The organism is Parafrankia irregularis, from assembly GCF_001536285.1.
Classification (GTDB): Bacteria; Actinomycetota; Actinomycetes; order Frankiales; family Frankiaceae; genus Parafrankia; species Parafrankia irregularis.
Genome location: NZ_FAOZ01000007.1, coordinates 128,702 through 186,372, shown reverse-complemented (window position 1 = coordinate 186,372; position 57,671 = coordinate 128,702). Strand labels below are relative to the sequence as shown.

The 57,671-nt window shown below is 70.4% G+C and carries 48 protein-coding genes (1 of these 48 cut by a window edge); 25 read left to right on the top strand and 23 right to left on the bottom strand.

Annotated features, from left to right (window positions below; all coding sequences use genetic code 11):
* Nucleotides 1-161: 161 nt before the first annotated feature.
* Nucleotides 162-1,862 (bottom strand): DEAD/DEAH box helicase, encoded by a 1,701-nt coding sequence (locus AWX74_RS13770; protein ID WP_091276210.1) that lies wholly within the window; start codon nt 1,860-1,862, stop codon nt 162-164.
* 277 nt (nt 1,863-2,139) lie between these two features.
* On the opposite strand from AWX74_RS13770, the gene AWX74_RS13765 reads away from it, so the two are divergent.
* The gene (locus AWX74_RS13765) at nt 2,140-4,188 is read left to right on the top strand and encodes a S8 family serine peptidase (protein WP_091276207.1); all 2,049 of its coding nucleotides are present in this window, start codon (nt 2,140-2,142) and stop codon (nt 4,186-4,188) included.
* Between the two features lie 142 nt (nt 4,189-4,330).
* Here the strand turns inward: AWX74_RS13765 and AWX74_RS13760 are convergent, their stop codons facing one another.
* Complete coding sequence (locus AWX74_RS13760) at nt 4,331-4,690, bottom strand: winged helix-turn-helix transcriptional regulator (RefSeq protein WP_091276846.1); 360 nt, start codon at nt 4,688-4,690, stop codon at nt 4,331-4,333.
* A gap of 144 nt (nt 4,691-4,834) precedes the next feature.
* On the opposite strand from AWX74_RS13760, the gene AWX74_RS13755 reads away from it, so the two are divergent.
* A complete protein-coding gene (locus tag AWX74_RS13755) occupies nt 4,835-5,716 on the top strand; it encodes an NAD(P)-dependent oxidoreductase (protein WP_091276203.1) in 882 nt (293 codons plus the stop codon).
* 142 nt (nt 5,717-5,858) lie between these two features.
* Here AWX74_RS13755 and AWX74_RS13745 read toward each other — a convergent pair whose 3' ends face one another.
* Nucleotides 5,859-8,885, bottom strand: a complete 3,027-nt coding sequence (locus tag AWX74_RS13745) for an EAL domain-containing protein (protein ID WP_242666220.1) — start codon at nt 8,883-8,885, stop codon at nt 5,859-5,861.
* Nucleotides 8,886-9,327: 442 nt separating this feature from the next.
* Between AWX74_RS13745 and AWX74_RS13740 the strand changes: the two genes are divergently transcribed.
* Nucleotides 9,328-10,539 carry a sensor domain-containing phosphodiesterase gene (locus AWX74_RS13740; RefSeq protein WP_242666219.1) on the top strand — a complete coding sequence of 404 codons (1,212 nt, stop codon included), beginning with the start codon at nt 9,328-9,330 and terminating at the stop codon, nt 10,537-10,539.
* Nucleotides 10,540-10,579: 40 nt separating this feature from the next.
* Here the strand turns inward: AWX74_RS13740 and AWX74_RS13735 are convergent, their stop codons facing one another.
* On the bottom strand, nt 10,580-11,671 hold the full coding sequence (locus AWX74_RS13735) for a PP2C family protein-serine/threonine phosphatase (RefSeq protein ID WP_091276196.1): 1,092 nt from the start codon (nt 11,669-11,671) through the stop codon (nt 10,580-10,582).
* A 446-nt stretch (nt 11,672-12,117) separates the two neighbouring features.
* On the opposite strand from AWX74_RS13735, the gene AWX74_RS13725 reads away from it, so the two are divergent.
* The 5 genes from AWX74_RS13725 (at nt 12,118) to AWX74_RS13705 (ending at nt 18,697) form a co-directional block, all read left to right on the top strand.
* Nucleotides 12,118-12,720, top strand: coding sequence for a Zn-ribbon domain-containing OB-fold protein (locus AWX74_RS13725; protein WP_091276193.1), 603 nt, complete (start codon nt 12,118-12,120; stop codon nt 12,718-12,720).
* Nucleotides 12,702-13,985 (top strand): amidohydrolase family protein, encoded by a 1,284-nt coding sequence (locus AWX74_RS13720; protein WP_091276190.1) that lies wholly within the window; start codon nt 12,702-12,704, stop codon nt 13,983-13,985. The genes AWX74_RS13725 and AWX74_RS13720 overlap by 19 nt, the downstream gene beginning before the upstream one ends.
* 8 nt (nt 13,986-13,993) lie before the next feature.
* Nucleotides 13,994-16,582, top strand: a complete 2,589-nt coding sequence (locus tag AWX74_RS13715) for a CaiB/BaiF CoA-transferase family protein (protein ID WP_242666218.1) — start codon at nt 13,994-13,996, stop codon at nt 16,580-16,582.
* Nucleotides 16,583-16,765: 183 nt separating this feature from the next.
* A complete protein-coding gene (locus tag AWX74_RS13710) occupies nt 16,766-17,467 on the top strand; it encodes a PadR family transcriptional regulator (RefSeq protein ID WP_242666217.1) in 702 nt (233 codons plus the stop codon).
* Nucleotides 17,468-17,533: 66 nt separating this feature from the next.
* The gene (locus AWX74_RS13705) at nt 17,534-18,697 is read left to right on the top strand and encodes a thiolase family protein (protein ID WP_091276175.1); all 1,164 of its coding nucleotides are present in this window, start codon (nt 17,534-17,536) and stop codon (nt 18,695-18,697) included.
* A 45-nt stretch (nt 18,698-18,742) separates the two neighbouring features.
* Here AWX74_RS13705 and AWX74_RS13700 read toward each other — a convergent pair whose 3' ends face one another.
* From AWX74_RS13700 to AWX74_RS13685, 3 genes are all read right to left on the bottom strand, one after another.
* Nucleotides 18,743-19,351, bottom strand: a complete 609-nt coding sequence (locus tag AWX74_RS13700; RefSeq protein ID WP_091276174.1) for an AMP-binding enzyme — start codon at nt 19,349-19,351, stop codon at nt 18,743-18,745.
* Nucleotides 19,290-19,826 (bottom strand): hypothetical protein, encoded by a 537-nt coding sequence (locus AWX74_RS13695; RefSeq protein ID WP_165615612.1) that lies wholly within the window; start codon nt 19,824-19,826, stop codon nt 19,290-19,292. The genes AWX74_RS13700 and AWX74_RS13695 overlap by 62 nt, the downstream gene beginning before the upstream one ends.
* 609 nt (nt 19,827-20,435) lie before the next feature.
* Complete coding sequence (locus AWX74_RS13685) at nt 20,436-20,891, bottom strand: SRPBCC family protein (RefSeq protein ID WP_226930905.1); 456 nt, start codon at nt 20,889-20,891, stop codon at nt 20,436-20,438.
* 696 nt (nt 20,892-21,587) lie between these two features.
* Between AWX74_RS13685 and AWX74_RS13675 the strand changes: the two genes are divergently transcribed.
* The 5 genes from AWX74_RS13675 (at nt 21,588) to AWX74_RS13655 (ending at nt 26,717) form a co-directional block, all read left to right on the top strand.
* Nucleotides 21,588-22,754, top strand: a complete 1,167-nt coding sequence (locus AWX74_RS13675; RefSeq protein ID WP_091276162.1) for a glycosyltransferase family 9 protein — start codon at nt 21,588-21,590, stop codon at nt 22,752-22,754.
* Nucleotides 22,755-22,993: 239 nt separating this feature from the next.
* Nucleotides 22,994-24,208 carry a hypothetical protein gene (locus AWX74_RS13670; RefSeq protein WP_091276159.1) on the top strand — a complete coding sequence of 405 codons (1,215 nt, stop codon included), beginning with the start codon at nt 22,994-22,996 and terminating at the stop codon, nt 24,206-24,208.
* Nucleotides 24,209-24,277: 69 nt separating this feature from the next.
* Nucleotides 24,278-24,976: a hypothetical protein gene (locus tag AWX74_RS13665; protein WP_091276155.1), complete on the top strand. Its 699-nt coding sequence runs from the start codon at nt 24,278-24,280 to the stop codon at nt 24,974-24,976.
* A gap of 236 nt (nt 24,977-25,212) precedes the next feature.
* Nucleotides 25,213-26,070, top strand: a complete 858-nt coding sequence (locus tag AWX74_RS13660; protein WP_091276152.1) for an SDR family oxidoreductase — start codon at nt 25,213-25,215, stop codon at nt 26,068-26,070.
* Nucleotides 26,071-26,216: 146 nt separating this feature from the next.
* The gene (locus tag AWX74_RS13655) at nt 26,217-26,717 is read left to right on the top strand and encodes a hemerythrin domain-containing protein (protein WP_091276149.1); all 501 of its coding nucleotides are present in this window, start codon (nt 26,217-26,219) and stop codon (nt 26,715-26,717) included.
* A gap of 57 nt (nt 26,718-26,774) precedes the next feature.
* Here the strand turns inward: AWX74_RS13655 and AWX74_RS13650 are convergent, their stop codons facing one another.
* Complete coding sequence (locus AWX74_RS13650; protein WP_311983569.1) at nt 26,775-28,061, bottom strand: PP2C family protein-serine/threonine phosphatase; 1,287 nt, start codon at nt 28,059-28,061, stop codon at nt 26,775-26,777.
* Nucleotides 28,062-28,759: 698 nt separating this feature from the next.
* A complete protein-coding gene (locus AWX74_RS13645) occupies nt 28,760-29,278 on the bottom strand; it encodes a hypothetical protein (protein WP_091276141.1) in 519 nt (172 codons plus the stop codon).
* Nucleotides 29,279-29,681: 403 nt separating this feature from the next.
* Between AWX74_RS13645 and AWX74_RS13640 the strand changes: the two genes are divergently transcribed.
* Nucleotides 29,682-30,863: a zinc-dependent alcohol dehydrogenase gene (locus tag AWX74_RS13640; protein ID WP_091276138.1), complete on the top strand. Its 1,182-nt coding sequence runs from the start codon at nt 29,682-29,684 to the stop codon at nt 30,861-30,863.
* Between the two features lie 75 nt (nt 30,864-30,938).
* On the opposite strand, the gene AWX74_RS13635 is transcribed toward AWX74_RS13640, so the two are convergent.
* The 5 genes from AWX74_RS13635 to AWX74_RS13615 are packed head-to-tail and all read right to left on the bottom strand — an operon-like array spanning nt 30,939 to nt 36,539.
* On the bottom strand, nt 30,939-32,033 hold the full coding sequence (locus tag AWX74_RS13635; protein ID WP_091276136.1) for an NAD-dependent epimerase/dehydratase family protein: 1,095 nt from the start codon (nt 32,031-32,033) through the stop codon (nt 30,939-30,941).
* 54 nt (nt 32,034-32,087) lie between these two features.
* Nucleotides 32,088-33,056: a glycosyltransferase gene (locus tag AWX74_RS13630; RefSeq protein ID WP_091276133.1), complete on the bottom strand. Its 969-nt coding sequence runs from the start codon at nt 33,054-33,056 to the stop codon at nt 32,088-32,090.
* Entirely contained in the window at nt 33,053-34,609 is a 1,557-nt protein-coding gene (rfaE2, locus tag AWX74_RS13625; RefSeq protein ID WP_091276131.1) for a D-glycero-beta-D-manno-heptose 1-phosphate adenylyltransferase, read from the bottom strand. The genes AWX74_RS13630 and rfaE2 (AWX74_RS13625) overlap by 4 nt, the downstream gene beginning before the upstream one ends.
* On the bottom strand, nt 34,606-35,532 hold the full coding sequence (locus AWX74_RS13620) for a glycosyltransferase family 2 protein (protein WP_091276128.1): 927 nt from the start codon (nt 35,530-35,532) through the stop codon (nt 34,606-34,608). The genes rfaE2 (AWX74_RS13625) and AWX74_RS13620 overlap by 4 nt, the downstream gene beginning before the upstream one ends.
* Nucleotides 35,529-36,539 carry a glycosyltransferase family 9 protein gene (locus tag AWX74_RS13615; RefSeq protein WP_242666216.1) on the bottom strand — a complete coding sequence of 337 codons (1,011 nt, stop codon included), beginning with the start codon at nt 36,537-36,539 and terminating at the stop codon, nt 35,529-35,531. The genes AWX74_RS13620 and AWX74_RS13615 overlap by 4 nt, the downstream gene beginning before the upstream one ends.
* A gap of 218 nt (nt 36,540-36,757) precedes the next feature.
* On the opposite strand from AWX74_RS13615, the gene AWX74_RS13610 reads away from it, so the two are divergent.
* Genes AWX74_RS13610 through AWX74_RS13575 form a run of 8 tightly spaced genes read left to right on the top strand, consistent with a single transcriptional unit; the run spans nt 36,758 to nt 46,560 of the window.
* Entirely contained in the window at nt 36,758-38,089 is a 1,332-nt protein-coding gene (locus AWX74_RS13610; RefSeq protein WP_091276125.1) for a glycosyltransferase, read from the top strand.
* Nucleotides 38,086-39,279 carry a glycosyltransferase family 9 protein gene (locus AWX74_RS13605; RefSeq protein ID WP_091276122.1) on the top strand — a complete coding sequence of 398 codons (1,194 nt, stop codon included), beginning with the start codon at nt 38,086-38,088 and terminating at the stop codon, nt 39,277-39,279. The genes AWX74_RS13610 and AWX74_RS13605 overlap by 4 nt, the downstream gene beginning before the upstream one ends.
* 60 nt (nt 39,280-39,339) lie before the next feature.
* Nucleotides 39,340-40,026, top strand: a complete 687-nt coding sequence (locus AWX74_RS13600) for a D-glycero-alpha-D-manno-heptose-1,7-bisphosphate 7-phosphatase (protein ID WP_242666215.1) — start codon at nt 39,340-39,342, stop codon at nt 40,024-40,026.
* Nucleotides 40,023-41,072, top strand: a complete 1,050-nt coding sequence (locus tag AWX74_RS13595) for a glycosyltransferase family 9 protein (protein ID WP_193209676.1) — start codon at nt 40,023-40,025, stop codon at nt 41,070-41,072. Before AWX74_RS13600 ends, AWX74_RS13595 begins: the two co-directional genes overlap by 4 nt.
* A complete protein-coding gene (locus AWX74_RS13590) occupies nt 41,069-42,322 on the top strand; it encodes a glycosyltransferase (protein ID WP_091276117.1) in 1,254 nt (417 codons plus the stop codon). The genes AWX74_RS13595 and AWX74_RS13590 overlap by 4 nt, the downstream gene beginning before the upstream one ends.
* Entirely contained in the window at nt 42,319-44,661 is a 2,343-nt protein-coding gene (gene rfaE2, locus AWX74_RS13585; protein ID WP_091276113.1) for a D-glycero-beta-D-manno-heptose 1-phosphate adenylyltransferase, read from the top strand. Before AWX74_RS13590 ends, rfaE2 (AWX74_RS13585) begins: the two co-directional genes overlap by 4 nt.
* Entirely contained in the window at nt 44,648-45,430 is a 783-nt protein-coding gene (locus AWX74_RS13580) for an SDR family oxidoreductase (protein WP_207550312.1), read from the top strand. The genes rfaE2 (AWX74_RS13585) and AWX74_RS13580 overlap by 14 nt, the downstream gene beginning before the upstream one ends.
* Nucleotides 45,427-46,560 (top strand): glycosyltransferase family 9 protein, encoded by a 1,134-nt coding sequence (locus tag AWX74_RS13575; protein ID WP_165615610.1) that lies wholly within the window; start codon nt 45,427-45,429, stop codon nt 46,558-46,560. Before AWX74_RS13580 ends, AWX74_RS13575 begins: the two co-directional genes overlap by 4 nt.
* 35 nt (nt 46,561-46,595) lie before the next feature.
* On the opposite strand, the gene AWX74_RS13570 is transcribed toward AWX74_RS13575, so the two are convergent.
* Complete coding sequence (locus AWX74_RS13570) at nt 46,596-46,790, bottom strand: DUF2795 domain-containing protein (protein WP_091276106.1); 195 nt, start codon at nt 46,788-46,790, stop codon at nt 46,596-46,598.
* A gap of 464 nt (nt 46,791-47,254) precedes the next feature.
* Nucleotides 47,255-47,542 carry a hypothetical protein gene (locus tag AWX74_RS39995; protein WP_165615609.1) on the bottom strand — a complete coding sequence of 96 codons (288 nt, stop codon included), beginning with the start codon at nt 47,540-47,542 and terminating at the stop codon, nt 47,255-47,257.
* A 785-nt stretch (nt 47,543-48,327) separates the two neighbouring features.
* Here AWX74_RS39995 and AWX74_RS13560 point away from each other — a divergent pair.
* Nucleotides 48,328-48,606 (top strand): GlsB/YeaQ/YmgE family stress response membrane protein, encoded by a 279-nt coding sequence (locus AWX74_RS13560; RefSeq protein WP_193209677.1) that lies wholly within the window; start codon nt 48,328-48,330, stop codon nt 48,604-48,606.
* 156 nt (nt 48,607-48,762) lie between these two features.
* Here the strand turns inward: AWX74_RS13560 and AWX74_RS13555 are convergent, their stop codons facing one another.
* The 4 genes from AWX74_RS13555 to AWX74_RS13540 all read right to left on the bottom strand — a co-directional run bounded on the left by AWX74_RS13555 (nt 48,763) and on the right by AWX74_RS13540 (nt 50,906).
* Nucleotides 48,763-49,086, bottom strand: a complete 324-nt coding sequence (locus AWX74_RS13555; RefSeq protein WP_226930908.1) for an SRPBCC family protein — start codon at nt 49,084-49,086, stop codon at nt 48,763-48,765.
* Between the two features lie 79 nt (nt 49,087-49,165).
* A complete protein-coding gene (locus AWX74_RS13550) occupies nt 49,166-49,390 on the bottom strand; it encodes a hypothetical protein (RefSeq protein WP_091276102.1) in 225 nt (74 codons plus the stop codon).
* A 187-nt stretch (nt 49,391-49,577) separates the two neighbouring features.
* Entirely contained in the window at nt 49,578-50,042 is a 465-nt protein-coding gene (locus AWX74_RS13545; RefSeq protein WP_091276100.1) for a hypothetical protein, read from the bottom strand.
* 105 nt (nt 50,043-50,147) lie between these two features.
* On the bottom strand, nt 50,148-50,906 hold the full coding sequence (locus AWX74_RS13540; RefSeq protein ID WP_091276097.1) for a TetR/AcrR family transcriptional regulator: 759 nt from the start codon (nt 50,904-50,906) through the stop codon (nt 50,148-50,150).
* A 164-nt stretch (nt 50,907-51,070) separates the two neighbouring features.
* On the opposite strand from AWX74_RS13540, the gene AWX74_RS13535 reads away from it, so the two are divergent.
* Together AWX74_RS13535 and AWX74_RS13530 are read left to right on the top strand one after the other, a co-directional pair.
* The gene (locus AWX74_RS13535) at nt 51,071-52,396 is read left to right on the top strand and encodes a DUF1254 domain-containing protein (protein WP_091276094.1); all 1,326 of its coding nucleotides are present in this window, start codon (nt 51,071-51,073) and stop codon (nt 52,394-52,396) included.
* A 35-nt stretch (nt 52,397-52,431) separates the two neighbouring features.
* Nucleotides 52,432-53,610, top strand: coding sequence for a sulfotransferase family protein (locus tag AWX74_RS13530; RefSeq protein WP_091276090.1), 1,179 nt, complete (start codon nt 52,432-52,434; stop codon nt 53,608-53,610).
* 219 nt (nt 53,611-53,829) lie between these two features.
* On the opposite strand, the gene AWX74_RS40725 is transcribed toward AWX74_RS13530, so the two are convergent.
* The 3 genes from AWX74_RS40725 to AWX74_RS13515 form a co-directional block, all read right to left on the bottom strand.
* Nucleotides 53,830-54,675: a GGDEF domain-containing protein gene (locus tag AWX74_RS40725; RefSeq protein ID WP_193209679.1), complete on the bottom strand. Its 846-nt coding sequence runs from the start codon at nt 54,673-54,675 to the stop codon at nt 53,830-53,832.
* Nucleotides 54,676-56,197: 1,522 nt separating this feature from the next.
* Nucleotides 56,198-56,416 carry a hypothetical protein gene (locus tag AWX74_RS13520; RefSeq protein ID WP_165615607.1) on the bottom strand — a complete coding sequence of 73 codons (219 nt, stop codon included), beginning with the start codon at nt 56,414-56,416 and terminating at the stop codon, nt 56,198-56,200.
* 190 nt (nt 56,417-56,606) lie between these two features.
* Nucleotides 56,607-57,671, bottom strand: the 3' portion of a protein-coding gene (locus AWX74_RS13515) for an aldehyde dehydrogenase family protein (protein ID WP_091276080.1). The gene runs 426 nt beyond the window's last position; 1,065 of the gene's 1,491 nt are visible here — the last part of the coding sequence; its start codon lies off the right edge, out of view — the gene reads right to left on this strand; its stop codon occupies nt 56,607-56,609.

Sequence of the window (57,671 nt, the reverse complement as noted above, 5' to 3'; positions counted from 1 at the left end):
GCGGTCGGCGCGGGCGGTCACGCTTCCGGAACCCGCGTCGCCGTGTCGTGTCGGTGGCCGCCAAGCCCGGTCGCGTCGGGGTGGCGCGCCGCGGCCCGACCGTCCGATCATGCGGAACGCCCTGATGTTCTGACGGCGCCTACGGCGTCCACAACGTGACGTCAGACGGGGCGGCGCGGCCTGCGGGCGGAGGGGGCGGGTTTTCCTCGGCGGCTGACGCCGAGGCGCGCGCCGGATTCCCGGTTCGGCCGTTCGGCGCGCAGGTTGAGGGGCTGGCCGGCGATGCGGGTACGGCTCAACGCCTGCCGGGTTTCCTTGGTCAGGTCGCTGGGAAGTTCGACGAGGCTGTAGTCGACCCGGATGTCGATCCGCCCGAAGTCCGCCCGGTCCAGGCCGCCCTCGTTGGCGAGCGCCCCGACGATCTGGCCCGGGGTGACCCGCTGGCGATGCCCGACCCCGATCCGGTAGGTGGCATAGACCCTCCGCGGCCCGCTCGCGCCGCGGGCGGGCCTCTCGCGGGCAGGCGGGGCGGTGTCCGGCGGGAGGAGGAACTCTCCCTGATCATGGCGGGTCATCACGGCCAGCGCCGCGGCGATGTCGGCGAGCGGAACGTCGTGCTCGTGGGTGTAGCCAAGGACCAGGTCCCTGAACACGGCGTGGGCTGGCGCGTCGAGCGCGGCGGTGATCGCGTCGTGGAACTTCGCGACCCGCTGGGCGTTCACATTCTCCGCGGTGGGCAGTTCCATCTCGGCGAGCGGCTGGCGGGTCGCCTTCTCGATCGCGGCGAGCAGGCCCTTTTCCCTGGGGGTGACGAGCAGCAGCGCCTCACCGCTGCGGCCGGCGCGGCCGGTACGGCCGATGCGGTGGACGTACGACTCCGGGTCGGTGGGAATGTCGTAGTTGACGACGTGGGTGATCCGTTCGACGTCGAGGCCGCGGGCGGCGACGTCCGTGGCGACGAGCAGGTCGAGAGTGCCGTCGCGGAGCTGGGCGATGAGCTTCTCTCGCTGCGGCTGGCTGAGGTCGCCGTTGATCGCCTCGGTGGCGAACCCGCGGCTGCGCAGCCGCTCGGCGACGTCCTCGGTTGCCGACTTCGTCCGCACGAAAATGATCATCGCTTCGAACGGCTCGACTTCGAGGACCCGGGTGAGCGCGTCCATCTTGCGCGGCCCGGCGACGGTCAGGAACCGCTGCCGGGTGTTCGCGGCCGTGACGGTCCGCGCCCTTACCGTGATCTCAACCGGGTCGCGCAGGTACTGCCGGGAGATGCGGCGGATCGGCGCGGGCATCGTCGCGGAGAACAGCGCGACCTGTTTGGCGTCGGGGGTGTCGGCGAGGATCCGGTCGACCTCCTCCTGGAAGCCCATCCGGAGCATCTCGTCGGCCTCATCGAGGACCAGCGTGCGCAGGCCGCCCAGATTGAGCGTCCCGCGTTCCAGGTGGTCGATAACCCGCCCGGGAGTGCCGACGATGACCTGCGCGCCGCGGCGGATCCCGGCCAGCTGGGGAGCGTACGCCTGCCCTCCGTAGACGGGCAGCACATGCAGGCCGGTGAGGTGGTGGGAATACCGGCCGAACGCCTCGGCGACCTGCAGGACCAGTTCCCGGGTCGGGGCGAGCACAAGCGCCTGGGTGGAGGTGCTGCGCACGTCGATCCGGGACAGGATCGGGAGAGCGAACGCGGCGGTCTTGCCGGTCCCGGTCTGGGCGAGGCCGACGACGTCACGGCCCGCGAGCAGGGCGGGGATCGTGCCGACCTGAATCGGCGACGGCACCTCGTAGCCGAGTTCGGTGAGGGCTCGCAGCACTGCGGTGCCAAGCCCGAGATCTTGGAACGTCTGCTGGTCTTCGGACTCGGTCACACCTGAGAATACGGTCGCGCGGCAGCCCGGTGAAACCGGCACCCAGGTGGCCGGGGCCGCCCCCGCGCACCACCCGGCCGGTAAGGCACATGGCGCTGTTGCAGTACGCGGAAGCCGGGCACGCAGCGGGCCGAGGTGGCTGTCGAGCGCAGCCGTTTCAGCTCTGGCCACCACGTCACGTGATGTGATGGCTGAAGCACCACGTGTCCGGTTGAGCGCCAGGGGTAGCCCGCTAAGGAAGGTGACGAGATAACTACTCCCGGCAAGGGGTTCGAGTATGGCACGCATAACGATCAACGGGATAACCCTGGACCCGGTCACCGAGGCAGCCGGGCTGCGATCGGTCATCCCTGATCCCGAGGACGTCGCGGACACCAAGTACGTCCTGGTGCAGACCCGCCGGCCGGTGGCGGAGCAGGAACGGGCGCGGCTCACCGACCTCGGCGTGAAGATCCAACAGTACGTGCCGGAGAACACCTACAAGTGCCGGTACGAGCCCGACGACCTGGGACCGGTGCTCGCCGAACCGTATGTGGCGTGGGCGGGCAGGTACCTGCCCGACTTCAAGCTCCCGGCGACGTTGCGTCCCACCGGCACGGCGGTGACGGCGAGCGTGGTGCCGAGCGGTGACCGCCGCTCACCGTCCCGCAAGCCCCGCGAGGTGGACGTCGTCCTGCACGAGGACGTCGACCCGCGTGCCGACCAGGTGCTTGAGCGCATCGGCGCGGCCGCTCGGCTCGACCTGTCAGAGGTCCGTCCGGGCCGGCACAAGGTACGCCTCACCGTCGAGGAGGGGCGGCTGCCGGACCTCGCCGACCTCGACGAGATCCACCACCTCGAGCCGGTTCCGGCCCGACAGCTGCGCAACGAGGTCGCCCGCACCATCCTGCGCACCGACGCCGGCCCTCGTCCCGGCCGTTACCAGGGGGCCGACCAGGTGATCGCCGTGGCGGACACCGGGTTCGACCTCGGGACGACCAGCGACGTCCATCCGGCATTCAGCGGCCGGGTCAAGGCACTGCACCCGCTCGGCCGTCGCCGCGCGGACGACCCCGACGGGCACGGCACCCACGTCGCCGGGTCGGTGCTCGGCGACGGTCCGTTCGCGGGCGCCACCGGCCCTGCCCCGAACGGCTCCGGCCGGGTCCGCGGCACCGCGCCCAAGGCCACCCTGGTGCTGCAGTCGTTGCTCGACGCCCAAGGCGGACTCGGCGGCATCCCCGATGACCTGCACGACCTGTTCGAGCCGCCCTACGAGGACGACGGCGCCCGGGTCCACACCAACTCCTGGGGAGCGGTCGTGCCCGGCCTCCCCTACGACTCGAGCGCGTTCGAGATCGACGACACCGTCTGGAACCGACCGGACCTCGCGATCTGCTTCGCCGCCGGTAACGACGGGACCGACAGGAACGCCGACGGCACGGTGGACCGCAGTTCGATCGGCTCCGAGTCCGCGGCCAAGAACGCGATCGTCGTCGGCGCGAGCGAGAGCGACCGGCCCGAGTTCCGACCGACCTACGGGGCGTACTGGCCGACGCAGTTCCCGGCCGCGCCGATCACCACCGACCGGCAGGCCAACCGTCCGGCGGGCATGGCGGCGTTCAGCAGCCGCGGTCCGACCCGCGAGCGGCGCATCAGGCCCGATGTGGTCGCCCCCGGCACCTGCATCCTGTCGACACGGTCACGCGCCGTCGTCAACCCACCGACCGATTTCGGGACCTCGGCCGACGACCGGTACTTCTTCCTCTCGGGAACGAGCATGGCCACCCCGCTGGTCGCCGGGACGGTGGCCACGCTGCGCGAGGCTCTCGTCGACAACGGCTTCCCCAGGCCGAGCGCGGCGCTGCTCAAGGCAGTCCTGCTCAACGGCGCCACCGAGCTGGCCGGCCAGTACACCCCGACCGAGGTGGGGCCATCGCCGAACAACAACGCCGGATTCGGCCGGGTCGACTTCGCCGGTTCGATGGCATCCGTCCAGCCCGAGTCGGCCGCCACCGGTGGCGCCGTCGAGGGCGGACCGCTCCGGCAGGGCGAGACGAACTCCGCACGGCTCGACGTTCCCGCCGGATCCACCCTGAAGATCACATTGGTGTGGACCGACCCGCCGGGTGAGGCGTTGCAGAACGATCTCGATCTGATCGTCCGGAGTGCGGACGGCCATGAGCGGCACGGCAACATGGGGACCTCCACCGAGTTCGACCGGGTCAACAACGTCGAGCAGGTGGTCTGGCCGGACGTCCCCGCCGGTGGCGTCGAGGTCGCCGTCACCGCGTTCCGGATCACCACGGACGCCCAGCCGTACGCCTACGCCTGGCGAGCCTCCTGAACCGGGACACCTCGTCGGCCTGGCGGGTCCCGACGGGAGAGCTGCCAGGAAATGGAGACCCTCCGAGCCCCCGCCCGCTCCACTGATACCGGCGACGGTGCAGCATGATGGCACCGATTCGGGCACGGCGAGACCCGGCTGGTCAGGCGGACGTGAGCTCCGCCTGGGCGACGAGGCGCTCGCTACGTCGCTTTCCCCACTCGCCCAGCGGGCGGAGGGCTTCGTTGAGGGACACCCCATGCTCGGTGAGGGAGTACTCGACCCGGGGTGGGACCTCGCGATACACCTCGCGATGGACCAGGCCGTCCTCCTCCATCTCGCGCAGGTGCTGAATAAGCATTTTCTCGCTGACGCCGGGAAGGCCGCGCCGCAGCTCTCCGAACCGCCGGGTTCCGTGGTTGTTCAGTTCCCAGAGGATCAGGGACTTCCACTTCCCCGACACCACGTCCATACCGGCGTCGATGCCGCAGACGTATGGACCGCGCCTCGCGTTCGTCACCATCAGTTCCTCCACCTCACCCCAGCTGGACACTTACTTCCAGGTAAGTATTGGACAGAATAGTAGGTACTTGCCGGTGAGAAAGGTCAGCGGGGAAGCTCGGGACGACACGCCAGCCAGACCACCATGCGAGGCAAGGGACATTCCATGACGACCCCCATGACCTTCCTGGGCCTGGGCGCGATGGGCAGCGCGCTCGCCGCCGCCGCCCTCGCCGCCGGCCGACCATCCGTGGTGTGGAACCGCACACCGGACAGAGCACGGGCACTCGGCGAGCATGGCGCCACCGTCGCCAGGACCGTCAACGAGGCGATCACCGGCGGAGGGCCGATCATCGTCTGCCTGCTCGACCATCAGTCGGTGCACGCCGTGATCGATCCGGTCGCCGCCAGCCTGAGCGGACGAGTCCTGATCAATCTGACGACGACAACACCGAACCAGGCCCGCGAGCTCGCGGTCTGGGCGGTGGAGCATGGCATCACCTACCTGGACGGCGCGATCATGGCTGTGCCCAGGATGATCGGCCAGCCGGGCGCGGCGATCCTCTACAGCGGCAGCCAGGCCGCCTTCGAAGAAAACCGGGAGCTGCTCGGCCTGTGGGGGCACAGCGACTACTTCGGGACCGATCCCGGTATGGCCTCGCTCAACGACATGGCGATGCTCGTCGGCATGTACACGATGTTCGCCGGCTTCCTGCAGGGCGCGGCGATGGTCGGTGCGGAAGGTGTGTCGGCAACCGAGTTCGCCCGACGGCAGACACCTTTCCTCGCCGCCATGACCGGTCAGCTCCCCGCTCTCGCCGCCACGGTGGACGCCGAGGACTACGCCGGGGCGGGCCAGCAGAGCCTCGAGTTCACCGAAGCCGCACTGGCCGCGCTGGTGACGGCCAGCGTCGAAACAGGGGTCAACGCCGACGTGCTGCGGCCCGTCCACGACATCGTGCGCCGGCAGATCACCGCCGGGTACGGCAGACAGGGCACAGCCCGCATCTTCGAAGAGCTCAGGACGTCCCGTAACGGCCGGCGGTGATCCATACGGCCAGCGGAACCAGGAAGACAATCGCACAGATGGTCATGCCGCCGATGTCGGCGGTGGCGAAGACGGGGAGGTAGACGCCGATGTTGTCCCCCGTAGGACTGGTGGACTTCGCGTGACGCGGTGGTTGTGGTGCTTATCCGTCCCTGCCGTGTTCGGACGTGCGTCGAGCGGTCGACCGTAGGTGGTGGAGGGTGAAACGGGCCGACGCGGTGAACAGAGTCACCGCGCGGAGGACGACCGGGTCCACGCGTGCCAGCGGGCGGGTCCACCGCACCGCGACGAAGCCGAGCAGACCGCCTTCGTCCGGCATGGGCACAACCAGCGCGGAGCCGATTTCCAGTTGGCGCGCCCGATCGGACGGGATGAGCGGTGTGTCGGAGGGGTCAGCGATGAAGATCGGGGCCCGCAACTGGGACAACGCGCTCAGCGCGGCCTCGTCGTCGGGACCGGCCCGGGCCCCCACCCGGGTCAGCGGCTCGGTGCCCGGGGACACCGACGTGCCGGCCGCATCGAACACCGTTGCGTACGGCATTTTCGCCAGCATCACCGCGACGGCGTCCGCGCCGGCGAGGGAGCGGACGACATCGGCCGTCAGACGTGCCGCGGAAGGGAGGTCGTCGGGGTGCCAGAACTGGTCGAGTCGTTCGAGCGCGTCGGCGACATCGGTGTTCATCAGCCGTTCCCTGCGGGCGTCGCACAGGAGCATCGTCTGGGCCGCGAGGTGGTGCAGGGAGCGGCGCTGCCCGGGTGCGAGCTGGCGGGGCATCCGGTCGGAGACACACAGGGCACCGAGGGCGTGTCCTTCGGGTGTTCGCAGCGGCATCCCGGCGAAGAAACGCAGTGGGACGTTCGGATCAGCGCGGACCGCGTGCGCGAAGCGCATGTCCCGCGTCGCGTCGACGACCTCCAGGTACTCGCCGGACCAGACCGCGTGGGATGCGACGCCCACCCGGCCGGTGAAACCGGTGATCTTCAGGCCGTGCCAGGATTTGAACCACTCCCGATCGGTGTCCACGAACGCGATATGGGCGTAGGAGCAGTCGGTGAGCTCGGCGGCCAAGGCGGTGATCAGGTCGAACTCGGGCTCCGCGGGGGTGTCCAGGAGTCGGTGGCTGCGCAGCGCGGCCAAGCGGTCGTTCTCGCCGGCAGGCACGGGCGCGATGAGCCCACCTCGGGTCCAGCGGTCCTTGCCCTGCTGGGTGACCACAGCATCCGCCGGCCGCCCGTTGTCGTCATCCGCCGGCCTCCCGTTGTCGTCCTTCGTCGCCGCGGCCTGCCGGGCGTGCTCGGTGTCCTTTCCCGCCGGCTGCCCGGTGATCGGATGGCCCGGCGGCCCGGGTGGCGCCGCCACCGAGGCGGCGGACACGGCGCGGTGGTGGGTGTCGCGCCGCGTCGTATCGGTGAGCAGCGGTGTGAGGTCCTGCGCCGGCAGCGGGGGCGAGAACGCGAATCCCTGGAGGAGGTCGCACCCAAGCTCGGTCAGGATCCGTTCGCTGGGCTCGTCCTCGATGCCCTCACCGACAACGCGCACCCCGAGTCGGTGGCCCAGGTCGACGACGGACCGCACGATCGCGACGTCCGGCAGGCTGCCTTGGGCGTCTGCGACGAAAGACCTGTCGATCTTGATCTCGTCGAAGGTCAGAGCCTTGAGGATCTCCATCGAGTTGTAGCCGGTCCCGAAGTCGTCCATCGACAGCTTCACGCCGGAGACCCGCAGCTCGCTGAGCATCGCGGCGGCCCGGGCCGGCTGGGAGACGAGCGCGTTCTCGGTGATCTCGAGGGTGAGGATATCGGGGGGAAGGGCGTAGGCCGCCAGCCGTTCGGCGACGACCTGCGGGAGCTCGTCAACCACCAGCAACCGGGGCGACAGGTTCGCCGAGACGGCCACCGGTATCCCCTCCGCTCGCCAGCGCGCGCACTGGCGCAGCGCCTCATCCAGCTCCCACCAGGTCAGCTCGACAATCAGGGAGGAACGTTCGGCCATCGGCAGGAACGACCCGGGTGGCAGCAGCCCACGGGTGGGATGCCGCCAGCGCATCAGCGCCTCGACGCCGACGGTCCGTCCGGTCGTCGCATCCCGCATCGGCTGGTAGTGCAGCTCCAACTCGTCCCGTTCGATCGCGGACCGTAGCTGCGCGTGCAGTTCGAGTTCCCACGGCTTCACCGCGGCCATCCCGGTCGTCCACACCCCGACCCGCTCGCCGCAGCGCCTGGCATCGGCGAGTGCCGCATCGGCGCACCGGAGCAGGTCGATGATCCGGTTCCCGCAGGACGGCGCCCCGGCGAGACCCGCCGTAGCCTCCACCTCAACATCCACCCCGTTGATCCGCAGGCGTCCGTCGACCTGCCGCAGGATTGCGCGACCGAAGTCGGCGAGCGCGAGATCCGCCGTCCTCGGTGGACTTTCCCCGTCGCCCGCCACGGCCGCTCCAGGTATCAGCAGGGCGAACGTGTCGCCGCCGAGGCGGGCGATGAGCCTCGGGGCTGGCCTCACCGGGCAGAGGCAGTCGGCGAACCTCCTCAGCACCTCGTCGCCCGCCTCGTAACCCAAAGCGGTGTTGATCTCCTTGAAATGGTCGACGTCGACGACCATCAGCACGGCCTGGCGCCCGGTCGCGACGATGCCGGCAACAAGCGGATCACCAGTCCGCATCAGTCCCGCGCGGCTCGCCAAAGCTGTCAGGCGATCAACGAGAGAACGGTCCCCTGCCCAGTAGAGGGACATGTGGGTCAGGAACGCGGCCGCCAGGACCCCCATGCCACAGCCCGCAGCCGCGAGGGGGAACTCCGTGAACCACCCATGCAGGCTGAACGCGCCGAGCGCGACAGCCACCACGACGGCCGCGTGCACCCCGACGGCAGCGATCCGGGACCACACGAGACCCACCTGGCTGCCGACCCACGGGAACCAGAACAGCAGCGTCAGCGCAAGCTCGGCGGACTCGGCCGCGGCCAACGCGGCCGTCACCGCCGCTACGGTCACCGAGGAGGCGACCAGGGCCAGCGGACGCAGGTGCGCCGTCGCGACGACGGACATCGCCGCGACGGTCGCCACCCCGAGCCCAGCCCCCACCGCGACAGACAGGTCCAGGTGGCCCGGCGAGCCGGGAACAAACACCAGAAGCAGGAGAAAGACGGAGCCAAGGAGGGGCGGCGCCATGAAGAACCCGCGGTCGCCGACGGCCCTGGAACGACGCTGCCCACCCCCGCCCTTCGGGACGCCCTGGCCAGGCCGCTGGACCTCCGGCGGCAGATCGCCATGGATACGGGCACGGAGGCGGCCCCCCGCGCCCAGGCGCGCGCTCGTCCACAGCCAGGCCATGCCTCTGCGGTACCCGCCGACGAGCCGTTGGAGCGTGTGAGGTGCCAGAAGTCGGGCCCGGGCCCGTGAGCTGCGCTGATGCCCCGGCGTGGCTGTCAGCATGATGGTGCGGTATGTCCGTACGCCTGCTCTGGCCGAGTTCCGGAGACACCAGGCTCCCGCGCCACTGACGGCGCCGTTCCCGGGATTGCCGCGTGTGGGCACATGAGGGCGGGTAGTTACCTTGCCGGGAGGGGAGTTGGTGTCACGTCGGCATGTCTGTCTGGGGCCGCAGAGTGAGGTGCCCGAGCCGAGCGCGGCCGTCGTCGATCTACTCGGCCTGCTGCAGCGACGAACCGGCATGGACCTGGCCTGGCTCGGCCGGTTCGACGGGCAGTTGCTGGTCCTGCAGACGATGAGCGGGAACCCGCGCCCCTTCGGCCTGTCACCCGGCTGCAGTGTGCGGTACGAGGAGGTGCTGTTCGGGCAGGTCCGGAACGCGTCGTTTCCTCCGCTGATCCCGGACACCCGCCGCGACCCCCGCACCGAGTCGTCGGCCTCGGTCCGCGAGCTGGGTGTCGGTGCCTACGCAGCGATGCCGGTCCTCGACGCATCCGGCCGGCTCTACGGCCTGCTCGGCTGCCTGAACCGACACCCCCGGCCGTCACTCGGCGAGCGGGACGGCCGCCTGCTGTGGCTGCTGGCGGAGTTCCTGACGGGATACGTCAGCGACCTGCGCGAGATGTGGGAGGCCCGCAGTCGTACCTGGAGCCGAATCCAGAACATGATCGACGAAGGCGATTTCACCATCGCCTACCAGCCCATCGTGGACCTGAGGACCGGGCGGCCCGTCGCGCTCGAAGCGCTGACCCGGCTCGAGAACTCCCCCGGCCCCGGACCCCTGTTCACCGACGCCGCGGACGTCGGCCTCGGCCCGGAACTGGAACTCGCCGCGATCCGCAGAGCACTGACCGCCCTACCGGAGCTGCCGGGCGGTGTCCGCCTCGCGGTGAACGCCTCCCCCTCGACCCTTCTCAACGGACTGGTCGGCGTCCTGCTCGAGTCCGGGGCACCGGAACGACTCGCCGTCGAGATCACCGAGAACGAGTACCTCGCCGACGACCATGATCTGCTTGCCTCGATCAGGACCCTGCGCGACCACGACATCCGCATCGTCGTCGACGACATGGGAACCTGCTTCGCCGGGCTTCAACTCGTGCTGCGCCTGCGCCCCGACGTGATCAAAATCGACCGCTTCATCGTCCGAGGGATGCCCACGGATCCCGCCCACCAGGCCGTCGCCGCGGGCGTCACCACCATCGCGCAGGCAATTGGATCCCGCGTCGTCGCAGAAGGCATCGAGACCACAGCCGAACTCGCCGCGGCCCGCGACGCCTCCCTCGACTACGGGCAGGGATTCCTCCTCGCAACCCCCACCCCGAACCTCCGCACCGCCTGCGCCCCGACCACCCCGCGCCCCAGCACCGCCATGCACCGGCCACCACCTCACTGACGCCTCGACTGGAATACCAACGAGGCGGACCCTTTGGCCGTCAGCTGGTGCTCGCTCTCACCCTCGCGACCAGGCGTTCCATGGCGACGAGCGCGATGTCGTCGCTGAGCGAACCGTCCGTCCACTCGATGAGTGCGTCGACCAGCCGAGCGGTTCCCTCGGGCAGCCGGGCGTCGGTGAAGGCGTTCTGCACGGCTGGGATGACCGGGAAGAACTCCCGTGTGCGAGGGTTGCGGGCCTCGACCAGGCCATCGGTGTAGAAGAGCACCTGGTCGGACTGGAAAAGGAGGAAGGGGGCTGCCCTGGGTGCGACACCGAGCCCGAGTGGTGGCTGCCGGTTCGGGACGCCGAGCGCCGTCACCCTCCCCGCCCGGACCAGCAGTGGGTCGGGATGGCCGGCGTTGAGCAGGAGCATCCGCCCGGCATGGTCGACCTGGGCGACGACCGCGGTGACGAAGTCCTCGCCGTTCCCGCGGCCAAGCCTGGCGACCTCGCTGTCGAGTGCCGCGACCAGCTCCGCGGGGTCCTCAAGCCGCCCGGCCAGGGCCCGGAAACAGCCCAGGACCCGGTTGGCGAGCCGGACCGCGTCAAGGCCCTTGCCCCGCACGTCCCCGACCAGCAGCCGCACCCCCCACCAGGTGTCCAGCACCTCATAGAGGTCTCCGCCGACAGCGGCTTCCACCGCCGCGCTGCGATACATCGCTGTGAACCGCAGGCCGTCGACGACCGCCGGCACCGGGTTCAGGATGGCACGCCGCGCGGCCTCGGCCACCTGGACGAGCGCGGTCATCCGGCGCTCCCGAGCCTGGCGGACCACACTCGCGGCCACGGCGATCCCGCCACCGAGGGCGACACCGACAAGCCGGACCACCATCGCGGTCTGGTTCTCTTCCGATGGCGGTCCCACGATCTGGTCCCAGATCGATACCGCACCCGCCCCGGCAAACGCCGCCATGGCATAGATACCGGTCAACCGCGGACCGACGATGCTCGCCGCCAGCAGGGGAGCTATGACGACGAGCGCGATGACGACGAAACCGGGACCGCCAGCCACGTCGATCACACAGACCGCCACGATGATGACAAGCGGGAGCAGCGCCGCTGCCCGTGAACGGATTCGCCCGAGGGTCACACCAGACCTGGTACCCCTATCGGAAGGATGCGAGCGCACCCCCGCCGATGAGCGCCTTCACCGCTCACCGCAGCAGCCTCGCTGAGGCGGCAACCTCGCCCGCTGGATCGAACGCACGTTCCGTAGACCCGGCGGGTCCGAACGGCACCGCCCACATGGTGACCATGATCGTAGGAACCCTCGTGGGATTCACCTTCCCCCTCGGCCTCGGCAACGTCGCCGCGCTCGGCATCCGACGGTGCCGGAAGGACCCCTGCGTGCGCGGGGACAACGCCCACCGCTGACTGCGGCGCCGTCCTCACTCCTCACTGGTTGACGAGACTATTAGTTTATCGTCTACTGGCGGGGCAGGGTGCGCCGGGCGAGCCAGCCCCGTCGACGCGCCCGGCGTCGCCATCCCGGTGGATTCCCCAGCCCGGGCCAGCCAGGACGGGAGCTGACAGCAGATGAAGGGGTCGTCGGCGGGCCCTGCGGAGCCGGGTTCCGACCCGTCGTCGCGGGATGGGCAGGCCCTCGATGGAGAGCACGTATCCGCAACGCACCGGGCCTGGAGTGGGACTATTAGTCCCATCGGTGATCGAGATTTCGAGCTGCTTCCCGCCAAGGCGGGCATCCCGTTCGCCCCGCGTACGCCGCTGACCGAGCCGTTCTGGGCCGGCTGCGCCCGCGGCGAGCTGCTGTTCCAGCGGTGCGCCGACTGTGGGTACGCCGGCTTCCCGCCGGCGGTGGCCTGTCGGGCCTGCCTGTCCCGGGCGCTGCGCTGGGAGCGTTCGGCCGGTGGCGCGACCCTCTACAGCTGGACGGTCGTGCACCGACCGGTGAGCCGGGCGTTTCGCACTCCCTACGCCCCGGCGATCGTCACCGTGGACGAGGGCTACCAGATGATGACCTGCCTGGTCGGCCTGGGCGTCCCGGCGATCGAGGCCGGGATGCGGCTGCGGGCCGTCTTCCACGAGATCGAGCCGGGCACGAGCCTGCCGTATTTCAGCCCCTCCACCGCACCATTACCACCATCGGAACAGGAGCCGCCATGCGTGCCGACGATCTGATTCTCATCAGTGTGGACGACCACATCGCAGAGCCCGCCTCCATGTTCGACGCACACGTCCCGGCGAAGTACCGGGAGTTCACGCCGCGCGTCGTCGAGGAGGAAAGCGGTGCGCAGCAGTGGTACTACGGCGGCCTCCGCGGCCGGAACCTCGGGCTGAACGCGGTGGCCGGCAAGCCGCCGGAGATGTTCAACATCGACGCGAGCCGGTACGACGAGATGCGCCCCGGCTGCTACGACGTGCACGAACGGGTCCGTGACATGAGCGCCGGTGGGCAGCTCGCCGGGCTCAACTTCCCGAACTGGACGGGGTTCTCCGGCCAGGTGCTCAACCAGGGGCCGGACCGGGACGTCAACCTGATCATGATCAAGGCCTACAACGACTGGCACGTCGACGAATGGTGCGGTGCGTACCCGGAGCGTTTCATTCCCTGCGGGATTCTGCCGCTGTACGACGTCGAGGAGGCGGCGAAGGAGATCCACCGCCTCGCGGCCAAGGGGTGCCACGCGGTCACCTTCTCGGAGAACCCCGAGGCGCTGTCGATGCCGAGCATCCACACCGACTACTGGTACCCGTTGTTCCGTGCGGCCAGCGATGTCGGCACCGTGCTGTGCCTGCATGTGGGCTCGTCGTCCCGGGCGCCGCTGTTCTCCTCCGACGCCCCGCCGAGCGTGAACATCGCCGCCTCGTCGATGATGTCGGCCTACTCCCTGCTGGAACTGGTCTGGGCGGAGTTCTGGGCCGACTTCCCCGACCTGCGGTTCTCCCTCACCGAGGGTGACATCGGCTGGATTCCGTACTTCCTGTGGCGGTCCGAGCACGTCCGCCGCCGGCATTCCGGGTGGGCCCGGCCGACCTTCCCGGCCGGCATGGACGGCCCGTCGGACGTCTTCCGCCGCCACATTCTGACCTGCTTCATCAGCGACCGGGTCGGCGCCCGGCTGCTCGACTGGTTCGCGCTCGACAACGTGTGCTGGGAGTCCGACTTCCCGCACTCCGACTCGAGCTGGCCGTTCGGCCCCGAGGACGTCCTGGAGAACCTCGGCGAACTGCCCGACGACACCATCAACAAGATCACGCATGAGAACGCGATGCGGCACTACCAGTTCGACCCGTTCCGGCACCGGCCGCGGGAGCGGTGCACCGCCGGCGCCCTGCGCGCCGAGGCCGCCGACGTCGACGTCGTCACCCATGTCGGGCGACTCGCCGACCAGCGCGACCGCGACGCGTGGGCGCGGATGACCGCCCCCCGGGCAAAGGCGTGACCGCGCGCGTGTCCCATCCTCAGAAGGAAACGCCCGGGGCGGGCCATCCGCTCCACGGTATCCGGGTGCTGGAACTCGCCACCGGCATCGCCGGCCCCTACCTCGGCAAGATGTTCGCGGACGCGGGCGCCGACGTCGTCAAGATCGAGCGCCCCGCCGGGGACCCGCTGCGTGCCTGGTCCGCGTCGGGCACCCAAGGGGCCGACGGCGGCGACAGCGCGCTGTTCCGCTTCCTGAACACCTCGAAGCGTTCAGTCGTCGTCACCGACGCCGAGAGCCCACGGATCACCGAGCTGGCGGCGCAGGCGGACCTCATCGTCCTCGGCGACGGCCTCCACCACGGCGTACCACCTGCCGGCACCGAGCCTGGCCTCGACACCGGCACCGGCTCCGGCACCGGCACCGGCACCGGAATTCCGGAGCTGGCCCGGCGGCTGCACGCGGCCTACTCGCAGGCGGTGGTCGTCGCGATCACGCCGTTCGGGCTGACCGCGAACAGCGCCGACGCGACTCGTCCGATGACCGAGTTCCTGCTGCAGGCGCTGAGCGGATCGACGGCCGGCCGCGGCTCCCCGGAAGGCCCGCCGCTGCAGGCCGGCGGGCGGATCGGCGAGTGGGCATCCGGCACCTATGCCGCGGTCGCCGCGCTCGCCGCGCTGCACGGCGCCCACCGCGACGGCGCCGGCGACCTCGTCGACGTCTCGATGCTGGACTGCATGACGGTCATCCTCGGCGGGCTCAGCGTCGTCGGCCGCACCGTCATGGGCCGGCCGCCCGCGGCCGCGGGAGCCGCCGCCGCGGCCAGCCGCATCCCGGAACTGCCGTCGATCGAGCCGACGAAGGACGGGCTCGTCGGGTTCTGCACGATCACCGCGCAACAGTTCCAGGACTTCCTCCTGCTCATCGACCGGCCCGACCTGCTCGCCGACGACGACCTGGCGAACCTCGGCAGCCGCTACGCACGCCGCGAGGAGTTCCTCGCCGCCGTGCACGCCTGGACGTCCACGCACACCTCCGAGGAGATCATCGAGCGCGCCGCCGCGCTGCGCATCCCGGTCGCCCCGATCGGCTCACCGCGCACGGTCACCACGATCGACCAGTTCACCGCGCGGGGCGTGTTCGGCCCGAACCCGCGCGGTGGCTTCCAGCAGCCGCGGACGCCCTACCGGATCGGCGACTTCCGCGGCCGGCCGCCCGAGCCGGCCCCCACCCTCGGCGAGCACACCGACTCCGTCGCCTGGCCGGCTCGCAGGCCGCCCGTCGCCGCGGCCCCGACAACCACCCCTGCCGCGGTGCCGGGCGGTGGACGTCCTCTGCCGCTGTCCGGGCTGCGGGTGCTGGACCTGACCGCCTTCTGGGCGGGGCCGTCCGCGACGTTGCTGCTGGGCTCGCTCGGCGCCGATGTGATCAAGGTCGAGGGGGTGTCCCGCCCGGACGGGATGCGCTTCTCCGGCGGCAAGCCGCCCTCGGAGCCGCGGTGGTGGGAATGGGGCGTGATGTTCCTGGCCACCAACCCCAACAAGCGTGGCATCAGCCTTGAACTCACCCGGCCCGAGGGCATCGACCTGGCCCGCCGGCTGATCGCGGCCAGCGACGTCGTCATCGAGAACTTCTCGCCGCGGGTCCTGTCGAACCTGGGCCTGGACTGGGACGTGGTGCACGCCGCGAACCCGGCCGCGATCCTGACCCGGATGCCCGCGTTCGGCCTGGACGGGCCGTGGCGCGACCGCACCGGCTTCGCGCAGACGATGGAACAGGCAAGCGGGATGGCCTGGCTGACCGGCACCGCCGACGGCCCGCCGCTGATCCCACGCGGCGCCTGCGACCCGATCGCCGGCCTGCACGCGGCCTTCGCGACGCTGGTCGCACTCGCCGCGCGGGACCGCTCCGGCACCGGCACCGGCTCGGGCTCCAGTTCCGGCACCGGCACCGGTCGTGGTGCCGGAGGCACGCTCGTCGAGGCCACCATGGTTGAGGCGGTCCTCAACGTCGCCGCGGAACTCACCATCGAGTACACGGCGAACGGCGCCGAACTCATGCGTGCCGGCAACCGCGGCCCGCTCGCCGCACCCCAGGGCGTCTACCGGTGCGCCGGCCCCGACGGCTGGGTCGCGCTCGCCATCCTCGACGACCCGGCCTGGATCGGCCTCTGCACGCTGATCGGGCGTCCCGACCTGGCCCGGGATCCGGAACTGGTTACCAGCCACGGACGTCGCCAGGCCAGCGCCCACGACCGGATCGACGCGGCGATCACGACCTGGACGGCTGCCCGTGACCGCGACACGGCGGCGGCCGAACTGGTCGCGGCGGGCGTGCCGGCCGCCCCCGTCGTCCCGCCGGCCGACCTGCTCGACAGCTCCCTGCACGCGGACCGCGGCTTCTTCGAACGGCTGCGTCACCCGGTCGTCGGCGAGCACCCCATGCCCGGCGTCGCCTTCCGCCTCGCCAGCCATCCCGGGCCGCTGCTGCGCCGTCCCGCGCCGACCTTCGGGCAGCACGACGACGAGGTCTACGGCGACCTGCTCGGCCTGTCCGCCTCCGAGATCAACGTGCTGCGGGAAAGCGGCCTTGTCGCCGACCGCCCCGCGGGCGTCTGACAATGGCCGTCTCAGCCTGGCCGACCGGTGGGGCGCCTCGCTCGCCTGGCGGGGAGCCCGGCTCGGCGGGCGGGGCGTTCCCTTAGGGTGGCGGAGGCGCGCGGGGAGATGCCAGACGCGCCAGGGGAAGATCGCGGCGCCCAGCGGATGGGGACGGACCGCGTGGCGAGGAGGGATGCGGCGGTGGCCCGACGGGACGCGGCCGGACTGCCGCCCACCAGCTACGCCGTGCTCGGTCTGCTCGCCGTCGCCGACCTGCCGATGTCCGCGGTCGAGCTGAAGACCAGAGCCGAGTTCAGCCTGCGCTTCTTCTACTGGGCGCCGGCCGTCAGCCACATCCGCAAGGAGTTGACCCGGCTCGCCGAGCTCGGCCTGGTCACCGCCACGGAGGTACCGGCACCGCGGGTCCGGCGCACGTTGGTCCACGAGATCACCGACGCCGGCCGGACGGTGCTCCGAAACTGGCTGGACGACCTGCCCGACGACGAACCGGTGGTGCTCAAGGATCCGGTCCTGCTGCGGGTGTGGCTCGGCGCCCAGGGCGACCCGGACCGCATCGTCCGCCTGCTCGACCAGCACCTGGAACGGACCCACGCGGCGATCGACGACCTGCAGTGGGGCCGGCGCCGGGCCCGCGAGATGGGCCTGGACAACGTGCCACGCCTGCGCCACTCCCGCGCCGTCGGCGACTACGTCCTGCGCCGGCTGTACGCCGAGATCGCGAACCTCACCCAGCTCCGGGACGAGATCACCTGCCGCCCGACCGAACCGCGCCCGCCGACGGCCGGCCCACCACCGCTGCACGAATACGACGACGACGATGACGACGATGGGGACCGGGACGGCGCCAGCCGCTCCGACGAGCACACAGGCACCAGGGGCTGACCGGCTCCGCTGCTGGCGACGGGTCCGTCGCGCCTGCCCGGCCACGTCCACCATGACGGGAGCGACATGACCCGCAAGCGGAAGCCGGCAGTGATTGCCGGCGTCTACAACACCGTCCAGGCCCGCCGGCTGCCGGGCGAGACGTCCCGCACCCTGCTGCTCGACGCCGTCGCGGGCGTCCTGGCGGACGCGGGCGTGCCGCTCGCCGCGGTGGACGGCCTGTCCGCCGGTGGCGAGAGCGCCGGCCTGATCTACGATCTCGGGCTCGGTCCCTGTTGGCAGGGCAGTCAGTTCGGGGTCTCGATGGTGCTCGAGGCGGCTGCCGCGATCGAAACCGGGCAGGTCGACACGGTGCTGATAGCCGCTGCCGACGCCGGCACCTACACGGACCGGGCCGCGACCGCACCGTGGACCCGCCCCGAGAACGAGTTCGTGGTCCCCTGGGGCCTGTTCACCGCCGCCGAGTTCGCGCTTGTCGCCCGCCGACACATGATCACCTACGGGACGACGTCCGAGCAGCTCGCCACCGTCGCGGCGACGATCCGCAACAACGGGCATGCGAACCCGGCCGCCGTGTATGTCGGGCGCGGCCCGTTCACCGCCGCCGATGTACTCGCCTCCCGCATGGTCGCCGACCCGTTCCACCTGCTCGACTGCTCGATGACGGCCGAGGGCGGCTGCGCCCTGCTGCTCACCACCGCCGAGCGCGCGGCCGACCTGCCCCGGCCGTCCATCCAGGTTCTCGGCGGTGGCGCGGACCATTTCGGGCCCAGCTACCGCTTCCCCCCCGCCTGGGACCACAGCGGCCGTTCCGGCACCCTGGTCAACGGCGAGGTCGGCGGACGAGCCTTCGAGCGGGCACTGCACACCAGCGGACTACACCGCGACGACATCGACGTCCTGGAGCTGTACGACCCCTTCTCGTTCGAGATCATCCGCCAGCTGGAGGCGTTCGGTTTCTGTGGCCCGGGAGAGGGCGGCCCGTTCGTCGAGGACGGCCGCATCGCGATCGACGGCAGCCACCCGGTGACCACCGACGGCGGTACCCTGTCGTTCAGCCACGCCGGGGCCGCTCCGCAGATGCTGCAGCGCGTCGTCCGCGGCGTCGAGCAGCTGCGCGGCACCTGCGGCCCGCTGCAGGTGCCCGACGCACAGGTGGCCCTGTGCACCGGCGGCGGTGCCGGCGCCCTGTTCACCGCCGTCGCGCTCCTGGGCCGCGGCGTCTCCTAGAACCACAGCCGCCACTGGGCGGTGTGCCGGAGCTCCTGTGTGCTCTCAGGCGTCCGGCGCGCCGCTCGACTGGCCCTGCCGGAGCTTGCGGCGCATCAGCTTGCCGCTGGAGGTCGTCGGAAGGGCATCGACGAAGTGGACGGCTCGGGGCACCTTGTAGGCCGCCAGCCGCGTGCGGCAGTAGGCCAGCAGCTCCTCGGCGTCGGCCTCGGCCCCCATGCCGGCCATGGTGTCCGTTCTGGCACGGGCGGCGGGCACCACGTACGCGTGTGCGACCTCGCCCTTGACCGGATCGGGCTCTCGGCCGACGGCGACCAGCGCAACCGCCGGATGACCGATCAGCACGCGTTCGATCTCAGCGGGGTAGATGTTGTAGCCGCCGGTTACGATCATGTCCTTGAGTCGGTCGACCACGAAGAAGTGACCCAGCCCGTCGTGGGTGGCGACGTCACCGGTATGCAGCCAGCCGGCCGGGTCGATGGTCTGCCGGGTCGCCTCGGGGTTGTTGTGGTAGCCCAGCATGACGATCGGGCAACGGCGGATGTCCTTCGGCTCAGGCTGCGCCAGTCGTCCGCCTCGTCCGTGCCACCGGTCACCGGCTGCCTCCACGGGCAGATGCCTGCGCCGCTCGTCCCTGCGGCTCGCGGCGGACATCCCGGCGTGGTCCTGGGGACCTGCCCCGGACCCGACGCTCGGGGAAGCCCCTCCCGGCCTCGTCGCTGTCCTGCTGATCGACGGTGCCGTCGTCTCCGACGTCGCTTTTCCGATCGCCATCATGGCTCCGGTCAGGCGCGCCCGACGCGGCTTCACGTTCGGCGGATTCACGGGCAGTCTCCGTCAGGCGCGCCGTGCGTTCCGCCAGCGCACCCGAGAGCCGATCAAGCTGCGCCTCGTACGCTCCCGCCGCCGCGCGCCGGCCGGCGTCCAGGGCCGGGCCTCTGATCTGGTTGATCAGTTGCTCGCCCGCCGTCGAGCGCATCAGCCGTACGGCCTGGTCACGGAGGATGTCCTTGGCGTGGTAGCTGCGGCCGGAGAGCCACAGGCCCACCCCGATGGCCGTCTTCGCCTTCTTGGTCCGACCCAGGACGTAGCCTCCCGCCAACGCCAGGGCGCATTCGGCGTTGCCCATCCTGACGTCTCCCCTCCGGCTGGCTCCACACTCCGCCGAGTCGTCCTGGTCCGCGTCGAACCGGACCTCGCGGCCACCGCGGCCTTTCAGGGCGCCGCGTAGCACAGCAGAGTCAAAGATGGGACCGGTCTGGCGTGTCAGCGCACGATCCCGCGCCGGAGCCCGCATCTTCGGTCGCTCCTCCTGATCGGACGACATGGCCGTCAGCCGCCGACTATTGCCTCCAGCTAACAACTCTGGCCCGTCGACGTCTCCGCGAGCAGTAAACGAAATTCCAGGAGATCATCCGTGAGTGCGGTGGTCTGCACAGTCCGAGGCATCCGGCGAAGCTCCTCCAACATCGCGTCGACCTCCGATATCGCCGGAAGGTCACTTACGGATGCCGCCAGCAGCACGATGCCAGTCAAAAGATCACCACCAGTGGCACATCGAGGCCTGATCCACTCGACCAGACACAGAAGTTCTGTCGGCAGCGCGCACAACCCTGGTCCTGGCCACTGCGAATCTTGACTTCCACTGTTCGTCCGAGTGGACGGATCACCGCCGTGTGACGATGAGCCGCCGCCGTCTCGTGGCACGCACGGCAGTCGTCGGCGAGCGGCCGTGACGTCAGGGCTGACTGACCTGACCACGCCAGGCACCGGATTCCGTTCCGCGCTCCTCGATGAACGCCTTGAACCGCTTGAGGTCGGCCTTCACTCGCCGGTCGTCCGCGCCGACGGCGGAACCGATCTTCTCGGCCACGCCCTCGGGCTGCCAGTCCAGCTGGACGGTCACCCGGGTCTCGTCGGCGCCCAGCCGGTGGAAGGTCACCACGCCGGCGTGGGTGGGGCCGTCCGTACTCTTCCAGGCGACCCGCTCGTCCGGCAGCTGCTCGGTAATCGTCGCGTCGAACTCGCGCTCCTGCCCGCCCACCTTGATGTGCCAGCGGGTGTGCGTGGCGTCGACCTGGTCTATGGATTCCACGCCGTTCATGAAATGCGGGAAGGACTCGAACTGGGTCCACTGGTTGTAGGCGGTGCGGACCGGTACCGCGACGTCGATCGATTCCGCTACTGTGGCCATCATCTCTCCTCAGGGCCGTTCATGTGGTCTTCCTAGGCCTTCCCGCCCGGGGGGCGACAACACGGCTTCATTCGCGCGATCAGTTGATCGGGCCAGGCGCCGTCGACGGTGACCACCGAGAGGTCGTCCCCGGCGCTCGACTTCGATCGGTGGGCGATCGAAGCGCAGCACGACCACCGTGCCGCCGCGCTCACATGAGAGGCCCAGATCTGGTGCCGGCGACCGGCTCTGCGCCAGACGTCCCCGTTCAGGCCACGGTGCGGCAACGCCTGACCGCCTCCCAGGCCCCGGGCAGGCTCCTCCATGTCGGTGTGCCGGTCGATGCCCAGCTCCCCATGGCGTGTCGAAGCTCCGTGGACGGGCATTGACACGGCGTGACGGCATCTGTCCGGGGACTCAAGGCTGGAGAGCCTCGCCTGCGAGCGGCACCAGCCCTCAGCGGTGAGATGACGTTCGTCCTGCCACTGCCGCTGACGGCGGCAGGGCCGTGACCGGCGTTGAACATGACCCTGTCCTTGGACGAACACGACCTGATCGAGCGCCTGGCCCAGCGGGTGAACATTTGCCCGGTCACCGAGAGTTCTGGCGCCGCGAGCTCCGCTGCCGAGATCACCGCCGCAGCGGACCTGGTCACCGTCTGGCACGCGGGCACCTGGGTAGCTCTGACAGCATCGTGTCGATCCCTGCCGGGTAGCCGTGTCGAATCCTGATGTCGGTCGGGCCCCCTCCCGCGTCGAGGACGTGCACGGGATCGTCGTGCTGCGGGCCAGTGGGCTCGGGGACTTCGTCCTCGCCCTGCCCGCGCTGGAGGCGCTGCGTGCGGCGTACCCGACGGCGCGCCTCGTGTATCTCGGACTGCCGTGGCACACACAACTGCTTCGGGACCGCCCGGGCCCCTGGGACGAGGCCGATGTCGTCCCGGCCTGGCCGGGCGTGACCAGCCGTGCGACGGCCCACCCGCACACCGGCGACGGGCAGCGCAAGGCCTTCGTTCAGCGGCACCGGGCCGCCTGCTACGACCTCGCGGTGCAGCTGCACGGAGGCGGGGCCTATTCGACGCCACTGCTGGACAGCCTGGGCGCGAGAATCACGGTGGGCGGGCGTGACATCGGGGCACCCCGGCTGGACCGGTCTCTCCCCTTTCGCCATCTGCAACACGAGACGCTGCGCGCTCTGGAGATAGTCGGGCTTGTCGGTGCCGACCCGGTCGACCTCCTGCCGTCGTTGTCGGTCCTTCCCTCCGACCACTGCGAAGTGGCTGATGAGCTGGCCGATCTCCGCGGCGCTCGCCCGCTGGTAGCCCTGCACCCGGGAGCCGGTGATCCGCGGCGGCGGTGGCCGGTGGATCGATTCGCCGCCGTCGCCGACGAACTGGCCCGCGAGGGAGCGCGCGTGCTGGTCGTCGGTGGTCGAGAAGACAGCGTCCTGGCCATGCGGCTGCTCGCCCATGCCCGCTCACAGCCATCGGACCTGACCGGACGGCTCTCACTGCCTGGTCTGGTCGGTCTCCTCTCCGAGGTCGACCTGATGATCGGGAACGACTCCGGGCCACGGCACCTCGCCGCGGCGGTCGGCACGCCGACCGTGGGGATCTTCTGGTGCGGGAACGTGGTGAACGCCGCCCCGCTGGTACGGGCCCGGCATCGTGTCGCGACATCCTTCCAGACCACCTGCCCGGACTGCGGCGCCGGCCAGACCCGGGGGCGCTGCTCCCACGACCCCTCCTTCGTCGCCGAAGTGCCGGTGAACGAGGTACTCGACGAGGCCCGCAACCTGCTCATCCGGGACTGGGAGGAAGCCTCCGATCATCCGTTCGTCGTTCCTGACCGACCCGGCGATGCACGGCGCGAACAACCCGGGTGACGTCGAGCCGACCGAACTTGTGTGCGGCCTCTCCACGCAGGATGTCCGGTTCCGGCGGTGGTGCGGTGCCGCACATGACGCGCCCCGCTGCCTCCCTGGCGGGTGTTGCTCCGCGGCGTGGGTCTCTGTTCGCCCCGGCCCCGATCGGGTTTGCCTCCGCGGTCTGCGAACAGACCGGAGGAGAGCCGGTCGAATCCGGGAGGTTCCTGGTGGTGTGATCGGCCAGCCAGGGAGGCGACGTGCGTTTCAATCCGCTCGAAGAGAAGGGCATCGCTCTGGACGATCAGGTGCGGAACTGGTCGGAACTCAATGTCGAGCCGTACGACAAGGCGGCGGTCGACCCGTACACCCGGTGCCGGGTGATCGCGATGAACGGCATCGAGGTCGAGGCGGTGCTGTTCAGCCACCAGTTCGCCCGGCACACCGACGTCCCGGAGGTGAAGGCCGCGCTTGCGGAGATCCGCCGCATCGAGCAACAGCAGCAGAAAGCCGTGAACTGGTTGATTCCGGGCGAGGAATCGACGTTGGAGGTCACCCTTGGCTACGAGCAGGAGGCCGTCGACCTCACCGCGTGGCTGGCTCGCAGTGAGCCTGATCCTTACCTGAAGCAGACCTACGATTTCGGCCTGTTGGAAGATTTCGACCACCTGTACCGGTACGCGAACCTCTACGAGCTGCTGGAGGGGAAGAAGGCCGAGCAGGTGGTCCACCGGCTTACCGAGGTGATGCCGGGGCGGCCCACACAGGTCGAGCACCGCCACCCCGCCGACAACATCCGCCGGCACTACGACAAGCACACGGTCGACCCGCTCAGCCGGTTGCACGCCCTCACGATCACCGCGGCCGAGCAGCAGACCATGAACTTCTACATGACCATCGGGAACCGGTACCTGGAGCCCATCGCGCGCTCCCTCTACGCGGAGATCGCGATGGTCGAGGAAGAGCACGTGACGCAGTACGAATCGATGCTCGACCCGGGCGAGAGCTGGTTCGAGCAGCTGGTCCTGCACGAGTACAACGAGTGCTACATGTACCACTCGTTCGCCGGCCAGGAGACCGACCCGCGCATCGCCCGGCTCTGGGACCTGCACCTGGCCATGGAGATCGAGCAGCTGCGGATCGCCGCCGACCTGTTGAAGCGCTACGACGGTCGGGAGGCGGCCGAGGTGCTGCCGGCCGCGCTGCCCGAGCCGGTCCTGCTGGAGCCGAACAAGCAGTACGTCCGAGAGGTGCTCGCCACGCAGCTCGACCTGACCAGCCTCGGTACCGGCTACGTGATGGACGCGCACCACCGGTTCCAGGACAACCTCAGGAAGGTCAACGCGGGCGGCAGCCCCAGCGAGGAGGTCATCGACGCCCACCGGGACCGCTTCGGGGCGGAGTACCGGCTTGAGACCGAGGGCCCGCACCCCGTCGAACGGCTCCGCGAAGAGGCCCTCGCCGGCCACCGCTGATCCACGCGTCTGACCGTCACGCATCCCCTCGTCAGGAACTCCCACCCGCGAAACCGGAGGGAAGATCACATGGTGACCACAGCGGTGCGACCCGAGACCGGAGCGGTGATCAAGCCCGGGCCCATGGTCACGGTGCCGCCGGACCGGACGGTCCAGGACCAGCAGTTCGACGACTTCGCGGCCGGAAGCGGTCTGAATGGCCCGTTTCTCGCCGACCAGCTCTCGGGCTTCATCGCCCACGAGCGGATGAGCCTTAACCTTCTGTGCACGTTGCACGCCCGTACGGACAACCCGGCGCTGCGTTCCCGCTACGCCGAGCTGGAGACCGAGACCCTGCAGGCCGTCGACATCTGGGAACGGCTGATCCGTGACCTCGGTGGCAATCCGCAGTACGCCAGCCCGGCCGGCCGGGCCACGGAAGGTCTGGACAACAAGATCGTGGAGGCACTTCTGCTGTCCGGCTCCGCCGACCCCATAACCTTCGAACAGGCAGGTCTGCAGGCTTTCCTGGCAGGGGCGAACCAGTGCGTCGCGAACGCCGCGCTGCTGTCGGCCTTCGCCGAGAAAGCCGACGACGGTGCCGCCCGGAAGGCCCTGACCGGCGCCGCTGGCATCCTCTCGAAGGCGGCGGCGGGCCACACGGCCTGGGCGCTGAACACGCTCCGCATGACGGTGCTCGCCCAGGCGAAACACCCCACGATCCACAAGATCGGCCAGGCCGCGGAGAAGGCCGTCGACGCGGTACGCAACGCGGTCACCCCGGGCTGACACAGGCCGATGGGCCACGGCGGACTGCTGTAGCTCCCGTGCGGCGGCGCTGTTACGGAAGACGAGCATCGCCCGCGACCCCGCGGCCTGGCGATACGTCTGGATCTGTCCCTGGCGCAACCGTCAGCTCCAGGAAGACGCGACCGGGCACGCGGCCACGTTTACCGCCCCGGCTTCTGAACAGACCTCGGTCAGGTTTGGTTCCGGCAGGGCCCGATGTGGGAGGTGCGACATCCATGGGTAACGAGCAGCAGCGCCCGGAGCAGGAACAGATCTGGCCGGGTGAGACAGCGGCGGTGATCCCGCCACCCGAAGATGAGATGTCGGCCTATGTGGGGCGGAACCTGCTGCTCGACCGGGTCGCGCTGATCACGGGCGGTGATTCCGGAATCGGCCGGGCGGTCGCAGTCGCTTTCGCCAAGGAGGGCGCCGATGTCGCGATCTCCTACCTTTCCGAGCACGCCGACGCCGAACACACCGCGAAACTGATCGAGCAGGCCGGCCGGCGTGCCCTGCTGCTGCCCGGGGACGTCGGCACCGAAGCGCACTGCGAGGAGCTGGTCCGCCGCACGATGGACGAGTTCGGCCGGCTCGACACCGTCGTCAACAACGCGGCGGTGCAGCGCAGCACCGACGACCTCACGCAGATCACCAGTGAGGAGTGGGCCTACACCTTCGCCGTCAACATCCACAGCTTCTTCTGGGTGACCAAGGCCGCCCTCGCCCATCTACCCGACGGCGCGGCCGTCATCAACACCGCGTCGGTGAACGGCCTGCGCGGTAACGGCTCGCTGCTGGCCTATTCGGCGACCAAGGGCGCGGTGCTCGCCTTCACCTACGCGACCGCGCAGGCGCTCATCGACCGACGCATCCGGGTGAACGCGGTCGCCCCCGGCCCGGTGTGGACGCCGCTGATCCCCGCGACGATGCCACCGGAGAAGGTCGCGAGCTTCGGCACCCAGGCACCACTCGGCCGCCCCGCGCAACCCGACGAGATCGCGCCCAGCTACGTCTTCCTGGCGTCCGAGCAGCTGTCGAGCTACTACAGCGGGCAGGTCCTGACTCCGGTCGGCGGCGAGGCCAAGCCCGGATGACGCCCGCCGCGCCCGCCGCGACCACTCTGAGGCGCCGTGACGTCTCTGTACCGGGGCCAGAGGACCAGCCAAAGGATTAGGCCGGCCGCCGGGGGCTGGGGAACGGCTGAGCGGAGCTCACTTCGTCAAGATCTGGAGGAGATGAAATGTCGACAGACGCCATCGTGCTCCTGAAAGAAGATCACAAGGCGATCAAGGCTGCGTTCAAGCGCTTCCAGGAGGCAGGGGAGAAGGCCTATGCCGCGAAGGCCAGGCTTGCCGACAAGTTCATGGAACTGCTCACGGTGCACACCTACATCGAGAACGAGGTCATGTACCCGGAGGTGCGCGGTCTGCTGCCGGCGCTGGAGAACGACATCCTTGAATCGTACGAGGAGCATCACGTCGCGGACCTCCTCATCGCGGAGCTGGCCGCGCTCTCGCCCGAGGCGGAGCGTTTCAGCGCCAAGGCGGCAGTTCTGATCGAGAACGTGAAACACCACATCGACGAGGAAGAGCGGGAGTTTTTTCCCCGGGTTCGTGAGGCACTCGGCCGCAAGCAGCTGTCCGAGATCGGGGAACGGTTGCTGGAAGCGAAGGAGAAGGCTCCGCACGACCCAGCCCAGCCGAGCGCCCTCAAGAAGACCGTCGACGCCGTCATCAAGTAGTAGCCATGCTGCTTCAAGCGCGGCCGATCGTGTCGTCAGCCGCGGCCGATGGTGTCGTCACTGTTCGGGGCCGGAGGCGCGGTTGGGGTCGGCTCCGCTGGAGACCCGGCGCTGTGGTCCGCTGCGTTGGTGCCAGTCCAGGCACATGACTGTCGCGTCGTCCTGGAGGTCGCCGTCGCAGGCGTCGAGGACGAGCCTGGCAAGGTGCTGGACGAGTTCCCGCGGGTGCAGGTGACTGTTCGCCGAGAGTTGTGCGGGTAGGTCGATCCGGGCGGCGTTGCGGTCAACCATGCCGTCGGTGACGAGAAGCAGGCGGTCGCCTGCGCGCAGCTGCAGGTGACGGACGGCGTAGGCGGTTTCCGGGAACATTCCGAACGCGGGCTCCGGCGGCCAGCCGATCTGTTCGACCGTGCCATCCCGCAGCAGGTAGAAGGGGATGTGGCCGGCGTTGACAGCACGCAACGCGCCGCTGGGCAGGTCGATGTGGAACAACAGGCCGGTGACGAACTGCTCCAGGTTGGAGTGTTCCACCAGCATGGCGTTCACGTGGTCGGCCATCGCCGCGAGGCCTCTCGGGTCCGGTGCCCGGCGGACGTTCCGCAGATCGTTGACGGTCAGGGTGGCCAGGATGGCCGCGGCCAACCCATGGCCGATAGCGTCCGTCAGCGACAGGTACAGATCGGATGGTCCAAAGGAGTAGTCGAAGGTGTCCCCCGCGACCGAGGCCGAGGGTTCCAGCCAGCCCGCGATCGTCGCCTGCGCGCTTTCACAGGTGAACGAGTCCGGCAGCAGCCTGCGCTGGATCTCGGCCGCGAGTGAGAGGGGCACCGAACGGCGGCCCCATTCGAACAGGTCGGTGTAGCGGCGGTTGAGGACGACCGTATAGGCGAACAGATGTGCGGCGTGGGAGATCTCGGTCGTCAGATGGTCGAGATGATCCGCGGTGGCGCTTCCGACGGGTGCCGCACCGGCGCCGTGTTCGACCGCGGGCGCGGGCGCGGAGAAAACGACCTCGATCACCCCGATCGCCTCGCCGCGAGCGGTGACCGGCGCGACGATGAGGAGCCGATCACCGTCGAGGTCCGAGGACGGGCGCTGGGTGCGCAGTACCCGGCCCTGCAGGGTGCCGTGTATGCGTACCTTCTCCATGACCATCGCACCGTCGCTGGGTCTGGAGAACCGGGCGAGGACGTCGCTGGAGTAATCCGCGATCAGGAACGACGCACTGAGGGCTCCCAGGTCCTCCTGCAGCCGCGCCGTGAGCACGTCCGTGGCGTCGGCCGGTGCCGCCCGCTCGATCGCGGTCAGCAGTGCCAACGCGTCAAAGACCCCTCGCTCACTCACTGCTTTCACCATAGGCAGGTAGAGCTACACCGGACCAGCACAGGCTCCGGCGCATGTGAGTGCGATCAGCGGTCCCCAACCGGCCCCAGCCCGCGCTGAAGGACCTGTTCCATGACGGACGCCACCACGATGTCCCGTCAGCCTGGTCCAGCATCCCCGAGTGCGGACAACACGGCTGCTTTCTGGTCATCAGGCGATTGGGCACCCTGGCATCATGGTCGGCTCCGGGCGGCCGACAGTGCGATACCGCCGGGCCCCCACGGAGCCATCCTTGCCAGCTTGATGATGTCAACGCCGCCAGGAAGTTGAACAGGCGCGGCCTTCGTCACCCAGAAGAATCTGTGCCGTATTCGTCTCGACGGGCGGTCCGCCTGCGCCTCGCAGGTTCGAAACTCCCGGCAACATCATGAAGGCCGCCAGCGCAGCGCAGAATACTGTAGAGAAATGCAAAAGGGCAGCCAGGAAAAAGAAGACTTCTGGTCGAATTCCAGGCCGGCAGATCACGAAGAAAGAGCTTCCCGGGAGGATCCCGTCGAACAGACGTTGCTACTGCTCGGAATAGGACAGGATCTGCCGGATGAGGACACACCGGGCACTCGACCTCGATAACCCTCGTCGGCGGTGCTCCGACGGGATGGAACGCTGGTTTCGGGTCAGCCAGGTTGGTCCTCGTGTCCTCCTAGCAGGGAGGACGGCCGTCAGACGCGGTGACGCTGTACGTCGAACACCTCGTCGACGGCGTGCCCGCGAAGGTCCTCCAGCTCGTCGGCCTGCTCCCGGGCCCGGTCGAGGAGACGGTCGAGGAGTTCAGGGCTCAGCCTCTCGTCGCGGTTCGCGACCGCCCGCAGCGTCCGCCACAGTCGTGACTTGCCGTTCACGCCGAGCCACAGTGTTTCCAGCTCGATCACCGAACTCACCGGCGAGCGCCGCAACAGCCGATTGTTCAGCTTGAGCCGGCCCACCTTCTCCGCGACACGCCCGGCCAGCTCCTTGTGACCCCGTCGCGGCACTCCGAGCGTCCCCATGATCTGGAGCAGCGTCGCCCGATCCTGCTCGACCGCGGCCGCCGTACGTGCCAGCGCGGGACCGGCGGGAGTACCCTGATGCACCCGCGCCAGCCGATGCGCGAGATCGACACCGGCCCCGGCACCAGCTAGATGATCATTGAGATAGGTGCCCAACAGTCGCGGATCCGATTCGTCGGTCACATGGCCCATGCCATCGGCTTGCCCCCTGGCCGCCGCCCCAAGCCGCCGGAAACTGTTCCGCCACTGTTGCATTCGCACCGGGTCCTCTCCGATGCGTTTTGGCACCCGTCTGCGTTTTGGCACCCGTCGTCTGGGGACGGGCGTCGAGGCGAGTGTGACCCGCCCCGGCGTGCCAGCGTGCCAGCCGGCGTCGAGGGTTGAAGAGAGGACCTCAGAGCGTGAGCCACGATGTCGGAGATTCACGTCCTTGCCCGTCTGTGCGAGTGGGGTGTCGTGCAGGTTTTCGGGTACCCGGAGGCCGGGACCAGCGGGCCTGTTGGCGGCTTGGAAGCGACCTGAGAAGCGCCCGGGTTTCGTGTTGTCGCGGCATGAGGGGCTGGCGGCGTGCGCGGTGGGAGGAGGGCGGCGGATCATGAAGGCGGTGGTGTGGCACGGCAGGCGTGACGTACGGGTGGACGAGGTGCCCGACCCGCGGATCGAGCACCCGGGTGACGCGGTCATCCGGGTGACCAGCACCAACATCTGTGGTTCGGACCTGCATCTCTACGAGTCGCTGGCGGCGTTCATGACCGAGGGCGACATCCTCGGCCACGAGGCGATGGGCGTCGTGGAGGCGGTCGGGACCGATGTCGGTGACCTGCAGGTCGGTGAGCGGGTCGTCGTGCCGTTCCAGATCTCGTGCGGCTCGTGCTTCATGTGCGATGAGCAGCTGTACTCCCAGTGCGAGACGACCCAGGTCCGTGAGCAGGGGATGGGCGCGGCCCTGTTCGGCTACTCGAAGCTCTACGGGCAGGTGCCCGGTGGGCAGGCGCAGTACCTGCGGATTCCACATGCGCGCTCGACCCACATCAAGGTGCCGGACGGTCCACCCGACGAGCGGTTCGTCTACCTGTCGGATGTCCTGCCGACGGCGTGGCAGGCGGTGCGGTATGCCTCCGTGCCGAAGGGCGGGACGGTGGCGATCCTCGGCCTCGGCCCGATCGGGGACATGGCCGCGCGGGTGGCCGCGCACGAGGGCAGCCGGGTGATCGCCGTCGACCTCGTCCCCGAACGGCTCGCGCGAGCCCGGGACCACGGCGTGGAGGTCCTCGACCTGCGTGAGCACGGGCGCGACCTGGGTGACGTCATCCGGGACCTGACCGCCGGCCGGGGGCCGGACTCCGTCATCGACGCGGTCGGAATGGAGGCGCACGGCTCACCGGTGGCGCGGTCCATGGTCCAGCTGGCCGCCTGCCTACCGGCGGCGGTGGCCGCGCCGCTGGCCCGCAACGTGGGAATCGACCAGCTCGCCGCGCTCCGCTCCGCGATCGACATCGTCCGCCGCGGCGGCACTCTGTCGCTGAGCGGCGTCTACGGCGGGATGGCTGATCCACTGCCCATGATGACGTTGTTCGACAAGCAGCTCAAGCTGCGGATGGGGCAGGCCAACGTCCGCCGATGGGTTCCGGAGATCCTGCCGTTGCTGACCGACGACGACCCGCTCGGGGTGGACGGGTTCGCCACCCACACCCTCCCGTTGGAACAGGCCTCGAGCGCGTACGAGATGTTCCAGCGCAAGCAGGACGGCGCGGTCAAGGTCATCCTGCGGCCGTGACCGACGACCCCGCCTGGTCACCGCCAGGCGACGCGGCGTCAGGCGCCGCAGCATCAGCCCGTCAGGCGCGCAGTGTCAGGAGTGCTGCCCGACGCCGGTGAGGACCTCGCGCACCCGGCCGGCGGCCGTTGCCGGCGCCAGGGCGGCGGTATCCCCGCCGGCGCCTGTACGCAGGCCCTGCAGGAGGCTGCCCAGCGCGGCGCGGGAGTCGTACCTGGGGTTCCAGCCGAGCTCCTGCCGGGTGCGGGTGGTGTCCATGAGGGGCAGGTGCAGTACCGCGTCGAGGAGCCCGGGGGCGGTGGGCACCAGGTGCAGGTGCCAGGCCACGGCCAGGGCGGCCCGCGTCGCCTTCGCCGGAAGCCGCACGGTGCGGGCGTCCAGGGCCTCGGCGAGCAGTCGGCTGTCGACGACCGGTTCGGCCGCGATGTTGAACGGACCGTGGACGTTCCGCTCGGCGGCGAGCCGGTAGGCCTCGCCGACGTCCTCGGAGTGCACGACCTGGAACCGCAGACCAGGAAGGTCGGGAACCACGGGCACCACGCCCGGCCGGACCAGCGTGCCGGGCAGGAACGGCCCGGCGAACAGGCGACGCTGCTGGCTGGCGGCCATCCGCTGGAAGATGAAGCCCGGCCGCAGGCGAACCACCCGCACGGCTGGATGATCGCGTTCGAACGTGTCGAGGACCCGCTCAAGGTAGGCCTTCTCCCGTGTGTAGGCCGCGCCCGGCCATCCATGGGTCGGCCAGCTCTCGTCCACGGCGCGGTCCTTCGGGCCCGGCGAGTACGCGCCGACCGACGAAGCGCAGACGAGGGCCGGCACACCCGCGCGGGCGGCGGCGTCGAACACGCGGATGCTGCCCAGCACATTGGTCCGCCAGGTGGTCCCCGGGTTGTGCGTGGGCTGGAACAGCCACGCCAGGTGGATGACCACGTCCGCACCGTCGAACACCCCAACCAGGTCATCGCGGGCCACGTCGGCGGACACCCAGCTGGTCTTTGCCGCCGCTGCGGCCGGCGGGCGGCGGGCGACACAGGTGACATGGGAGATTCCGGCCGACCGGGTCAGGGCGGCGACGACACTCGTGCCGACGTTGCCGGAAGCGCCCACCACAACGGCCCGCCGCGTGGCTGGGACGGCGGTGGCGCCGGATCCGGATGTGGATGTGCTCATGAGCGGCCTCCCGTGGGCTCGGCACGTGCTTCGAATCGCTCTGGCGCTTTTCGCTCAGCTGGTCACCATGTCGCTGAACAGCTCGTCCCAGTCCCCGAGGAAGCGCCCGAGCCCGTAGCGGGTGAGTGCGGCCTCGCGCGCGCGGCGGCCGTGCTCCGCCGCGAGTTCCGGATCCTCGAGGTATGCCTGGGCGGCGTCGACGAGTACCGCCGGGTCTGTGGAGAGCACTCCGGCGCCGGGCGGGACCGCGGCCATGGCCTCGGTGGTGGCCAGCGCGACCACCGGCATCGCCAGGTGCATCGCCTCCAGCAGGGACAGGCCCAGTGAGGTCCAGCGGGGCAGGTGCGCGTAGACCCGTCGGCGGGCCATCCGGGCGTGCAGCTCGGCCTGTGGGGGGTCGTCGAGCACGGTGAGCCGGTCGGGTGGCAGGCCGGTGGCCTCCGGCAGCCCTCGGACGCCCAGGCCGAACACGTCGACGGGTGCGGCGGCGGCGAAGGCCGGGAGCAGGTCCGTGCCGGTGATCCGCCCGCGCCGGACGGGCTCGTTGACGGCCACGGCGATCCGGGGCAGCTCGCCGGTGTAGCGGGGCCCGGGATCGACGATTCCGTGTTCGATGACGCGGGTCCGGGCGGTTCCGTTGTCCCAGAACAGGCGGTTGAAGTGGGTCACATGCACGAGGACGACGTCCTCGCGGTCGGCGACCGGGTGCCGGGTCAGCGGAACGTCGCCGCGGGGGGTGTTGTGCTCGACGTACACGGCGGGCACGTCCCGCCCGAGCCGCCGGCGCAGCCACCGCGAGGCGAGCTCGATCTCGTGCGGGCGCTGTAGGAGAACGGCGTCGACCGGTCTGTCGGCGAGCTCGGCGGGCGGCACCTCCTCAACCGAGGGCGGCCAGGGGTACGTCCGGGCCAGGCCCAGGCCGTCCGGGCACCGCCGCGGGGTCACCGGTACCAGGTAGTCGTGCCCACCCTGGACGAACGAGGTCGTCCAGGAGCCGTGCACGTGCCAGAGCAGGATGTTCATCGCCGCCTCCGCGTGAGGGCGGGCGCCCGACCGCCCCGGATCCGGTCGAGAAGCCCGCTGGTGGAGTGGTCGGGCACGTAGTCGACGAAACGCACCTGCCCGCCCTGGGCGCGGACGAGCGTCGCCTCCGGCAGCATCGCCTCGGTGTAGTCGCCACCTTTGACGTACACATCCGGCCGCAGCGCGGTGATCAGGCCGGTCGCGGTGTCCTCGTCGAAGACGACGAGATAATCGACGTCCGTGATGGCGGTCAGTACCGCCAGCCGGTCCTCCAGGGAGTTCACCGGGCGTCCGGGGCCCTTGAGCCGCCGCACGCCGGCGTCGCTGTTGACTCCCACGATCAGGACGTCCCCGAGCGCCCGGGCGGCGGCGAGGTAGGCGATGTGGCCACGGTGCAGGACGTCGAAGCACCCGTTGGTGAGGACGATCCGGCTGCCGCGGTGGCGCTCGGTGTGTACCCGCTCGGCGAGGGCGGGCAGGTCGATCGCTCCCGTGGGCTTCGGTTCCAGGCGGGCGCGGAGATCGGCGGCAGTGCACACGCTCGTGCCGGGCCTGCGGACGACGACGCTCGCGGCGGCGGCGGCGAGGGCGACGGCCGGCTCCAGCGCCACCCCGCCGCCCAGTGCGGTCGCCAGGGTGGCGGCGAGGGTGTCGCCGGCGCCGGCGGTGTGGCCGTCCGGGGCCGGGTCGGCAGGCAGGTGCAGCGGCGGACGCTCGCCGTCGAGGACGACGAGCCCGTCGCGGTCGAGTGTGGCGACGACGACCCGGGCTCCGGTCGCGGCGAGGATCGCCTTCGCGTGGGCGGCCACGGTGCGCGGCCGGTCAGCCAGGAACGGGCCGGAGGCGTCGGGAGGGAGCAGGCTGGCGGTCTCCCCCGCGTTGGGTGTCACGATGTCCGGCCTTGCGGGGGCCCAGCGGCGGGGGTCGTGGGCGTCCACGACCAGTGGCCGACCGGCGTTGCGGGCGGCTGAACCCAGCCGCGGTATCAGGTCCGGGGAGAACAGGCCGGTGCTGTAGTCGCAGGCGAGCACGGCGGCGGAGGAGCCGACGAGGCCGAGGGCTCCCACCGGAGCGTCGAACAGGCGGCTGGTGATCCCGGCGTTGGCCGCCGGCCCGGGCGGTGCCTCGTCACCGCTGTCGACGCGCAGGTGAAGATGCTCGCCGGAGCAGATCCGCTGCTTGTGGACGGTTCGCCGGCCGCGGTCGTCGAGGACCGCGGCGGTGTCCACGCCAGCGTCGTCCAGCAGTTCCCGTAGCCGGGTGCCGTCCTGGTCATCACCCACGGTGGCGACCAGCCGTACGCGGGCACCGAGCCCGGCCGCCGCGGCCGCCGCGTTGCCGGCACCGCCCGGGGCCTCGGACCTGCCGGCGACCGCCACCACCGGCACCGGTCCCTCCCGGGACAGGCCTCGGGGTGGGCCCCAGACCCAGCTGTCGAGCATGACGTCGCCGACAACCAGGAGGTCAAGGTCATCGAGGGAGGCGAGCGCGTCGAGCGCGTCCCGCCCGGCGAACGGATCCCGCGTCGCGGGCAAGGCCGACACGGCGTTCATGAGTCCTCCCCTGCGGATCGGTGACCGTGGCGGGCCTTGTGGCAGGCGTCGTCGGCTTCGATGATCTCCGCGTAGGCGTCGACCCGCCGATCCGTCAGCGTGGTGGGCAGTTCCAGATGGACGGTGCCGGGAGGCAGAATTCCCACCCCACCCGACCGTTCGAGGACACGGAGCGCCGCCACGACATCCTCGCCGCGATGCCCCGGGGGCAGACGCGTCCAGAAGCCGAAGCCGCCGGCCTCCTGGAGGCTGACGCGGTCGTAGAGGACGCATCCGGCGACCCAGGCGACCCGGTACGCGGACCACTCGCGCCGCTGCGCGGCAATGCCGGCCATCTGGGTGAGATAAGTGAGATGGACGAGGTTCGCCGCGTTGTGCAGGCGCCACCGCTGCCAGGACGGCGTCCCTTTGCGTACCCGCTCCGGTCCCGGTGGACCGGCGACCGGTTCGAACGCCGCCCACTCGGCGGGCCGCACGTCGTTGAGGAAGCTGAGGCCCTGCGGCGCCGCTCCCACGAAGCCACAGCGCAGCGTGCGGAGAGCCGCCAGCATCCGGGAGAGTGTGCCGGGCTCGCACAGAATGTCGTCATCGAGGAAGAGCACCCGGGCCGCCCGCGCCCGGGATAGCAGGAAGTCCCGTTGTTCGGCCATGCCACGCCACGGCCGTCCGCGGTGCAGTTCCACCTCGCTGCCACGCAGCCGCAGGACACGCAGCACCGCGCGGCACGCCGGGCGATCGACGGATGGCTCCTCCGACGCCGGGGTCTGGTCGGACACGACGACCCGGAAACCGCGCACCGTCTGTGCGGCCAGACCGCCGAGAGTGACCGCCAGGGCGTCCGGCCGGCTGCACGTGGGCACCAGGACGTCGAGATCGCAGGCGGCGCCGGCCTGCCGGACGCTTCCGCCTCGCGCGGCGTTCATGCGGTGCTCCGAGCACGCAGTGCCAGTGCCACGTCCGCGACCCGCGCCGCTGTGATGTCAAGGCATTCGTGGTGGCCCAGCGGGCAGTCGAACGCCCGGCAGGGCGCGCAGGGGGTCGGGCGGCGCAGCACCTGAGAGTGAGCGGACCGCGGGCGGTACTCGGACTCCCGTTCCGTCCCGGCGAAAAGCGCGAGCAATGGCACGCCGACCGCATCGGCGAGATGCATGCCGCCGGAGTTGTTGGTCACCGCGATCTCGGCCCCGCGTAGGAGCGCGGCGAGCGTCGCCAGATCCACGGCCCCGGCCAGGTCGACACCGGCGGGGCCGGCTCCGGCACAGACCTGTCGCACCAGGTCGTGCTCCCGGGCAGTGCCGGCGACGAGGACGCGAAGGCCGGCGGACCCGAGACGGCCGGCCAGCTCTGCGAACCGGCGCGGCGGCCAGCGCCGAGATGCGCAGGATGCGCCCGGCAGCAGCATGGCATAGGGCCGCGGACCGGCGATGGCCTGGGCGTCCAGCTCGGCCTGCCGCGGGATCTTCACCCGCAAAGCGCGTTCGGGCACCGGCACACCGAGTCGTTTCAGCAGCTCCGCGGCCCGGTCGACCTGGTGCGCCTCATCCGGAAGGTCGTCGATCCAGTGCGTGAGCAGCGCGCCCCCGAACTCGCGGGACGCCCCCGCCCGGACCGGGATCTCCGCCAGCGCACAGGCGTACGCGGCCGGCCACGGTGACTGCGAGAACGAGGTGAACACGACCGCTGCCTGGTAGGACCTCGCCGCAAGCCGGGCGACGAGGCGGTGCAGGGATTCGGGCGTCACCGAGCCTCCGGACACGTCCTGCCAGGGCACCGATTCGGCCAGGCAGGCGTCGAGGCTGTCCAGCAGCGGCACGGCGGCCGCCCCCGAAGGGGACGTGAGCAGCTCCAGCCGCGCACCCGGCGCCGCCGACCGCAGCGCACGCAACGTGGGCCCGATCATCAGGACGTCGCCGAGATTGTCAGGCCGCACGAGCAGGATTCGCTCCATCCCGGCCCAGTGGATCGGCGCGCCCCGCAGGGCGGCCGGGTGGGCAGGCGGTTGAGGGCACATCGTGAGCGGGCTGCCCGGGCGGTCGCGCGCCAAACCGGTGTGCCGGGGTACCGCGGTTGTCGGCCGGCCGGTAGCTCGGCCAGCGCGCCCAGGCCGCTCCCGGCGGGTTGCTTGAACGGCTCGGACGAGGGCACACGGTGCCCGTGACCCGAGCCGCACCCATCTTGCAGCGGACGGTCCGGCCGAGGATCGCGCTGGTCTGCGGCAACCTGGAGCCGACGCGGGACGGGGTGGCTGACTACACGCTGCACCTGAGCCAGGCTCTGGGACGCCAAGCAGATGTCTGGCTGGCCACGGTCGGTTCGGCGGCCGGCGCCGCCGAACCGACCGGTGGCACGCGGTTGATACAGGTGGCGGGCGGATGGAACGCACGTGGCGTCCTGGCGCTGGCGGGCGCGCTGCGCCGGGCCGCACCGGATGTCGTCCACGTCCAGTTCGCGCCGTCCGCGTTCGGCTACTCGCCGGCTGTCGGCCTGCTTCCCCTCCTGCTCCCCCCGGGTACGCGGCTCGTCACGACCCTGCACGAATACGACTGGTGGAGCTGGCCGGCGCACGTACCGGACCGGCTGTGGCGGCTGGTCGAGCGGCGTCGCTGGTGGGACCGCGAGACCCTCGCACTGGCGCCGCGAAGCAGCCGCGTCATCGTCACGAACGGCGCACATGCGAGCGCGGTCCGGGGCAGGCTGGGAATCAGCCCGCGCTCCGTTCCGGTCGGCGCGAATGTCGTCCCGGATCCGGGCGCGGACCGTTCGGCTGTGCGGCGGGCGGTGCGGTCACGGCTCCGGCTGCCACCGGAGGCGCCCGTGCTGGCCTTCTTCGGCTTCGCTCATCCCGTGAAAGGCCTGCGGTATCTCATCGAGGCGCTCGCGACGCTGGTTCCCGAGCATCCCGGCGTCCGCCTTGTGATCGTGGGCGGATTTGCCTCCCTGGCTCTGAGTGAGCCCGAGGCCGACGCCTTCCGGCGTGAGCTCGCGGGTCGGGCCCGCGAGGCGGGTGTGGCTGATCGGGTGCTGATGACCGGTCATCTGCCGTCGACGGAAGCCTCCCGGGTGCTGACCGCGGCGGACATCGCCGTGCTGCCCTTCACCGCGGGCGTGACGGCGAAAAGTGGTGCGCTGGCCGCGGTCGCGGCTCACCGCCTGCCGGTCGTGGTGACCGCGGCGGATCCACCGGATCCGGAGCTGGTCGACGCCCGGACCGCGGTCGTCGTGCCCCGGGTCCGCGATGCCGGGGCGCTGGCCACGGGCATCCGACGGCTACTGGGCGACGCGGACCTCGGCGCCCGGGTCCGGGTCGGCCTGGCGACGCTGATGGCCGATCGCGGCTGGGCGCGGATCGCCGACGCGCACCTGGAGCTCTACGGGGACTGCCGAGACGGCGGCGCGGAACGGGGGCGGTCGGCGCGGGCCCGCGCCGAGCCTCCTGCCGGCGCAGCGTTCAGCGGCGGTCACGACTTTCCCCCAACATGACTGAGCGGCCGGTCCACGGGCCGCGGCCTGCGCTTCCCGCGCCTGGCACCGCCCGCGACATCCTGGTCATCGAGCTGCTCGGCGGCTTCGGTGACCTGCTGCTGGCGCTACCGGCCCTGGAGGCCCTCATCGCGGCGCATCCGCATGCTCGGATGCGGGTCGTGACCTTCCTGCCGGGAGCTGATCTGCTGGCAGCCGATGAGCGGCTGGACCGCGTGGTCGCAGTGACCGATCACAGCGGCGGCAGCGTCCGGGCCACCGTGCGCGCCGAGATCACCCGGCGCTGCCCCGATCTCGCCGTCACGACTACCCGGCACAGCGGCATCCCGCGCCTGCTGTCCGATCTCGGCGTCGCCGCCGTTGACGACCTGTGGCGCGGGCCGCCGCCGGACGAGCCGGTCGACGCCCGTTTCGTCCGGTTGCTCGCCGCCGACGGTGTGATCGACACGGCCTCCGCCGAACTCGCCCGCGCCCGGTCGGGGCGTCTCCGGCTCGCTGCCACCGAACGGCTGCGGGGTAGGGCATCGCTCGCGGGGGCGCTCGCCGGGCTCGGGACTCTCCGCGGCACCGACCCTCGTCACCTGGGCGCATCGGGATGGTCGGGTGGTCTGTCCAAGGAGGGACGTCCGACCGGTGGGCACCCACCGGTGATCCTGATTCCGGAAGCGGGTATGTCGATCAAGCAGTGGCCTGCCGACCGCTGGCGGCAGCTGGCCAGCCGGCTGCTCGCCGCCGGCTGGCCAGTGGCACGACTGCCGTCACCGGAGCCCCCGTCAGCGGAGCCCACAGTGCCGCGCGGGAAGCCGCGGGCCGAGCCCTGGCCTCCGGTGGCGGTGCTGCCGGCCAGCGGGCTGCGGGAGGCGGCCGGAATGTTCGCGGCGCTCGGTGAACGCGGTGGTCTGGTGGTGGGCGGAGACACCGGGCCGTGCCGTCTCGCCGCCGTGATGGGCGTGCGCACCGTGGCCCTGTACGGACCGACGCTGGCGACCAGGTACGGGCTGCACCGCGGCTGGACGGTCGACCTGCAGGGCCTGCCGGGCTGCTCCGTCCGCCGACCGACGGCGATCACCACCCAGGAATGCTGGTGGTCCGGGTGTTGCCCCCTGGATGTCAGCGAGCCGGCCTGTCTGGCGGACATCACCGTTCAGCAAGTCATGGATTCCGTCCGCCACCTGTGTCGCTCTCGGTGACCGGACTGCTTCTCGACGTGGAACCGTTTTCCCTGGATGAGGTCGGGCACCACGGGATGCGTGACTCCCGACGCGACGGAAACGCCCCGGCCGGGTCGAAAGGCCGCCGTTCCGGCTCGGCCGGAGGCCGTCCTCTTCGACCGGGACGGGACGCTCTGCCGTGACGTCCCCTACAACGATGATCCTCGGCGGGTCGTCCTCATGCCCACCGCCGCGGCCGCGCTGCGACAGGTGCGACGGGACGGCATTCCCACGGCCGTCGTGTCGAACCAGAGCGGCATCGGGCGCGGCCTGCTGACCTGGAAGGCCGTCGACGCCGTCAACGCCCGGCTGGCGGCGCTGCTCGGTGACGCGGTGACCTTCCATGTATGCCCGCACGTCCCGACGGACGGGTGCGGCTGCCGCAAACCCGCTCCCGGCCTGCTGGTGACGGCCTGCCACACCCTGGGCGTGCGACCACAGCGGGTGGTCATGATCGGTGACATCGGCGCGGACATGGCGGCCGCGGCGGCCGTGGGTGCCCGTGGGGTACTCGTGCCGACTCCGGCCACCAGGCGGGCGGAGATCGCCGCCGCGCCCGAGGTCGCGCCCGACCTCCTGACCGCGCTCGCCCGGGTGTTCTCGGCGCCTCCCGCGGACGTCGGCCTGCTCCGAGCAGGATCGCCTGCCGCGCGGGCGGTCCCGCCGGTCGAACCGACCGGGCGTCGAACGGCCGTGGCCCCCTCCACGCCCCTCGGTCCGGCATGAGCACGCGGGTGCTGGTCGCGCGGCTCGACAGCGACGGTGACGTCCTGCTGTCCGGGCCAGCGGTGCGCGCGGTGCGGGCGGGTGCCGGGCACGTGACCATGCTCGTCGGCCCGCGCGGTCGCGCGGCGGCGGGTCTGCTGCCCGAGGTCGACGACATCATCGTGTGGCACTGCCCCTGGATAGACCCCGAGCCGCGAGCGGTCGAACCGGCCGACATCGCCGGTCTGGTGCGACGCCTGAACGCCGGCGGGTTCGACGAGGCGCTGATCCTCACGTCGTTCCATCAGAGCCCGCTGCCCCTCGCGCTGCTGCTGCGCCTGGCCGGCGTCCGGCGAGTCACGGCGGCGAGCGAGGACTACCCGGGCTCCCTGCTCGACGTCCGCCACCGGCTGCCGGACAGCGGCCTGCACGAGGTCCAGCGAGCACTGTCGACCGCGGCCGCGGCCGGATACCGACTGCCCGTGGGGGATGACGGGCGCCTGCGCATCCGCGGGCCGATCCCGGACACCCGGCACCTGACCGGTGCTGCGCCCTACCTCGTGCTGCATCCCGGAACCTCGGTGCCCGCCCGGCGGTGGGAACCCAGCCGCTTCGCCGCTCTCGCCGCGGCGCTGGCCGGGAACGGCCATCGGGTGGCCGTCACCGGAGCCGCCGACGAGACCGCTCTCACGGCACATGTCGCCGGTGCCGTCGGACGCGATCTGGGTGGGGCGACCGACCTGGTGACCCTCGCGGGGGTGCTGGCCGGCGCCCGCGCGATCGTCATCGGCAACACCGGGCCGGCGCACCTGGCCGCGGCCGTGGGGACGCCGGTCATCTCGCTGTTCGCGCCCACAGTGCCGGCCGAACGCTGGGCACCATACGCCGACCGCGGGGTCGTCCTCGGTGATCTCGACATCGACTGCGCCGGGTGCAGAGCGCGTCGGTGCCCGGTGCCCGGCCACCCCTGCCTGTCGACCGTCACCGTCAGCGACGTGCTCGCGGCGGTCGAGGCAGTGACCCGGGGTACCGCCCCAGAGAACCTGCCCCAGGAGGCGACAGCATGAAGATCTGTATGGTCTCCGAGCACGCCAGCCCCCTCGCGCTCCTGGGCGGAGTCGACGCCGGCGGCCAGAACGTCCACGTCGCGGCGCTGTCGAGTGCCCTGGCGCGGCGCGGGGCACAGGTTGTCGTACACACCCGGCGTGACTCGCCCGGGCCGCCGCGCCGGGTTCCGCTGGCGGACGGCGTCGAGGTCGACCACGTCCCGGCCGGGCCGACTCGTCCCGTTCCCAAGGACGACCTCCCGCCCTACATGCGCGGCTTCGCCGCGGACCTGCGCGACCAGTGGGCACGGGAGCGCCCCGACGTCGTACACGCGCACTTCTGGATGTCGGGGAAGGCGGCACTGTCGGCCGCCCGGCCCCTGGGAATCCCGGTGGTGTTCACCAGCCACGCGCTGGGCGTGGTCAAGCGCCGCCACCAGGGCTCCAAGGACACCTCGCCACCCGACCGGGTGCAGACCGAGGCAACCCTGGTCAGGGATGTGGACGCGATCGTCGCCACCTGCACCGACGAGCTGTTCGAGCTGGTCCGGCTCGGCGCCCCCGGCAGTCGCGTCAGCGTCGTGCCGTCCGGGGTGGACCTGGCCGCGTTCACGCCGGACGGGCCCGTCGCGCCGCGCGCTCCCGGCCGTCTTCGGGTCCTGTTCGTCGGCCGTCTCGTCGAGCGCAAGGGCATCGGGAACCTGATCGAGGCGGTCGCGGCGCTGCCAGGGACCGAGCTGCTCATCGCCGGCGGTTCGGACCGCTCCGAGCTGGACCAGGACCCCGAGGCCGCCCGCCTGCGCCGGCTGGCCCGGCTTTCCGGCGCCGGTGACCGGGTGACGCTGCTGGGCCGGGTGGGGCGGGCCGAGCTGCCGGCGCTCTACCGGTCGGCCGACGTGGTCGCCTGCGTGCCGTGGTACGAGCCCTTCGGGATCGTCCCGGTCGAGGCGATGGCCTGCGGGGTGCCGGTGGTGGCGAGTGCCGTGGGCGGTCTCATCGACACCGTCGTCGACGGCGGGACCGGGCTGCATGTGCCACCCCGATGCCCGGAACGGATCGTGGAGGCGCTCTCCGAACTCGCCGCGGACCCGGCCGAGCGGGCGCGGCTGGGAGCCGCCGGCGCGCGACGGGCCCAGGCCCTGTTCTCCTGGGAACGCGTCGGTGCCCTGACGATGAACGTCTACCGGCGGCTGCGCGACGCGCCCGGTCAGGGCGTGACGCGTGCCGGGAGCCGGACCGGTGCACGCCGACCTGTCGGGACACGGCCATGACCCGGGGCCCTCTCGACCGCGACCGCTCCCGCCACGACCACGCCGACGACTCCCCAGGTGACCGCCCCGGCGCGGCCTCACCGCGATCCTGCTGGCCGGCGACGGCGCGTGCTGATCGCCACGTCCGGGAGCTGGCGGCGACCCTTCCCACGCTCGACGTCGCCTGCCTGGAGCGGTGGGGCGGCCGGCTGGCCGACCTGCTGCCCGCCGGTGGACGTCTCCTGGCGGCCGGCAACGGCGGTTCGGCGGCCCAGGCACAACACCTGACCGCCGAACTTGTCGGCCGCTTCCAGGACGAGCGACCGGCGATGTCGGCGATCGCCCTGCACGCCGACACCTCCTCGCTCACCGCGATCGGCAACGACTACGGCTACGAGGAGGTCTTCGCCCGCCAGGTACGCGCGCACGGCCGGCCCGGTGACGTGCTGATGCTGCTGTCGACCTCCGGACGCAGCGCCAACCTGCTGCGGGCCGCCACGACCGCCGGCGAGATGGGACTCACCGTCTGGGCCCTGCTGGGCCCACCGGGCAGCCCCCTGGCCGGGCTGTGCCACGAGACCGTCAGCGTCGGCGAGACTGCCAACGCCAGCAGGGCCGTCGACGCCGGCAGGGCCGGGTCACGCCCGTCTCCCTCCATCCCCACCTCCACAGTGCAGGAGGTGCATCTGGTGGCCGTGCACGTGCTGTGCGCGGCGTTCGACGGTGCACTGAGCGCGGTGCGCGGCTCCGACCAGGCCGTGGCGGAGGATGTCCGTACCGTCGGCGGAGCCGGCTTTCCAGCCAGTGCCGGGGAGCGTCCCGCGGACCAGCGGACAGCTCGTGCCCGACCACTGGGCCCGGTACGACGGACAGACGGCGATCCGCCGACAGCACCGGACAGGGGCAGGCCCAACAGTCCGACCGCGCGGCGAGGAGGCCGCCGACCCATCGTGGTGGTGGGCGACACCCTGCTCGACCGCGATATCAGCGGCCACGCCGCCCGGCTCGCCCCCGACGCGCCGGTGCCCGTGCTCGACGGCCTCGACGTGACCGAACGTCCCGGTGGCGCCGGCCTCGCCGCGATCCTGCTGGCCAGCGACGGCGCTGCGGTGACGCTGATCACCGCGCTGGCCCGGGACGACGCGGGGCGTCGGCTGGCTGTGATGCTCGCCGAGGCGGGGGTCGAGCTCGTCGACCTCGGCCTGACCGGAGAGACCCCGAGCAAGAGTCGGATCCGGGCCGGCGGGCGGTCCCTGGTCCGGCTGGACGATGGCGGGGAAGGCCGGGTGGAGGGCGTCGTTCCCGCCGCGGTGCGCACCGCGCTCGACCAGGCTGCCGCGGTGCTTGTCTCGGACTACGGCCGCGGTGTGGCCGCCGCGCCGCCGCTGCGTTCCGCGCTCGCGCGACGCGGCGGCACCCCGCTGGTGTGGGACCCACATCCGCGCGGTGCCGCGCCCTTGGCCGGCGCCACCCTTGCGACGCCGAACGGGGCCGAGGCGGCGGGCGCGGCACCCGGCATCGAGGGCACGTCGTTGTCCTCCGTCTGCGCACGGGGACGGGCACTGGCGGCTCGCTGGGACGTCGGTGCTGTGGCGATCACTCTTGCCGAACGCGGCGCGATGCTGGTGACCGCGGGAAGCGCCCCGCCACTTCTCGCTCCGGCCCTTCCCGTCAGCGGCGGTGACGCCTGCGGTGCCGGGGACCGGTTCGCCGCGAGCGCGGTCGAGGCGTTCGCCGCTGGGAGGCTGCCATCCGAAGCGGTGGCGGTCGCGACCCGCCACGCCGGCGAGTTCGTCGCCGCCGGAGGTTCCGCGTCAGTCCGTCCGTCCGGCGGTGAGCCCGCGGGCCGCTGGCGGCCGTCGCCGCTGGCGGCAGGTGGCGATCCGCTGCGGACACGGAAAGGCGACGGCCACGCCGTGGCGGTCGCGGTACGGGCGCGGGGCGGCACCGTCGTCGCGACGGGCGGCTGCTTCGACCTTCTGCACGCCGGTCACGTCGAGGTCCTGCGCGCCGCCCGTTCGCTGGGCGACTGCCTGGTGGTCTGTCTGAACAGTGACGACTCCGTGCGCAGGCTGAAGGGCCCGGACCGCCCGATCGTCGGGGCGGCGGACCGCGCGGCAGTGCTGCGGGGGCTCGACAGCGTGGACGCCGTGATGATCTTCGACGAGGACACGCCCGCGCGGCTGCTCGCCGACCTGCGCCCGGACATCTTCGCCAAGGGCGGTGACTACGCGGTGACGGACCTTCCGGAAGCCGGGATCGTCGCGTCCTGGGGTGGCCAGGCGGTCGTCCTGCCATACCTGGCCGGCCGTTCCACCTCGACCCTCATCAGAGAGGCGGTGCGCCGTGGCGGCAGCTGACGGTGACCTTCGAATCTCGGAGACGCCAGGACCGGCCGGACCCGGCACGGTTCTGATCACCGGCGGGTCGTCCGGGCTCGGCGCGGCGACGGTCGCCGCGGTCCGCGCGGCTGGCGGACGCCCCCTTGTCCTGGACCGTGTTCCGGCACCAGGCGTGCCGGAGGCTGATCGCGAAGTTGTCGACCTCGCCGCGACCCGGGAGGCCGAAGCGGCGGTGCGCACCCTCGTCGACCGCGCCGGAGGACAGCTTCACGGTGTCTTCACCGCCGCGGGCACCGATACGCCCGCACCACTGGCCGAGCTGGACGGAGCGGCCTGGGAGCGCATCGTGGCGGTGAACCTCCTCGGCACCGCCGCCGTCGTGCGCGCGGCACTCCCCTACCTGCGCCACGACCGCGACGGACGGACCGGCGAGGGACGAACGGGTGACGGTCGCGCCGGCCGGATCGTGACCTGCGCATCGACCCTGGGCCTGCGGGTCGCCGGAGACGCCTCCGCCTACTGTGCCTCGAAATTCGGCGTGGTCGGCTTCACCCGGGCCCTCGCCGAGGAGCTCAAGGGCCAGGTCGGCGTCACCCTCCTGGTACCGGGAGGCATGTCAACCGCCTTCTTCGACGACCGCGACGAGCAGTACAAGCCCGGGCCCGGCGCAAAGCTGAACCGCCCCGAGGACGTGGCCGCCACGGTCGTGTTCGCACTCGGCCAGCCGTCGGGATGCGAGCTCAGAGAGATCGTCGTCACCTCGTCGTGGGAGACGTCCTACCCGTGAGCCGAAGGCGTGCGGCAGGCACCGTCGTGGCCCTGCGCGCCCTCGGCCTGGGGGATCTGCTCACCGCTCTTCCCGCGCTGCGCGGCCTGCGCCGCCACCTGACGTCCGAGCTGCCCGGACACCGTCTCCTGCTCGCCGGACCAGCCTGGCTCGAACCCGTGGCCATGCTCTCCGGGGCTGTCGACGGACTCGTGCCGACAGATCCACTCGCCCCTGTGGCGGTAGCGGCACCCACGCTGGCGGTGAACCTGCACGGGCGAGGACCCGAGTCGACTCAGACGCTGCGGCGGACCAGGCCAGCCGCCCTGTGGGCCTTCGACCTGCCCGGCGGGTGCGCCTGGGAGCCACCGGACCTCGCACAGGCAGGCAGCACCACAGCGGATCCCGGGAGCGCCGCCACCGGCCACAGCCGTACCTTTTCCGCCGGCACGGCGACCGGATACGTGCCTGGGCTGGGCAACGAGCATGAGGTGTCACGGTGGTGCCGGCTGCTGGCGGCGCACGGGGTGAGCTGCGACCCCACCGAGCTCGGACTTCCGGTGCCGCCCTGGTTGCCGCCGGTGTGCGGGTGGGCGCGGAACCCGACCGCCGACCGTGGCACTGGAGGCGGGGAAACCCAGGATCGCGGGAGCGAACCTGGCCCGACCGTCGTCCATCCAGGCGGAGCGGCTCCTGCCCGCCGGTGGCCCGAGCTCCGATGGGCGGCCGTGGCCAGGCAGCTCGCCCAGGACGGCCACCAGATCGTGTTCACAGGTTCCTCGGCGGAACACGGCCTCGCCCTGCGGGTGGCCACGGCCGCCGGACTTCCACCCTCCACCGTGCTGGCCGGGAAGCTGGACCTCGTCGCGCTCTGCGCGCTCGTCGCGCGAGCTCGCCTGGTACTCAGCGCCGACACCGGCGTCGCGCACCTCGCCACCGCCTACCGCAGACCGTCCGTGGTGCTGTTCGGGCCCGTCTCGCCGGCCGAGTGGGGACCGCCCTTCGACCGGCCGAAGCATCGTGCCCTTTGGGCCGGGCAGCACAGTGATCCCCGGGGCGGGTTTCCCGCCCCGGGGCTGCTCGCTCTCACTGTCGATCAGGTTCTGCGCGAAGTCACGCTCCTGAAGCAGGGCGCGTGCCCCACGCAATGAAAGGCACGTGCTTCATGATGCGGACATCCTGTGGATCAAGATATAGAAACGTGGCTGACTTCCTGCGAGACGGCGTTCGGGCCGTCGTAGGACCGATCGGTGATGTGCTCCAGTGCGGCCACCACCTCCCTCGAAGCGCCCTCCTGGCGGGCCGTCTCGACGAGAGTGCGCCGGTCGGCCGGGTAGTCGATGCCCTTGAGGAACTTCTGAACCTCGATTGGATTGGCCATAACGGCAGGGTCACCGCCCACGAGCAGGCAAAACCCGAGGAGAGGCCATGACGTCGGCCAGGTCGACGGCCAGGTCGACGGCCAGGTCGACCCTGCGTGACGTCCGATCTCCGCGGCTGGGTCCGCAGCGGGCATGGCCGCGGCTTGTCGGAGTCGGTCTGCTCGTTCTCGTAGTACAGGCCAGGGTGGTCGGGGCGCTCGACCCTCGGCGAGATCAGCACCTTCCAGCTCATGATCCACGTCACGATGGGTGATCTCGTCCAGCAGGCCATCCCCAGCAGGACTACTCGGTCACCTCCGGAGTGCTCGCGGTCAGCGTGTTCGAGTCTCAAGACTGGCTGAGGCCCGGCCGCCCGGTATTCGGAACACACCCTGGTGAAGGCGGCACTCGTCGCAGACGGTGGCGCATGGGACCAGCCACATTCGGTATCGAAGGCCCGACGCGCGAGGCTTCTTCGCTATGCTCACCCTCGCCTCCTGCCTACGACGACCAAGAGCACCGCCCCGGCGGTCGCGAGGACGCTGACGATCGCGACGAGGCCTACCGACGATCGTCCCCTGCCGTTGCCCTTCACCACACCGCTGGCGCCCTTCTCCAGTCGGCTGAAGAGTTTGCTGGTGTGCCGCCGCGCCGGTGCTGTGGCCTCGGCGGCCTTCTCCTGTACCGCCACGGCGGCGTGCTCAGTACCATGGATCACTGGAACGGTCACCGTCGTCACCTTGTCCGCGACCGCCGCGGCCCATTTCGTCATCGGTGTCGTGCCTCCCAAGCATTGCGGACGCTACCTTGTGGTCGATCGTCAGCGGATCGGAAGGGCCGGCTTCTTCGCCTTCCTGAGTCCGATCGCCGCCGCCGGCGTGCTCCACCCGATCTTCCCTCGGTCGGCGGGAACACACCTGTCCGCAGACGCGACAGGTGTGACCCTCGCCGCAGCCGTGCCAGGCGGAGTCGAACGGCGATTAGCAAGCCGCCGCCAGCGCTTCGGCGCCGGCCGGCCGTGAATGCTCGCCTCACGAGAGGCCAGTTCCCGCGGCGCCTCGATATCCGCTTGCGGTCGCCCCAGGACGGGACGGCGCCGGGCGAGGATTCGCCTCGACGCGTCCGGCGCGGTCGCTCCACGGGCGAGACCGGCCCGCCCGGCAACCACGTCCGGGCGGGCGCCCGGCCTCGACGCAGCGCGGCCCTGCGGGTCACTCGCTCCGGGTGCGCGTGCGGATGGCGCGGATGTCACCTGCGGCCCGGCCGGTCCGCTGTCGGTATCGCAAGGCCCATGCTGTGGACCCGACCGCGTGCGGATGTCAGTGACCGTCGGCGCAGCGATACTCGTGGTCCACTGTGCCGTCGTCAGATTCGTCGTCCGCCCGGTTAGGCAGGGACCTCGGCCAACTGCAGGGTTTGGGCCCTGTGGGACCGGGTACTCCGCTGAGCGCCGCCGGGAAACGGAACGATCAGAAAAAGGCGATATTTCCGTTCTGGCGATATGAGGTCCGTGGTGTTCGGGCCCGGCTGACGTATTCACAGCGAGGGGTGACTTCGATGCTCTGGTTCATTGTCAGCATGATTATCCTCGGTCTCATCGCGGGTGCCGTGGCTCGACTGGTGGTCCCCGGCCAAGATCCCATGGGAATCCCGGGGACAATACTGCTCGGCGTCGTCGGCTCCTTCATCGGTGGACTGCTCGGCTACGTGCTATTCGGGCATGATCTCAGCGAGGGCGCACTGCAGCCGTCCGGGATAATCGGGTCCATTATCGGGGCAATCATCGCTCTTCTCGTCTGGCGGGCGGTGCACGGCCGCACCTCGGTCCGGCACTGAATTCGCGGAATTCTCGTGGGGCTCACCTGCTTCCTTCGCACCCCACCATCCCATGCGTTTAGCTCGATGTCGTGCCGGCCCGCCGCTTCGGCGGGCCGGCACGACGCATGTCCGACAGCCGTGGGACCGCGGTTGTGCCTCGACCGGCGTTCTCGGTCAGGGCCTGCCGACGTGGCCGCGCCACGCGCCGGTTTCGGTTCCGCGTCCCTCCATGAACGTCTTGAAGCGCTTCAGGTCGGCCTTGACGCGTCGGTCGTCTGCACTCACGGCCGAGCCGATCTTCTCGGCGACACCGTCGGGCTGCCAGTCGAGCTGAACCGTCACCCGGGTCTCGTCGGAGTTGAGGCGGTGGAAGGCGACGACTCCGGCGTGGGTGGGACCGTTGGTGCTTTCCCAGGCGACCCGCTTGTCGGGCAGTCGCTCGGTGATGGCCGCGTCGAACTCGCGCTCTTGGCCGCCGACCTTGACATACTGAGCCACCGTGGGCGGCGACGGCTCGCCGCGGCGCTCGCGCCGGCGACATCCGCCTCCTCGGCGGCACGCCCCACAGTGCCCGCCCTTACCCGCAACTCCAGCCGACGATCTCGACGTGGACGCCCTTCGGCAACTCCGGGATCTCCGGGCCGCACGACTGCACGATCTTCGCGATCGCCGACCTGTCTCCGATCGAGGCGGCTCTGAGATCGCTGCAGCCGATGTTGCTCAGACCGTCGGTCGCGAGGACTATGCGCTGCTGCCCGCTCTTCCCAGCGAGCTGCTCGGGGGCGTCGGCGAGCGTGCGCAACGGGTCGGTTCCGGCGCGTCGGGAGCGGCCACGAAGGCGGTCCGCAGCCTGGCGGTCAGGCAGGCGGCGAACTTCCTCGCGTCGTTGCTGTCGCGGGAGGAGTTGTTGGCGAGTTTCTTCTGCAGTGAGGTGCGAAGCCGGCGCCGCCTGTCCCGGTCTACCTGCGCGTCACCGGAAGCGAGTTCGCTCAACAGCACTGCCGGCAGCGCCAGACCGGCATCCTGGTCCACTCAGCCAGCTCCGCCACGACCGTCTCCTGCGCGCCGGCGACGAAGACGTCCACGATCGACTGCTCGACGATCTTCGCGAGCACCTGCTCCGTCTGCTCGACCCCGTCCCGGCGGCTGTCGGACCGGCGCACCCGGCCGCCGGCCGCCCGGCGCATGCAGGCAAGGGCCTCATCCGCGTAGTCGGAGCCGAGGTAGGTGCCGTAGGCGACGATGCCGGCGGCCTGGCGCGGGACGTTGTTCTCCCTGGACCAGCCGCGGACCAGCGCCCGCACCCGGGCCGCGTACCGACGGTCGTCGAGCAGCGCAAGCGCCTCCAGCGCCCACGCGGCCGTCTGCCGGGAGCGGGCACCCCCGTCGTCGGCCCACGGGCGCAGCACCTCGTTCCTGATCACGTCGAAGTCGTACGTCGCCAGCTTGGCCACGGCCGCGTCTCGAGGACGAACGGGATGAGGCTCGGATGAGCCAGCCGCGCCGCCCGGCCGGTTCCCGCCTCCGGCGCGCCCACCTGCACGCACTTCGACCAGTCACTATGACGGGCGTCCAGGCGCCCCGGAAGGACGGAGCGGGTCTGTGTGCGCGGGGACGGTGGTCCCCACCCAGCGGCGCAGGTATGCCCTGAGCTCGTCGCCCCGACGAGGCGGGTCGGCGGGGATGCTGGCCATCGAGTGGACGAGCCGGTGGATGAGCTCCAGCAACTCCCGCAGCTTCTGCTCGTCATAGCCATAGCTCGCCCAGTCGATGGCGGAGGCGCCGAAGTACAGGGCGATGTTGCGGTCCAGCACGGCACGGTTCACCGTGCCGCGGCTGAACCGCTCAGGGCTGCCGGCGTCGATAAAAAGGGTCAGATGGGGTTCCATCGGCAGACGTTCGATGACGTAGGCCATCGACTCGACGACGAACTCGGCGGGGTCGGTGATTCCGGCGACCGCGGCCCTGATGCCGAGCATGAGGCGCTCGTTCGCAGCGCTGGCAACGGCGGCGAACAGTTGCGCAGTGCTTGGGAAGTAGCGGTAGATGGTCTGACGCGTCACACCTAGCTCGGTCGCCACGTCGGAAAGACTCATCTCCTGCGGACCGCGACGCTCCAGGCAGCGGACCGCGGCCTCAAGTACCCGCGCGCGGGCCTCCTCGTCGTCGTTCGGTGGAGCTCCGCCCCACCCCCGCCGGCTCACATCCACCTCTTGCGCATGAGTCAATGGTAGTACATCATACACTAAAAAAGGATCTTGTATGATTTCCTCCCCTGGAGGGTACGGATCTGTGGACCACCTGATCGCGGCAGACATAGCCCACGAGGCCGGACAACTACTGCTCGACCTGCGCGACTCGCGTCTCGAACCCGCGCGGCCAGCCGGGCTCTCCGCAGTGCCGGTGTCCCGTGGCGTCGAACCCGCTCGGGAACCGAACGACAGGCGACAGGCACGATGCGTCTCGATGGGAGCTGAGCACGATGACGAGCGAGGGCGAGCCACGAGCCACCGCCAGTGATGTGACCGCGCTGGCGCGGGACGCGGTCATCTGGGGCCTGCCGCTGGTGCTGTTCGGCCGCTATCTCGACGCCGCCACCGACAACGGCGTCCCGTTCAACAGGTTCCTCATGAGCACCGAGATCGCCACGCCGCGGTCCCGCTCGGTGGGGCCGAACATCGACACGCTCAACGGCCTCGCGTGGCTCGACCTCACGGTAGGACCGCAGGTCATCGGCGTGCCGGACATGGGTGACCGCTACTACTCGATCCAGCTGCAGGACATGTACATGAACTCGTTCGCCTACATCGGCAGGCGGACGACCGGCACCTCGGCCGGCGCCTTCGCCATCACCCCGCCGGGCTTCACCGGAACGCTGCCGGTAGGCGTCACCGAGATCAAGGCCCCGACCAGCAGGGTGCTCGCCTTTGTCCGCACCCTCGTGCTGGGGCGGGCGGACCTCGCCCGCGTCCGGGCGCTCAACTCGTCATTCAGCCTGGGCCCACTGTCGGCCTTCCCGGACAGCCGACATGAGGCAGTCGTCCGCGCGAACGCGCTGGACGGCTTCCAGCCAGCCAGCCGGCGCACCGGCCGGTCCGTCCCGCTCGAGGACGTCGCCGCCGCGGGCCCCGCCTACTTCGACGAACTCGACCGCCTGGTTCGCACATACCCTCCGGCAGCCCGAGACCTCTCGTCCCTGGCCCGCTTCGCGCCGCTCGGCATCGGCACGCCGGAGGCGGCGCGCCGCGGTCCCGCTCTCGCGGCGGGCCTCTCCTCGGCAGTTCCCGCTGGTCTGGCCGTTGTACGGGGCGCTCTGCGGACCCGGTCAGACAACGGCTGGTCCCGACGGGAGAACGTGGCTCCCTTCATCGAAGACCCGGTGCAGCGCGCCGCCAACAACATCTACGGCCCCGGCACGCAGGTCGCCGAGGAGTCGGTCTTCTTCAACATGCGCCTGGGCACCGATGGCAGCCCCCTGAGCGGCGCCCGCCGATACCGCCTCCGCTTCACCGCCGGCCAACTCCCACCGGTCGACGCGTTCTGGTCGCTCACCCTCTACGACGGCAAGTACTTCCTCGTCGACAATCCGATCGACCGATACGGCGTCACGAGCCACAGCGAACGCCTGCACTACGGGCCGGACGGCTCGCTGGAGATCCTCATCCAGGCCGACCCGCCCGACGTGCCTGACACAAACTGGCTGCCGGCCCCCCGAGACCAGTTCCAGCTGGTCTTCCGGACCTACCAGCCCAGGCAGCCCCTTCTGGACGGAACATACGCTCCCGCGCCGCTCGACGTCGTCGGGTGACGCTGTCCACGTCGCGACCACCAGGAGACGATCTGATGCCGACCATCGCTGACGCACCAGGCCCGAACTTCGCACCGGACGCGCTCCGTGAGGCCGCCGAACGCAAGTCCGGCCGCAGCGACTACGGCTCGGACAGCTACACGGCCGCGCTAGCACCCTTGCTCTACTCCATCGAGCACGAGGCTGCGCTCACCGACGCCGGTCGGCGTGAGGTGTGGGGTCGGATCGTTGACGCGCTGGCCAACCGGCTGACGCTGGTGGCCTGGGAGAAGGCCAACCCTGGACCGGCGTCGGCACCGGTCGATGCTCCTCTGGTCGTCCTCGGCCTCGGTCGCACCGGCTCGTCGATCCTGCATGAGACGTTGTCCGCGGCGCCCGGGCGACGTGCGCCCCGAACCTGGGAGGTCCGCGACTTCTCCCTGGTGCACGCGGTGACGGACGCGGCCTCCGACGAGCGGATCAGGAGGCTCGACGCCGACATCGCCCGCGCCAACGACAGGGTGCCGGGGTACGCCGCCATCCACCACAGCGACGCCCACGTCCCGATGGAGTGCGTCGCGCTGACCGCACTCGACCTGGTGTCCATACAGTTCGCGACGATCGCCTGGGCGCCGACGTACCGCGAGTTCCTCGTGTCCGTCGACCCTCGCAGTGCCTACCAGTGGCACCAGCGAGCGCTGCGCTTCCTCCAGGCGGGCAAGCCGCGTGCCCGCTGGGTCCTCAAGGCCCCGATGCACTCGCTGTACATCGACACGCTGGCACAGACCTACCCGGACGCCATGATCGTTCAGACGCATCGTGACCCGACAACCGTGCTGGCCTCGATGTGTAGCCTCTACGCCACGCTGCGGCAGGCGCGATCCGACCGGACCGACACCCAGGGCCAGGCGGCGGCCGACGTCGCCTACACTGTCGAGGGCATCCAACGCGCGGTCGACTACCGGAACGACCACCCCGACTTCGACGTGCGATGCCGCGACGTCTCGTTCAAGGAGTTCATGGCCGACCCAGCCGCCACCCTCGCCGGCATCCACGAACACTTCGGAGTCGAACTCACCGGACAGGCGCGCAGCGCGATGCTTGGATACCTGCGGAACCGCCCCCGGGACAAATACGGCAGGCACCACTACTCGCTGGAACAGTTCGGTCTGACACACGAGAAACTGGTCCCCCTGGTGGCCGACTACACCCACCGCTTCGCCAGGTTCCTATAGAACTGGCGGATCGCCAGGCAGCGGCTGAGACGGTAGCCGCCACAATCCCCCGCAAAACGGTTCGTCCTCACCATGTCCGCACCAGCGGCGCGTACGGTGGCGGGATCGCGACGGCCGATGGAGTTCCTACTGGTGCGGTCGCTGTGCGACCGCGGCCGACGGGTGTCCAGGGGCGAGATTCCCCCGGGTTACCCGGCGACGCGAACGCCGAACACGCGATTAAGAGCGCAGTTCTGGCGACAGCTCGTCGAAAATAGCGTAACGACCACCTCCGCTACGCTTTGCCTCATACATCGCCGTGTCAGCGGCCATCATGAGTCGCCCGGAGTCACTCAGCGCCTCGCCGGACAGCGCGACACCGATGCTGGCGGTGACGGAGATGACCTGCCCGTATCCCGATTTGGTGAGGTTGACCGCACGAACCAAGGAGTCGGCGAGAGCTCGGACCGGGGCCATTCCAGCGACGACCGGGCGGAGGATAGCGAACTCGTCGCCCGCTATGCGGGCCACGGTGTCGCCGCGAGAGACAGTCTGGGTGAGTGTCAATGCCACTTCGCAGAGCACGTCGTCGCCTGCCTGGTGGCCCAGTGTGTCGTTGACGGCCTTGAAGCCGTCGAGATCCATGAACAGGAGGCAGACCCGATCCCCATCCTGGCCGATACCGCACATGGCTCGGCGAAGCCTGTCGAGCAGTACCTCCCGATTCGGCAAGCCAGTGAGGCCGTCGTGCCGGGCACTTCGACGGGCCTCTGCCGTCGCGATCCATTGCGCATCGTCCAGACCCGCCCTGACCACCGCCGTCGAAATCTGGTTAGCCACCAGTTCAACGAAGTCGCCACGCTCGAGGTCGGTACCGAGGCATCGACCGACCCCAGCGATGAGGAGTCCGACCGGGGGTTTCGAGCGATGACTGACGAACGGCCAGATGACCATCCCTCGCGGCGATGGTGACGCGCATAGCCCGCCAAGAAGCGACTCAGGGAGCCGCTCGACGACGCGTGCCCGGCCAGAAGCCAGCGCCGCCGCGAGATCGTGCGGCGGGCTGGGATCGAACACGCCCAGCATACCGAGGGCATCGTGTGCGTCCTCCAGGCCCCACGTGGCCATGGCGCGAAGTGGCCGTCGCTTCTGAGGCTCCTGGATGAGTATTGCACCGAAGGGCAGGTCGTCGCGGAAGTGATCGAGTACGGTCGCGGCAGCCCGGCAGACCGCCCGCCGACCTCGCCTGCCCGACATTGCTGCGCCGATCTCGCGCAGACACGCGAGACGCCTTGCAGCCAGGACCCCGGGAGTCGTCTCAAGGAATGTCGCTAGGATTCCGACAACAGTACCCCCGGCGGCAGTATCGCGAATCGGGCTGAAGGAAATCGTCGCAAAGCATGCCTCGGGATATCCATAGCGCTCGACGGTTAATTGCCAGTTCTCCGTCCAGGTAGCGCTACCCCCGGAAACCACTCGGGCCAGTATGGGGTGTATAGTCTCCCAGATATCCGGCCAGGCCTCTCTGTACGGAAGCCCAAGAACGTGCGGATGACGTTGCCCCAGCAGTGGAATTACGGCATCGTTGTACAAGTAGATGTAGTCCGGTCCCCAGTGGACGACCATTGGGAAACGGGACTCCAGGCAGATCGCCATAGCCGTCCGAAGGCTGGGGCTCCAGTCCGCGATCGGGCCGAGGGAGGTGGCCGACCAATCCTTCTCGGCAATGAGCGACCCCATGCGACCGGCAGAGGCTAAGATCCGGGAAAAGTCCGCGCCACAGGAGGCAGCCGAACTGCATCGGTCACCGGACCGGGCCCAGCCGGCCGGGCCAAGCCGCCCGTACGGCCCACTGAGATTGTTCTGAGACTCCACCGTCCTCACTCTTCTCGGGAAGCCGCGTGGACTACCATTGATCCAGTTAACCGCCCCTCACCCACAGGCCTCTTCCCTCTCTCGGCTTGCGCAACCGCGCGCCTCGCGTCGCGACCACTACCGGGGAGATCGCCGTCGACCCGGCGCGTGCGCCAATGACCGCCCTTCAGTCATTTGAGATCAAAAATCTGACAATGGCTGCCTTTATGACCAACTTGTACTAGACTTCGCTGACGCCGATTTACTTAACAAGATCCGAAATGTTCTGACCTGCGGGTTACGCAAGGGTGCCCGATTTCGCACTAAATGCTGACTCGAATGCAGGTGAGGCTGCGGCGCATCGGGACTGCTTCAAGATTGGTTTGCGCCACGAGGCGCCGTGTTTCGAGTGGAGGTGGGAGACCTTCGCCCTTGGACTGTTGCGGCAGGTCGAGGTAGCCGAGGGCAGCCCGGTATGGGGTGGTGCCGGGGAGGGTGGGAACAGCCCTGACGAAGCCGATCTGACCCGCCCTGGTCAGCAGTTCTTTGGGATGATCTTGACTGAGGCTTCTGTTTCCCCACGGTCAGGGGCTTGTGCTGTGTGCGCAGCAGGTGTTGTTCACGGGGTTGGGCGTGGCGCTGGTCGGTTGAGTGTGGTGATCAGGTCTCGGTTGGCAGTGCGCGCGGCGACGAGTTCGTCCTGGCAGTCCTGCGCGGCGGGCCGCGGCGAGTGGCTCTGCCGCTTCGCTGCCCATCAGGAGCTTGCCCAGTTCGAGTGGGTGGCCGGCGGGGCGATGGTCGGCATGCCGAGGCGGACGCTACGGCGGGTGCGCCGGACGACCTGCATCGCTTCCTCGATCTGGGCGCGGTCGCCGACAGCGAGGGTGTGCAGGTCGTCCTCGACGCGGCGGATGAGCTGCCGCAGCATGCTGATGTCGTCGTCGGAGGGCATCGCGTCGCGGGGATAGGTCAACGCCGAGTCCTCGCCCCGCGCATCAACGGGCAAGTGCCGGCTATCGCTGATCTCGGGCGAGACGGCGAACCTGCCGAACTTGCTGCCTAGCGTCAGGAACCTGGGGCCGACTATGTCGTGGTGAGACCGGTCGGGCCGCATCCACCTGCCCGGGAATTAGGAGAGGAATCGCACGAGGTCGCCCCGGCGCCTACGATGCGGCTGTTTCGTCCGCTGTCGTGAGTGGCAGAAAGACGTTCTTGTGATGCACGAACTCTTCGATGCCCGCTCGGCCACCTTCCCTGCCGAAGCCGCTATGCTTGGTTCCGCCGAACGGTGCGGACGCCGTCATCTGCGGGAATGCGTTGATCGACACGTAGCCCGCCTCGAGCTCCTCTGCGACGCGGTGAGCGCGACCGACGCTGTTGGTGTGCACATATGCGGCGAGCCCAAAGTCCGAGTCATTAGCCTTGTCAATCGCGTCCCGTTCGTCGGAGAACGGCGTGATGGCGAGAACGGGGCCGAACACCTCTTCGCGGGCGAGGCGGCTGCGGTTGTCGACGTCAGCGAAGACCGTTGGGCGAATGAAGCAGCCGTTCTCCAGGTCCCCGAGCAGCCGCTCACCGCCGACGACCAGGCGAGCTGCTGAGCGGGCTTCATCGACATAGTCGAGAATCCGGCTGACCGCAGCCTCGTCGATGACTGGCCCCATCAGCACTTCAGGGTCCAGCGGATCGCCGATCTTCGGTGACTCGGTGATCGCGGTGACCCGGTCAACGACCTCCTCGTAGACACTGCCCTGAACGAGAAGGCGCGTCGGGAACAGACAGCCCTGACCAGCGGCCATGACCGCTCCCATCATCGCCGACATCGTCGTCGCGCTGTCGAGATCGGCATCGGCAAAGATGATGTTGGCTGACTTGCCGCCAAGTTCGAGGACGACCGGCGTCAACGATTCCGCGGCCACTGCCATGACCTTTCGGGCCACAGCGGGACCACCGGTCAACGACACCTTACGCACCAGCTCGTGTCGGATGATGTGCTCCGCCGTCGATGCGTCGCCAGACAGCAGGTTCACCACGCCTTCGGGAATGCCGGCTTCGTGAAGCAGCTCGACGAACCGAATAAGCGCAAACGGGCCTCGCTCGGGGCTCTTGATGAGGACGCAGTTGCCGGCTGCCAGCGCGGCCGCGATCTTCATCGATGCGTTGATGACCGGTCCGTTCCACGACACCAGCGTCGCCACGACTCCGTACGGAACGTACTGAACGTAATC

Bases quoted from the DNA above. Each gene is read 5' to 3' on its own strand.
- AWX74_RS13760 (WP_091276846.1), bottom strand. From the start codon at position 4,690: ATGGTGACGAACGCGAGGCGCGGTCCATACGTCTGCGGCATCGACGCC.
- AWX74_RS13560 (WP_193209677.1), top strand. From the start codon at position 48,328: ATGCTCTGGTTCATTGTCAGCATGATTATCCTCGGTCTCATCGCGGGT.
- AWX74_RS13635 (WP_091276136.1), bottom strand. From the start codon at position 32,033: ATGAGCACATCCACATCCGGATCCGGCGCCACCGCCGTCCCAGCCACG.
- AWX74_RS13665 (WP_091276155.1), top strand. From the start codon at position 24,278: ATGGTGACCACAGCGGTGCGACCCGAGACCGGAGCGGTGATCAAGCCC.
- AWX74_RS13605 (WP_091276122.1), top strand. From the start codon at position 38,086: ATGACTGAGCGGCCGGTCCACGGGCCGCGGCCTGCGCTTCCCGCGCCT.
- AWX74_RS13685 (WP_226930905.1), bottom strand. From the start codon at position 20,891: ATGGCCACAGTAGCGGAATCGATCGACGTCGCGGTACCGGTCCGCACC.
- AWX74_RS13755 (WP_091276203.1), top strand. From the start codon at position 4,835: ATGACGACCCCCATGACCTTCCTGGGCCTGGGCGCGATGGGCAGCGCG.
- AWX74_RS39995 (WP_165615609.1), bottom strand. From the start codon at position 47,542: ATGACGAAATGGGCCGCGGCGGTCGCGGACAAGGTGACGACGGTGACC.
- AWX74_RS13645 (WP_091276141.1), bottom strand. From the start codon at position 29,278: ATGGGCCATGTGACCGACGAATCGGATCCGCGACTGTTGGGCACCTAT.
- AWX74_RS13540 (WP_091276097.1), bottom strand. From the start codon at position 50,906: ATGTCTGCCGCGATCAGGTGGTCCACAGATCCGTACCCTCCAGGGGAG.
- AWX74_RS13660 (WP_091276152.1), top strand. From the start codon at position 25,213: ATGGGTAACGAGCAGCAGCGCCCGGAGCAGGAACAGATCTGGCCGGGT.
- AWX74_RS13765 (WP_091276207.1), top strand. From the start codon at position 2,140: ATGGCACGCATAACGATCAACGGGATAACCCTGGACCCGGTCACCGAG.
- AWX74_RS13595 (WP_193209676.1), top strand. From the start codon at position 40,023: ATGAGCACGCGGGTGCTGGTCGCGCGGCTCGACAGCGACGGTGACGTC.
- AWX74_RS13570 (WP_091276106.1), bottom strand. From the start codon at position 46,790: ATGGCCAATCCAATCGAGGTTCAGAAGTTCCTCAAGGGCATCGACTAC.
- AWX74_RS13620 (WP_091276128.1), bottom strand. From the start codon at position 35,532: ATGAACGCCGCGCGAGGCGGAAGCGTCCGGCAGGCCGGCGCCGCCTGC.
- AWX74_RS13695 (WP_165615612.1), bottom strand. From the start codon at position 19,826: ATGGGCAACGCCGAATGCGCCCTGGCGTTGGCGGGAGGCTACGTCCTG.
- AWX74_RS13720 (WP_091276190.1), top strand. From the start codon at position 12,702: ATGCGTGCCGACGATCTGATTCTCATCAGTGTGGACGACCACATCGCA.
- AWX74_RS13535 (WP_091276094.1), top strand. From the start codon at position 51,071: ATGACGAGCGAGGGCGAGCCACGAGCCACCGCCAGTGATGTGACCGCG.
- AWX74_RS13700 (WP_091276174.1), bottom strand. From the start codon at position 19,351: ATGTCCGCCGCGAGCCGCAGGGACGAGCGGCGCAGGCATCTGCCCGTG.
- rfaE2 (WP_091276113.1), top strand. From the start codon at position 42,319: ATGACCCGGGGCCCTCTCGACCGCGACCGCTCCCGCCACGACCACGCC.
- AWX74_RS13655 (WP_091276149.1), top strand. From the start codon at position 26,217: ATGTCGACAGACGCCATCGTGCTCCTGAAAGAAGATCACAAGGCGATC.
- AWX74_RS13630 (WP_091276133.1), bottom strand. From the start codon at position 33,056: ATGAACATCCTGCTCTGGCACGTGCACGGCTCCTGGACGACCTCGTTC.
- AWX74_RS13590 (WP_091276117.1), top strand. From the start codon at position 41,069: ATGAAGATCTGTATGGTCTCCGAGCACGCCAGCCCCCTCGCGCTCCTG.
- AWX74_RS13725 (WP_091276193.1), top strand. From the start codon at position 12,118: ATGAAGGGGTCGTCGGCGGGCCCTGCGGAGCCGGGTTCCGACCCGTCG.
- AWX74_RS13705 (WP_091276175.1), top strand. From the start codon at position 17,534: ATGACCCGCAAGCGGAAGCCGGCAGTGATTGCCGGCGTCTACAACACC.
- rfaE2 (WP_091276131.1), bottom strand. From the start codon at position 34,609: ATGAACGCCGTGTCGGCCTTGCCCGCGACGCGGGATCCGTTCGCCGGG.
- AWX74_RS13640 (WP_091276138.1), top strand. From the start codon at position 29,682: ATGAAGGCGGTGGTGTGGCACGGCAGGCGTGACGTACGGGTGGACGAG.
- AWX74_RS13530 (WP_091276090.1), top strand. From the start codon at position 52,432: ATGCCGACCATCGCTGACGCACCAGGCCCGAACTTCGCACCGGACGCG.
- AWX74_RS13745 (WP_242666220.1), bottom strand. From the start codon at position 8,885: ATGGCGCCGCCCCTCCTTGGCTCCGTCTTTCTCCTGCTTCTGGTGTTT.
- AWX74_RS40725 (WP_193209679.1), bottom strand. From the start codon at position 54,675: ATGCTGGGCGTGTTCGATCCCAGCCCGCCGCACGATCTCGCGGCGGCG.